This window comes from uncultured Shewanella sp. (assembly GCF_947491715.1).
GTDB lineage: Bacteria > Pseudomonadota > Gammaproteobacteria > Enterobacterales > Shewanellaceae > Shewanella.
The window spans coordinates 57,672-115,342 of the sequence record NZ_CANLKR010000006.1 but is presented as its reverse complement, the minus strand read 5'-3'; the positions used below and the strand labels follow the sequence as shown (position 1 = coordinate 115,342).

At 40.3% G+C, this 57,671-nt stretch carries 50 protein-coding genes (2 of these 50 cut by a window edge); 11 read left to right on the top strand and 39 right to left on the bottom strand.

Features of this window, described 5'->3' with window-relative positions; all coding sequences use genetic code 11:
• From glmS to ubiG, 24 genes are all read right to left on the bottom strand, one after another.
• Positions 1-1,125: the 5' portion of a glutamine--fructose-6-phosphate transaminase (isomerizing) gene (gene glmS, locus Q0779_RS07315; protein ID WP_298771093.1), read on the bottom strand. Its footprint begins 705 nt before the window's first position; the window shows 1,125 of its 1,830 coding nt (coding positions 1-1,125); the start codon lies at positions 1,123-1,125; its stop codon lies beyond the left edge, outside the window.
• An 86-nt stretch (positions 1,126-1,211) separates the two neighbouring features.
• Positions 1,212-1,985, bottom strand: a complete 774-nt coding sequence (locus Q0779_RS07310) for a DeoR/GlpR family DNA-binding transcription regulator (protein ID WP_298771091.1) — start codon at positions 1,983-1,985, stop codon at positions 1,212-1,214.
• Between the two features lie 206 nt (positions 1,986-2,191).
• Positions 2,192-3,550, bottom strand: coding sequence for a bifunctional UDP-N-acetylglucosamine diphosphorylase/glucosamine-1-phosphate N-acetyltransferase GlmU (gene glmU / locus Q0779_RS07305; protein WP_298771087.1), 1,359 nt, complete (start codon positions 3,548-3,550; stop codon positions 2,192-2,194).
• A gap of 240 nt (positions 3,551-3,790) precedes the next feature.
• The gene (locus Q0779_RS07300) at positions 3,791-4,426 is read right to left on the bottom strand and encodes a hypothetical protein (RefSeq protein ID WP_298771085.1); all 636 of its coding nucleotides are present in this window, start codon (positions 4,424-4,426) and stop codon (positions 3,791-3,793) included.
• A gap of 94 nt (positions 4,427-4,520) precedes the next feature.
• Complete coding sequence (locus Q0779_RS07295; protein WP_298771084.1) at positions 4,521-5,207, bottom strand: hypothetical protein; 687 nt, start codon at positions 5,205-5,207, stop codon at positions 4,521-4,523.
• A 68-nt stretch (positions 5,208-5,275) separates the two neighbouring features.
• Entirely contained in the window at positions 5,276-7,669 is a 2,394-nt protein-coding gene (locus tag Q0779_RS07290; RefSeq protein ID WP_298771082.1) for an ABC transporter permease, read from the bottom strand.
• Positions 7,663-8,394, bottom strand: coding sequence for an ABC transporter ATP-binding protein (locus Q0779_RS07285; RefSeq protein WP_298771080.1), 732 nt, complete (start codon positions 8,392-8,394; stop codon positions 7,663-7,665). The genes Q0779_RS07290 and Q0779_RS07285 overlap by 7 nt, the downstream gene beginning before the upstream one ends.
• Positions 8,395-8,462: 68 nt before the next feature.
• Positions 8,463-9,689: an efflux RND transporter periplasmic adaptor subunit gene (locus Q0779_RS07280; RefSeq protein ID WP_298771078.1), complete on the bottom strand. Its 1,227-nt coding sequence runs from the start codon at positions 9,687-9,689 to the stop codon at positions 8,463-8,465.
• Between the two features lie 150 nt (positions 9,690-9,839).
• Positions 9,840-11,984 (bottom strand): winged helix-turn-helix domain-containing protein, encoded by a 2,145-nt coding sequence (locus Q0779_RS07275; RefSeq protein ID WP_298771076.1) that lies wholly within the window; start codon positions 11,982-11,984, stop codon positions 9,840-9,842.
• 218 nt (positions 11,985-12,202) lie between these two features.
• Positions 12,203-12,622, bottom strand: coding sequence for a F0F1 ATP synthase subunit epsilon (locus Q0779_RS07270; protein ID WP_298771074.1), 420 nt, complete (start codon positions 12,620-12,622; stop codon positions 12,203-12,205).
• Positions 12,623-12,661: 39 nt separating this feature from the next.
• A complete protein-coding gene (gene atpD, locus Q0779_RS07265; protein ID WP_298771072.1) occupies positions 12,662-14,050 on the bottom strand; it encodes a F0F1 ATP synthase subunit beta in 1,389 nt (462 codons plus the stop codon).
• 35 nt (positions 14,051-14,085) lie between these two features.
• Entirely contained in the window at positions 14,086-14,946 is an 861-nt protein-coding gene (gene atpG / locus Q0779_RS07260) for a F0F1 ATP synthase subunit gamma (protein WP_298771069.1), read from the bottom strand.
• A gap of 49 nt (positions 14,947-14,995) precedes the next feature.
• Positions 14,996-16,537: a F0F1 ATP synthase subunit alpha gene (gene atpA / locus Q0779_RS07255; RefSeq protein ID WP_298771067.1), complete on the bottom strand. Its 1,542-nt coding sequence runs from the start codon at positions 16,535-16,537 to the stop codon at positions 14,996-14,998.
• Between the two features lie 14 nt (positions 16,538-16,551).
• Entirely contained in the window at positions 16,552-17,085 is a 534-nt protein-coding gene (gene atpH / locus Q0779_RS07250) for a F0F1 ATP synthase subunit delta (protein WP_298771065.1), read from the bottom strand.
• 15 nt (positions 17,086-17,100) lie between these two features.
• A complete protein-coding gene (gene atpF / locus Q0779_RS07245) occupies positions 17,101-17,571 on the bottom strand; it encodes a F0F1 ATP synthase subunit B (protein ID WP_298771063.1) in 471 nt (156 codons plus the stop codon).
• 37 nt (positions 17,572-17,608) lie between these two features.
• Entirely contained in the window at positions 17,609-17,860 is a 252-nt protein-coding gene (atpE, locus tag Q0779_RS07240; protein WP_028773422.1) for a F0F1 ATP synthase subunit C, read from the bottom strand.
• A gap of 68 nt (positions 17,861-17,928) precedes the next feature.
• Positions 17,929-18,726 carry a F0F1 ATP synthase subunit A gene (gene atpB, locus Q0779_RS07235; RefSeq protein ID WP_298771052.1) on the bottom strand — a complete coding sequence of 266 codons (798 nt, stop codon included), beginning with the start codon at positions 18,724-18,726 and terminating at the stop codon, positions 17,929-17,931.
• A gap of 12 nt (positions 18,727-18,738) precedes the next feature.
• Positions 18,739-19,122 (bottom strand): ATP synthase subunit I, encoded by a 384-nt coding sequence (locus Q0779_RS07230; protein WP_298771050.1) that lies wholly within the window; start codon positions 19,120-19,122, stop codon positions 18,739-18,741.
• 224 nt (positions 19,123-19,346) lie between these two features.
• Entirely contained in the window at positions 19,347-20,252 is a 906-nt protein-coding gene (locus tag Q0779_RS07225) for a ParB/RepB/Spo0J family partition protein (protein ID WP_298771049.1), read from the bottom strand.
• 9 nt (positions 20,253-20,261) lie between these two features.
• Entirely contained in the window at positions 20,262-21,050 is a 789-nt protein-coding gene (locus tag Q0779_RS07220; RefSeq protein WP_298771047.1) for a ParA family protein, read from the bottom strand.
• Positions 21,051-21,161: 111 nt separating this feature from the next.
• Positions 21,162-21,797, bottom strand: a complete 636-nt coding sequence (gene rsmG / locus Q0779_RS07215) for a 16S rRNA (guanine(527)-N(7))-methyltransferase RsmG (RefSeq protein ID WP_298771045.1) — start codon at positions 21,795-21,797, stop codon at positions 21,162-21,164.
• A gap of 124 nt (positions 21,798-21,921) precedes the next feature.
• On the bottom strand, positions 21,922-23,811 hold the full coding sequence (gene mnmG / locus Q0779_RS07210; RefSeq protein ID WP_298771041.1) for a tRNA uridine-5-carboxymethylaminomethyl(34) synthesis enzyme MnmG: 1,890 nt from the start codon (positions 23,809-23,811) through the stop codon (positions 21,922-21,924).
• A gap of 445 nt (positions 23,812-24,256) precedes the next feature.
• Entirely contained in the window at positions 24,257-24,697 is a 441-nt protein-coding gene (mioC, locus tag Q0779_RS07205) for an FMN-binding protein MioC (protein WP_298771039.1), read from the bottom strand.
• A gap of 60 nt (positions 24,698-24,757) precedes the next feature.
• Positions 24,758-25,546, bottom strand: coding sequence for a bifunctional 2-polyprenyl-6-hydroxyphenol methylase/3-demethylubiquinol 3-O-methyltransferase UbiG (gene ubiG / locus Q0779_RS07200; RefSeq protein WP_298771037.1), 789 nt, complete (start codon positions 25,544-25,546; stop codon positions 24,758-24,760).
• 202 nt (positions 25,547-25,748) lie between these two features.
• Here ubiG and Q0779_RS07195 point away from each other — a divergent pair, with 202 nt between their 5' ends.
• From Q0779_RS07195 to Q0779_RS07175, 5 genes are all read left to right on the top strand, one after another.
• Positions 25,749-26,108, top strand: a complete 360-nt coding sequence (locus tag Q0779_RS07195; RefSeq protein ID WP_298771036.1) for a hypothetical protein — start codon at positions 25,749-25,751, stop codon at positions 26,106-26,108.
• 389 nt (positions 26,109-26,497) lie between these two features.
• Positions 26,498-26,857, top strand: coding sequence for a hypothetical protein (locus tag Q0779_RS07190; protein ID WP_298771034.1), 360 nt, complete (start codon positions 26,498-26,500; stop codon positions 26,855-26,857).
• A 244-nt stretch (positions 26,858-27,101) separates the two neighbouring features.
• Positions 27,102-27,470 carry a hypothetical protein gene (locus Q0779_RS07185; protein WP_298771032.1) on the top strand — a complete coding sequence of 123 codons (369 nt, stop codon included), beginning with the start codon at positions 27,102-27,104 and terminating at the stop codon, positions 27,468-27,470.
• A 93-nt stretch (positions 27,471-27,563) separates the two neighbouring features.
• Positions 27,564-27,911 carry a hypothetical protein gene (locus Q0779_RS07180; RefSeq protein WP_298771030.1) on the top strand — a complete coding sequence of 116 codons (348 nt, stop codon included), beginning with the start codon at positions 27,564-27,566 and terminating at the stop codon, positions 27,909-27,911.
• Between the two features lie 246 nt (positions 27,912-28,157).
• Complete coding sequence (locus Q0779_RS07175) at positions 28,158-29,987, top strand: monovalent cation:proton antiporter-2 (CPA2) family protein (protein WP_298771028.1); 1,830 nt, start codon at positions 28,158-28,160, stop codon at positions 29,985-29,987.
• A gap of 63 nt (positions 29,988-30,050) precedes the next feature.
• On the opposite strand, the gene Q0779_RS07170 is transcribed toward Q0779_RS07175, so the two are convergent.
• The 3 genes from Q0779_RS07170 to Q0779_RS07160 all read right to left on the bottom strand — a co-directional run bounded on the left by Q0779_RS07170 (position 30,051) and on the right by Q0779_RS07160 (position 32,286).
• Positions 30,051-31,094 carry a hypothetical protein gene (locus Q0779_RS07170; protein WP_298771026.1) on the bottom strand — a complete coding sequence of 348 codons (1,044 nt, stop codon included), beginning with the start codon at positions 31,092-31,094 and terminating at the stop codon, positions 30,051-30,053.
• 33 nt (positions 31,095-31,127) lie between these two features.
• Positions 31,128-31,613, bottom strand: coding sequence for a hypothetical protein (locus tag Q0779_RS07165; protein ID WP_298771024.1), 486 nt, complete (start codon positions 31,611-31,613; stop codon positions 31,128-31,130).
• Positions 31,614-31,839: 226 nt separating this feature from the next.
• On the bottom strand, positions 31,840-32,286 hold the full coding sequence (locus Q0779_RS07160; protein ID WP_298771022.1) for a lipocalin-like domain-containing protein: 447 nt from the start codon (positions 32,284-32,286) through the stop codon (positions 31,840-31,842).
• Positions 32,287-32,352: 66 nt separating this feature from the next.
• On the opposite strand from Q0779_RS07160, the gene Q0779_RS07155 reads away from it, so the two are divergent.
• The gene (locus Q0779_RS07155) at positions 32,353-34,815 is read left to right on the top strand and encodes a helicase-related protein (RefSeq protein ID WP_298771020.1); all 2,463 of its coding nucleotides are present in this window, start codon (positions 32,353-32,355) and stop codon (positions 34,813-34,815) included.
• Positions 34,816-34,928: 113 nt separating this feature from the next.
• Here the strand turns inward: Q0779_RS07155 and Q0779_RS07150 are convergent, their stop codons facing one another.
• Positions 34,929-36,170 carry a dicarboxylate/amino acid:cation symporter gene (locus Q0779_RS07150; protein WP_298771018.1) on the bottom strand — a complete coding sequence of 414 codons (1,242 nt, stop codon included), beginning with the start codon at positions 36,168-36,170 and terminating at the stop codon, positions 34,929-34,931.
• Positions 36,171-36,388: 218 nt separating this feature from the next.
• On the opposite strand from Q0779_RS07150, the gene Q0779_RS07145 reads away from it, so the two are divergent.
• Positions 36,389-36,859: a hypothetical protein gene (locus Q0779_RS07145; protein ID WP_298771016.1), complete on the top strand. Its 471-nt coding sequence runs from the start codon at positions 36,389-36,391 to the stop codon at positions 36,857-36,859.
• Between the two features lie 56 nt (positions 36,860-36,915).
• On the opposite strand, the gene mnmE is transcribed toward Q0779_RS07145, so the two are convergent.
• The 5 genes from mnmE to rpmH all read right to left on the bottom strand — a co-directional run bounded on the left by mnmE (position 36,916) and on the right by rpmH (position 40,724).
• The gene (gene mnmE, locus Q0779_RS07140; RefSeq protein WP_298771014.1) at positions 36,916-38,277 is read right to left on the bottom strand and encodes a tRNA uridine-5-carboxymethylaminomethyl(34) synthesis GTPase MnmE; all 1,362 of its coding nucleotides are present in this window, start codon (positions 38,275-38,277) and stop codon (positions 36,916-36,918) included.
• A gap of 84 nt (positions 38,278-38,361) precedes the next feature.
• The gene (gene yidC / locus Q0779_RS07135) at positions 38,362-39,987 is read right to left on the bottom strand and encodes a membrane protein insertase YidC (protein ID WP_298771012.1); all 1,626 of its coding nucleotides are present in this window, start codon (positions 39,985-39,987) and stop codon (positions 38,362-38,364) included.
• Positions 39,988-39,990: 3 nt separating this feature from the next.
• A complete protein-coding gene (yidD, locus tag Q0779_RS07130; RefSeq protein WP_298771010.1) occupies positions 39,991-40,245 on the bottom strand; it encodes a membrane protein insertion efficiency factor YidD in 255 nt (84 codons plus the stop codon).
• Positions 40,212-40,568, bottom strand: coding sequence for a ribonuclease P protein component (gene rnpA / locus Q0779_RS07125; RefSeq protein ID WP_298771008.1), 357 nt, complete (start codon positions 40,566-40,568; stop codon positions 40,212-40,214). Before rnpA ends, yidD begins: the two co-directional genes overlap by 34 nt.
• An 18-nt stretch (positions 40,569-40,586) precedes the next feature.
• Complete coding sequence (gene rpmH, locus Q0779_RS07120) at positions 40,587-40,724, bottom strand: 50S ribosomal protein L34 (RefSeq protein WP_298771006.1); 138 nt, start codon at positions 40,722-40,724, stop codon at positions 40,587-40,589.
• A 588-nt stretch (positions 40,725-41,312) separates the two neighbouring features.
• Between rpmH and dnaA the strand changes: the two genes are divergently transcribed.
• From dnaA to gyrB, 4 genes are all read left to right on the top strand, one after another.
• The gene (dnaA, locus tag Q0779_RS07115; RefSeq protein WP_298771003.1) at positions 41,313-42,701 is read left to right on the top strand and encodes a chromosomal replication initiator protein DnaA; all 1,389 of its coding nucleotides are present in this window, start codon (positions 41,313-41,315) and stop codon (positions 42,699-42,701) included.
• Between the two features lie 18 nt (positions 42,702-42,719).
• On the top strand, positions 42,720-43,820 hold the full coding sequence (gene dnaN, locus Q0779_RS07110; protein ID WP_298771000.1) for a DNA polymerase III subunit beta: 1,101 nt from the start codon (positions 42,720-42,722) through the stop codon (positions 43,818-43,820).
• A 130-nt stretch (positions 43,821-43,950) separates the two neighbouring features.
• Entirely contained in the window at positions 43,951-45,033 is a 1,083-nt protein-coding gene (recF, locus tag Q0779_RS07105) for a DNA replication/repair protein RecF (RefSeq protein WP_298770998.1), read from the top strand.
• A 16-nt stretch (positions 45,034-45,049) separates the two neighbouring features.
• Positions 45,050-47,467, top strand: coding sequence for a DNA topoisomerase (ATP-hydrolyzing) subunit B (gene gyrB / locus Q0779_RS07100; protein ID WP_298770996.1), 2,418 nt, complete (start codon positions 45,050-45,052; stop codon positions 47,465-47,467).
• A gap of 55 nt (positions 47,468-47,522) precedes the next feature.
• Here the strand turns inward: gyrB and Q0779_RS07095 are convergent, their stop codons facing one another.
• The 6 genes from Q0779_RS07095 to Q0779_RS07070 form a co-directional block, all read right to left on the bottom strand.
• On the bottom strand, positions 47,523-48,230 hold the full coding sequence (locus tag Q0779_RS07095) for a PAS domain-containing protein (RefSeq protein ID WP_298770994.1): 708 nt from the start codon (positions 48,228-48,230) through the stop codon (positions 47,523-47,525).
• Between the two features lie 15 nt (positions 48,231-48,245).
• Positions 48,246-48,953, bottom strand: a complete 708-nt coding sequence (locus tag Q0779_RS07090) for a M15 family metallopeptidase (protein WP_298770992.1) — start codon at positions 48,951-48,953, stop codon at positions 48,246-48,248.
• 345 nt (positions 48,954-49,298) lie between these two features.
• Positions 49,299-52,400 carry an efflux RND transporter permease subunit gene (locus tag Q0779_RS07085; protein ID WP_298771160.1) on the bottom strand — a complete coding sequence of 1,034 codons (3,102 nt, stop codon included), beginning with the start codon at positions 52,398-52,400 and terminating at the stop codon, positions 49,299-49,301.
• A gap of 8 nt (positions 52,401-52,408) precedes the next feature.
• Positions 52,409-53,503 carry an efflux RND transporter periplasmic adaptor subunit gene (locus tag Q0779_RS07080; RefSeq protein WP_298770990.1) on the bottom strand — a complete coding sequence of 365 codons (1,095 nt, stop codon included), beginning with the start codon at positions 53,501-53,503 and terminating at the stop codon, positions 52,409-52,411.
• Positions 53,504-53,585: 82 nt separating this feature from the next.
• The gene (locus Q0779_RS07075) at positions 53,586-54,548 is read right to left on the bottom strand and encodes a pseudouridine-5'-phosphate glycosidase (RefSeq protein ID WP_298770988.1); all 963 of its coding nucleotides are present in this window, start codon (positions 54,546-54,548) and stop codon (positions 53,586-53,588) included.
• A gap of 257 nt (positions 54,549-54,805) precedes the next feature.
• Positions 54,806-57,671, bottom strand: the 3' portion of a protein-coding gene (locus tag Q0779_RS07070) for an amino acid adenylation domain-containing protein (protein WP_298770985.1). The gene runs 1,052 nt beyond the window's last position; 2,866 of the gene's 3,918 nt are visible here — the last part of the coding sequence; its start codon lies beyond the right edge, outside the window; it ends in the stop codon at positions 54,806-54,808.

Genomic DNA, 57,671 nt, shown 5'->3' with positions numbered 1-57,671 from the left:
ACAAATGGTCAAACTGGCTTTATAACCCATCTCTTTTGCGAGACGCAGCGCCGCTAAGGTATCGGCGGTTTCACCGGATTGAGAGATGGTGATCAACAAGCTATTAGGGAACAAGTGCGACTTGCGATATCTAAACTCGGAGGCAATTTCGACATTACAAGAAACCCCAGCCCAATCTTCTAACCAGTAACGCGCCGCCATGCCTGCATGATAGCTGGTGCCACACGCAATAATTTGTACGTGCTTAATGTCTTTTAGAAAATCAGCCGCATTTTCACCAAAGGCACTATCCAATACTTGACCTGCGGCAATACGGCCTTCTAAAGTATGTGCAATCGCTCGTGGCTGCTCATAAATTTCTTTAAGCATATAATGGCGATATTCACCTTTATCACCCGCATCATGGGTCACTTCAGACTCTTTGATTTCACGCTCAACAGGTTTACCGTTAACATCGAAAATCATCACTTCGCGGCGAGTCACTTCTGCCACATCACCTTCTTCTAAAAAAGCGAATGAACGCGTTACCGGTAATAGTGCAAGTTGATCGGAGGCGACAAAGTTCTCACCGAGACCGAAACCTATCACCAATGGACTGCCCGAACGAGCAACGACCATACGACTGGCATCGCGTCTATCGATGACCACAGTGCCATAGGCACCCTCTAATTGCTTAACACTGGCTTGAACGGCTTGTAGCAAGGTCTCATGGGTTTTCAGTTCATGATTCACTAAATGACAAATCACTTCAGTGTCAGTATCTGAAGTAAATTCATAACCTTCACTTTTAAGCATATCGCGCAGCTTATTGTGGTTTTCGATAATGCCATTATGTACGACGGCAATATTGCCTTCGCTTTTATGAGGATGCGCATTACGCTCACTCGGCTCTCCATGGGTTGCCCAGCGAGTATGGGCAATACCTGTCCCACCCGCTAGAGGCTCATTATCTAATGCCGCGGTGAGCTCTTGCACTTTCCCCACGCGACGAGTGCGCTTCAACTCTCCTTCATATAGCACTGCCACACCCGCAGAATCATAACCACGATATTCTAGGCGTTTTAATCCTTCTACTAAAATTTCAGCCACATCCCTTTGCGCTACCGCGCCAACAATTCCACACATAATTTTTTCCTAGCTTTTTTAAGCTTTATTAAATTGAACAAGGGTCAAGGCAAACCAGCCTTAATCCCAAGGAGTATTTTATTAATTTATTCTGAAAGATAAGGTGCTAAAAGCACTTTAACTCCCTGCTGAGTTATCGTCTCGACAACCTCAGGGGCAATGCGATCATCAGTCACTAGAACATCGATACTGTCCCAAGATAATTCTGTATTTGGGATCCTACGGCCCAATTTTTCAGACTCCAACATCACAATCACTTCACGAGAAACTTCCGCCATGACTTGGCTCAACCCCGTTAATTCATTAAAGGTGGTCGTTCCTCGCTCAAGGCTAATGCCATCGGCACCAATAAAAAGTTGGTCAAAGTTATAAGAGCGCAATACCTGCTCGGCCACTTGCCCTTGAAAAGACTCTGAATGAGGATCCCAAGTGCCACCGGTCATTAATAACGTGGGCTCATTTTCTAATTCTCGAATCGCATTCGCGAGCTGCAACGAATTTGTCATCACCAGCAAACCACGCTTATCATTCAATAACGAAATCAACCCTGCAGTGGTACTGCCACTGTCAATCAAAATGCGGTTATGATCTTGAATGAGCTTGGCACTGGTTTTCGCTATCGATAATTTATTGGCAGACAGTTTTGCCGTAAAAGGCGAAGATACTTCATTGGGTACCGCCACCGCGCCGCCATAACGCCTCAGTAATAGACCGCTTTTTTCTAACGTGGCTAAATCTTTGCGAATAGTCACCTCAGAGGTATCAAAACAAGCGGATAATGCCTCAACACTCACCTCACCTTGCTCATTCAGTAAGCTAATAATGCTGTGTCGTCGCTGTTGAGTATTACGCTTATTCATCGTACAAATCCATTAACCTTTATCACTAAAAGTTTCAATTAAGTTTCGATTCGAAAGATATTTTATCATCAAACGAAACTTAAATGCCAGCATAACGGTTCATTTTTTACTCAAAGTAAATATCACCCCATGAAAAAACATAAAAAAAGCAGCTGAATTCAGCTGCTTTTAAACATATTAATACTGTCCCGTCCTGAGATAAGTTGTCACTTTTTAACAGGACGTTCCCAATCACTTAAATGACGTTGTTTAACGCGAGTGATCACCAACTCATTTTCACTCACATCTTTAGTGATCGTTGAACCCGCCCCTAAAGTGGCATTTTTGCCAATCGTCACAGGCGCCACTAATTGGGTATCACTGCCAACAAACACCCCATCTTCAATGACCGTTAAGTGCTTATTCGCGCCATCATAGTTACAGGTAATCGTGCCTGCACCTATGTTGACGCCAGCGCCGATCTTGGCATCACCAATATACGCTAAATGTCCCGCTTTTGACCCTTCACCTAATACGGCTTTTTTCATTTCCACAAAATTACCGATATGAGCATCGGTTTTAAGTTCCGCGCCAGGGCGCAAACGCGCGAAAGGCCCCGCACTGGCTTTTATGCCAACTTTCGCTTTTTCAACGATAGAATAAGGCTTAATCACTGCGTTATCGCTAATATCACAATCGATTAGAATAGCGCCCGCACCAATAGTGACATTATTACCAATAGTCACTTGTCCCTCAAAAACCACATTGACATCGATCATCACATCCATGCCAACGGAGACATCGCCACGAATATCAATACGGCTAGGATCTCTTAAGTTAGCGCCAGCAAGCATCAGCTTTTCAGCTTCTCTCATTTGATAAGCTCGCTCGAGTTGTGCTAATTGCACACGATTATTCGCCCCTTCAACCTCGACAGCAGATTGTGGTTGCGCGGTAGCAATATCCACACCATCACGACTCGCCATGGCAATAATATCCGTTAAATAATACTCACCTTGGGCATTATCACTGGATAACTGACCCAACCAAGATTTTAACTGCTTACCCGGTACCGCCATAATGCCAGTATTCACTTCTTGAATAAGTAACTGCTCGGCATTGGCATCTTTTTGCTCAATAATGCCGACGACTTTACCGCCTTCACGCACGATACGGCCATAACCTGTAGGATCCGTTAAATTCACCGTTAGAATAGCGAGCCCATTGTCTGCTTTTGCCGCTAAGAGTGCATTCAAGGTAGAAGTTTGGATTAAAGGCACATCACCATACAAAATAAGCACGGTATCATCATCACCGATATTATCATTGGCTTGTGCGACCGCATGACCTGTACCTAATTGCTCTGCTTGTAATACCCAATTCAGGGGCTGCTCACCTAGCGCCACTTTTAATTTATCTGCCCCATAGCCATACACTAATTGAATAGCCTCACTGCCTAGAGACTTTGCCGTATCAATAACATGCTGAACCATACTCTTATGGGCAATAGGATGTAATACCTTAGGTAAATCAGAGCGCATACGAGTGCCCTTGCCTGCGGCAAGAATGACAACATTTAATGACATGAAAGGGATCCTTTTATTTTAAGCGAATAAGCATTCAAATTTGTAATCAGTGCTTATGGTAACCTAACCATGGAAAGATTGAAAAATTATCCTATTTTAACCTCTCACGTTTTCAACCACACTCTTGTTAACCGCTCTTTTTATAACAACAACTGATGACGTTTAAATGAATACTCTCACCATCCCAAAAAGATAAAACGCCTATTGGCGTTTTATCTGATAGCTAATGGGAAAACAGGCTCAATACAAATTGACAATTTCACCGACTTGAGCACCCTTAGCAATGTCTAACTTCACCTTCTGCTTGAGAATAATTTTACCTGCCACGCTTGAGTCGGCCGAGATACGTAATAGAGGGATAACAGTATTATTGCTCTGATCCTGTTTCTCATTCCCCATAATGATATCGCCTCCCACTAAAGCACCTTGCTGTAGAATAATATCACCATTAATAAGCACCAACTTACCTTCAACCCGCGCTTGCTCTAAGGTGATTTTACCATTAACAACGTCTATATTACCGCCCACTCTTGATTGTGATTTCAACTTCACATCACCATTAGTGATATCAATATTTTCAGCTACTTTTGCAGCTCTGCCTAAGCGCACTTGGCCATTTTTCACTTCAATTTTGTTCGCAGCGGCACTGGCCCCAAGCGTAACCCCACCGTTAAAACTGGCAATATTCTTGGCTTTAGCGCGATTGGATAGCGTCACTCGCCCATTAAACGTCTTAAGGTTATCAACCTTTTCTCCAGAGCTTACATTAATATCGCCATTAAATTCGGTTTGATCCGCCGCCATAACAGTAAAGGGTAATAAACAGATGCTCATAAGAGTCACCATTTTTTTTGAAAAATTTAAAACGCGTTGCATTATATATTCCTTTATTTATATATGTCGTTATATATGACTAGTATTGTATGACTAGTATTGTATGACTAAGTTACAAGGCTGATAAAAACCTCATTCAAATCCCACCAGCCCACATAAATGAGACTCGATTCTGCTCATTTGAGTCATGTTTACTCAAGTTCATCGCCACTTCGCCCAGCATCCGTTGATAATCAATATTCTTTTCAATAGTGTGGATAAACGCTGCTAGCTCTTTCTGTCGATAATGTATATCGCCTACTGGCATCATAGAACGAGCAGCCTGCAAAGTAGAGAAAAGCAATACCGCACCGATATTCACCTCGTCATAAACTTCTTGATTAACTTCCACCAAAAGATGGTCAATGAGTAAATCAATACTGGCTTTATAGGTATCGACACCCGCCTTAAGCATGAGTTCACTATTATCTGATTGACCCAATTTTTCTTTTAATAAATTGGCGCGAAACAGAAAAATAATACAGGCTTCCACCTCACTATCTGCCAAGCGGTATAACTTTGCATCGAGTGATTGATACCAATTCGGCCCAACATGCGCTAACCCTATCAATAAAGAGTCAGTCTGACTTGCGACCAATACACCAGAATCATACTCAGCTAAGGTTGGCACTTGCCTTTTGGGGTTAGCCTGATGTAAAAGTGCATCTAGTGTCATTTGTTCCCAGCTTAAGATCTTATCAGCATGCTCAACCTTTTGATTGAGCAACAACCATTTAATACACCTTGAATAAGGGGAGTCGTAATTCCAATATAATGTCAGCATCTCATAACCCTATAAATATTTTATTCGTTACACTTCTTATTCATTTCACTCTTTATTCGTTATACTTCTTATTCATTTCTGAGCGCCTTAATCGGATCGGTGCGCAGTACTTTGGCGATGGGTAAAAAGCAGGCGAGTGCAACAAAAAGACTTAATAGCACTAATCCCAATAACATCTCAGTCCAGTAAATAGAAAAGTGCCAATCTGGAATAGTACGGCTATAGCCCAAGGCAAAATAAGCAAGCGAGAAGGCAAATAACAAGCTAATAGCCAAAGGTTGGGCTAGTAGCCATAATTGACTGCGAAGCAATCGCTTATTATTCGCGCCCATGGCTAAGCGCACACCTAAATCATAACGGCGCATATTGACCATATAACTGACCATGCCAGCAATACCCGCGATCACCATGAGTAAGGAGATAAACGACAGTCCACCCGCTAATATGGCACCGAAGCGTTGATCGCGACTGATCTCGCTAAAGTCCTCTTCGATACTGGATAAACGCACGATATCGAGTCTAGGGTCTATTTGTGTCAGCTGGCTGTACACATCACTCAAAGTGAAACCTGCATGCTCATCGCTCACTTGTATAAGCAATACATCGGTTCGACGTCCCTTGAACACTCTTGGAATAAAGACTTCAGCTCCCTCATATCTCGACCGTCCAGGATAATCCGTATTACTCACGATCCCCACAATAGTCATAAAATTCTCTGTCGAATATAACTTTATTTTTTGCCCTATTGGGTTATCACTGAATTGATCCGCCAATCGTTGACTAATGATCACAGGGGGGAACTCGGAGAGCATATCGTCTTGCGTAAAAGCACGCCCCTGAATCCGCATATCAAATAACGCTAATTGTTTATCATCAATAGAATTTGGTCGTACGTTACCAATTTTTATTTCCTGTTCATTAATTATCGGGCTCTTATTCATAATAAAAGGCACACGAGTATCATGGGAACGGCTCACGACTTTAACATTTGCTTGAGCCATAAAGTGTTGACTAATGGCCCGCTGCAGGTTTTTACGTTCCTCTTTATCATCGATGAAGGCATAGTTCACTTTCAATGACCATAAATTCTGCATATTGATGTGTGTCGGCCTGAGTGTTTCGGTTAAAGTCCCCATTAGCACTTGACTCGTCGCCACTAGGGTTAATACCGAGAATAATAATTGCAAGCCTATGAGACTGTGACTTACGCCCCGACTCAGTTGCTTACCCGTGCCTTTGCCACTGCTTTGCAAACTGGATAATAGACTGGCTTCATTCACCAGACTCAACTCAATCCAACTAAACAGTAAGGCTATGCCTGTACACATCAAGACCGCGAATAACACGATATTAAAACTAATTCTTAAACTGCCGAGTCTAGGTAATACATTACTGCCCACACTTTGTATCAATTCAAAACTCAAGCCGGTAAAGAGTAAAGCGAATAACATCGGCACACTGAGCAGAATAACATTATGCTTCACGCTTTCTTTAAATAACTGCTTTCGCTTAGCGCCAAAGGCATAACTGACGGCCAATGATTTCACTCGACTCATACCGCGAGCCACTTGCACATTACCCAAATTAATCAAGGCCATTAAGGTCAATAAAGACGCGCCCGCGATTAACATCCACACCAAGCGCACACTGTCACCCTGCAGCACTTGGATAAAAGGTTGTATTTTAGCGCCTAAGCCGTAATGCTTAGCTATCTCCGGCATATTAATTGCCGCCGCGGCCTGCATTTTATCAATTAAGACCTTTTCCACCGCCTCAAACTCTTGCCCATCAACAATTCGCATCACGCCTTGTACATTAGAAGTAATACCGCCAAACTCAATAGGGTTGAATTGTTCATCCATATCTAATGGTAACCAAATGCCTTTTGATACTTCATCGTCATCCGGTAAGGTCCAGTGATCAGACGTCACACCAATCACAGTAAAGCGGCGATCATTGAGCTGAATTGATTTGCCGATAATATTCTCATCACCGCCAAAGTGCTGCTGCCAAGCCCCGAAACTTAAAATGGCAGAAGGCTGCTTATTGCCCAGCTGTTCACGTTCATCAAAGAAGCGCCCTAAGATAGGCTCAACCTTGAGTACTTCAAACAAATTACTACTGGCAAAGAATACTGGCACATCGGGGCGTGAAGGGAGTTCGAGTAATTTATAATCCGACCATGAAAAATACATGGCAATATCAGCAATACCTTGGCTGCTTTCTTTAACATCTAATAAATTCTTGCTGTTGGTGCCAGGTTCAAGCTTACCGTTATATAGCATTGAACCTTCAAATACATAAAGGTTGTCACTGTCTCCATAGGGTAGCGGCTTAAGCAATACGGTATCGACAATACTAAATACCACAAACACCATAGCCAAGGTCAAGGTGAGGCTTAAGATCACGGTCGCGTAATACTGTTTGGCCCTAAAAAGGTTACGAAATAATGCCTTTAACATGCAAGGCTCTCCTCTTCAATTTCAATTCCCTTTTCAGCCCCTTTTTTCACATCTGATTGCACTCTGCCATCGAGCAATTCTATTTGCCTGTGGGCCATTTGTGCATAGCGAGGATCGTGAGTCACTAGAATGATAGTAGTGCCTTGTTTGTTAAGCTCATCCAGTAACGCCATCACCGCATCACCGTTTTTAGAATCAAGGTTGCCCGTCGGCTCATCGACTAACATGATGCCAGAATCTGCCGCCAGCGCTCTGGCAATCGACACCCTTTGCTGCTGCCCGCCGGATAATTGATTCGGAAAGAGCCCCGCTTTATCAGCCAAACCCACTAATTCCAAACATTCTTGCGCTCTCGCTTGCCTCTGGACCTTGTTATCGCCTCGGTATTTCAGTGGCAGGGCGACATTATCAAGAACGCTCTCATCGTCGAGTAAATTAAACGCCTGAAACACGAAGCCGATACGGCGGCTGCGGATCTCGGCGCGCTGATCGCCATTCATCCCCGATACCAATAATCCATCGATATGATATTCCCCTGAGTCGGGCGTATCTAATAACCCTAGAATATTCAATAAGGTGGATTTACCGCAGCCCGATGGCCCTGAAATGGCGACATACTCCCCTTCACTGATACTGAAATCGATCCCTTTTAAAACTTGCGCCGCGGTCGCTTGTGAATCAAAGCTTTTTTGGATAGCTTGAACCCGTAATACTTCCTTTTTCATTTTTATATTCCTATTCTTATTCTGTTTTTAAGGCTTAGGCTGATCTAAATTGGAGTTTAACGTTAGCGTTAATAAGTTAACTGGATTTGTGTGGCATTCGATGACGCTATTCCCGTAACAACCACTTTATCGCCGGGCTCTAGCCCCGAAATCACTTCGATACGTTTACCGGATATTTGCCCAAATTTAACTTGGGTTAATATCCCCGTATCTTCAGTTACCAACTTAAACACTGACTTAACGGTGTTTTCGCTCACCCCTTGTGGCGTATCAATAAAACTCACCTGACTGCGAGACTGACCCAAGATGACGGCATCCACCATTTGCAATGGACGAATATCAGCGCTCAAATTTTCGGGTAATTGGATGTCGACCCTCACCGCCCCCTTTTCAACCACGGGCGCAATACGAATGACTTTACCTTCGACAAGCCCATGGCGGGTATCGATTTCAGCCATGGCATTTAATTGCACTAAATTGACCAACATTTGCGGCACACTAATTTCGGCAATGAGTGGCGATAAACTCCCCACATGAGCAAGCTTGTCACCTAAATTAACACTTTGCCCCAAGCTCACGGGTAAATTTTGCAATACGCCCTTAATCCCTGCTTTAACAACAAGCTGTTCCAGCTGATATTTGGCATTATTGAAGTCAGCCTGCGCCTGTAAAATAACTTCATCCTGAATGGATAAATATTCCGTATGTGCTTGCTTCAATTTGTCGAATTTTTGTAATTCAAAGGCGAGCTTTTGCTGTAGCTGTTTGGCTTGTAAGCGGCCTTTTTTGGCCTCTACTGCGGAGATGATACCAATCTTAGCTAAAGGTGCTTCAGCTTCTGCTTGCAAGCTCGCCATATCCGCTTCAGCTTGATATTGAGAGAGTTCTGACTGCTGCGCTAATATTTCACGTTGCTGCTCTAAAATCAGTTTACGCTTCTGGGTTTTACTGTTTTTAAGCTCACCTAAGGCTTGTTGCAATGCTACTTCTAATTGTGGATTTTTGAGGGTAATAATTAAAGTGTCGGCCTTAACGGTGGCACCAGGTTTTAAATGAATGGTATCGACAACGGCTGTCGTCGTTGCAGTAATGGAGCGTTGATATAATGATTGCAACGTACCGTATCCCGTCACTTCTTGAGCAAAATCCCCGCTCTGTACTTGACTAATATTAATACTATTGGCAGCGACATAGTCTTTATTACCTGAAAAGCCGAGTTGCCAACCACCGACAATGAGCATTGCCGAACTTAATATTAGGCCACTAAAAACGGTTTTTTGTGTTATCCATCTCATCGAATATTCCTACTCTTATTCATTATCACAAAGCGCACAGAGAATGTGCTTAGCTCTACTCTCAGAGCCACTGTACTATGAATAAATCCCCTTTTTTAGGCTATAACTAAACTATAACTAAGGACATTCTTTGCTATGGACAATGAACAACTAAAAAATAAACTCTTTAATTTCATTACGTTGAATGGATTTGGAACGATAGATAAATTTATTATCCACAGAAGATAAGGTGATACGCGGGAATAAATGATAAAAGCGCGCTTGGCGGGTTTTGTGTTGCTTACTCAGTAGATCAAAGATATGAATGTAACTAAAGCGATAATCGAAATCACTCCAAACCACTTTTGAGCCTTTCACATACCAACGTGTAATGACATCAAAATTAATTTGTTGATTAAGTGGCATCATTCCAGTCTTATCTTGTGACATCACAAATAACCAACCAGATTCATTGGCTAATACGTACCCTTTGTTCGTTAATCGAATGGAACGATAATCTGACATAAATGGCTTAGTTTGCATGGTATTTAAATCTAATTGTTGTATTTGCCAGCGCCCTCCGATCCGCTCACCATAAAATACATAGCGCCCTTTTTCAAACACAGAAAAGATTGCATCACTCACCACCTGATGTTGTGCCGTTAAATAATGGATACTCGCTTGCTGCTCGCTTTTTTTCAGGGCTTTCGGGCTAATGGTCTGTTTATCTTTCATTGTTAACATAGCCAATCTATTGCCTATTTTAACCAATAAAGCAGAGGATACCGGGGAGTAGTGCTGGATCTCAATTCTTTCAGGACCATTGAAAAAAATGACTTTGTCACCGGTTTCATCATCGTATAATGCCAGCTCATTGCTGCCCGCTATCTTACTGGTGATCCATTTATGCTGCTCATCGGCATAAAACACCGAACTCACTTCGCTGCCCATGTCCAAAAAATGGGGGTGATAACATGGCTTATCACACTTGGCATTGAAATCTTCTTCAACATAAAAACGATTTTGCTGAGATAAATCTTGCTGCAGCAAAGTTAATTTATTAGGGCCTGCACTGAGCCATGAAAACTGACTGGTATCATCAGTATAAATGACCTTTTCAATTTGAGTAATCAAATCTAGCAAGACCAATTGATTAGGATAAAGAAGCAATAGTTCAGTATCGTTTTTCCAATCTAATGCAGGTGTGGAGTGCAGCAAGACCCTTTGAAAAATCTGTTTTTTCGACGCAAGATCGATAACACTAAGCTCAACTTGCTTATTATTCAATTCCTTTATTGCCGCAATTTTTTGTTTATCAGGAGAGAGTTTGGCCATAGCAAAATCTTCCCCAGTATTATTGGTCGATAACAACAAATTCAATGCTGAATTGTCAATATTTAAGCGATAATACATGGGGGTATCACTCGCTTTTTGTGCCAATAATACAATCACTTCATTTTCATTTAATCCAATATGCACATCACCAATAAAATGAAAACCTGTGAGTAAAGCGGTGGCAGTTAGCCCTTCCTCATTAAGTGATATTTTTTGTAGTGCACTGTTACCTGCAATGAGATCTGTATAAATAATCTGAGTATTATCGCGGACAAACGTTAAGAAGGTGGCATTTTTAGCATCATAAGTCAGCTGGCGAACATGCCCACTTTGCTTATTAAGTAAATAAACTTGATTATCTTGTTCACTGGCGAGCTTTCCAGTAAAGGCGATATAATGATCATCACTGCTCACTTCAAAGGTCAGTTTTTCTGCGGGAAACGATGATACCGAGCTCAACACCACCACCTTTGCAGTGTCTAAACTATTATCGATGAGCTGTTTTGCGCCAATAATCGATAAACTGATCATCAGTAACACTAAACTTAACGCAATATAATACCCAAGCTGCCATGGCCTTTTTTGAGTACTCGTAGGCGCTTGTAAGAGCCTATCGGCATTGTTTGATGGTGTTTGAGTATGTGACTTATCATGCAGAAGCGTAATAACACATATTAGCTTGTAGCCACGCTTAGGGACTGATTTTATGTATTTTGGCGCATTAAGATCGGTATCATTAAACAATGTACGCAGTTTTTTAATGGCGCTGCGAACCGCAGTATCTGAAACGACTCTGTCTGACCACACATTCTCATGTAGCGCTTTAAGGGTCACATATCCTTGGCGACATTGATAGAGGTATAATAAAAGCTCAAGCACTTTGGGCTCAACAGATAATTCAGACTCATCAAGATAGAGCACTTGCTGATGTATATCTAACGTAAAGTCACCTAACTGTACCCAATTACATTCCACTTGCACAACTGCTCCCTCAAAGACGACTGACAGCGATAAATATTACAAGATAAGCATTACTCAAGCCAATAACAAAAATAGAGGTTATGAACAACACACCTTTTTTATGCGAATAAGACAACAATAAGAAATAAATTGAAAAAACAAAAAAGGCACCATTAGGCGCCTTTTTTTAAGCAGGTAAATCACACTGCTATATCAAACATCGTCAGTGAAGAATAACCTTATTTACCTAGGTTTTTCTTGATGGTCTCAACGACGCGCAATTGAGCGACTGCTTGCGCAAGCTCTTTTGCTGCCGCAGCGTAATCGAAGTCAGCACCCGCTTTGGCCATAGAGGCCTCTGCATGACGCTTGGCTTCTTCAGCTGCTTTTTCGTCGATCTCATCAGCACGCATGACCACATCAGCCATGATAGCAACAGAAGTCGGTTGAACTTCAAGCAAACCGCCTGAAAGATAAAACACATCTTCTTTACTATCGAGCCTAGCGATACGTACCATGCCAGGTCTAATGCTTGTCAGCAAAGGTGCATGACCTAACTTAATACCTAGTTCACCTTCGGCGCCAGTTACTTGTAAACTCAGTACCTGATCCCCAAAGATGCTGCTTTCTGCACTTACAACATCAAGTCGTATTGTCATGCCATCACCCTGTTTGCTGTTAAACTGGCCCAAGGCGAGTTACTTTTTATTAGCTTTTTCGACAGCTTCGTCGATAGAGCCAACCATGTAGAACGCTTGCTCTGGAATGTGATCAAATTCACCTTCCAATAGACCTTTAAAGCCACGAATAGTGTCTTTAAGTGAAACGTACTTACCTGGAGAACCAGTAAATATTTCAGCAACAAAGAATGGCTGAGACAAGAAACGCTCAATCTTACGGGCACGTGCTACGGTTGTCTTATCTTCATCAGATAATTCATCCATACCCAGAATGGCGATGATGTCTTTTAGTTCTTTATAACGTTGTAGTACGGTTTGAACACCGTTTGCAATGTCATAATGCTCTTGACCAACAACCAAAGGATCTAATTGACGTGACGTCGAATCCAATGGGTCAACCGCAGGGTAAATACCCAAAGAGGCAATTTGACGTGACAATACTACAGTCGCATCTAAGTGAGCAAATGTCGTTGCAGGTGATGGATCGGTTAAATCATCCGCAGGAACGTAAACGGCTTGAACAGAGGTAATTGACCCTGTTTTAGTCGATGTAATACGCTCTTGAAGAACACCCATCTCCTCTGCCAATGTTGGCTGATAACCTACCGCTGAAGGCATACGCCCTAGCAGTGCTGATACTTCTGTACCGGCAAGGGTATAACGGTAAATATTATCAACAAATAATAATACGTCACGACCTTCGTCACGGAACTTCTCAGCCATGGTTAAACCAGACAGTGCCACACGTAGACGGTTTCCTGGCGGCTCGTTCATTTGGCCATAAACCATGGCGACTTTGTCGAGTACACCAGAATCTTCCATCTCGTAGTAGAAATCGTTACCCTCACGAGTACGCTCACCTACACCAGCGAAGACTGATAAACCTGAGTGTGCTTTAGCGATGTTGTTAATCAGTTCCATCATGTTAACTGTTTTACCAACACCCGCACCACCAAACAGACCGACTTTACCACCTTTAGCAAACGGACAAACAAGGTCAATAACCTTGATACCGGTTTCTAAAAGTTCAGTGGTGCTTGACTGATCTTCGTATGAAGGCGCCTCACGGTGAATGATATAACGATCTTTTTCACCAATTGGACCCGCTTCATCGATAGGCTCACCCAATACGTTCATGATACGGCCAAGGGTTGCATCCCCAACCGGAACTGAAATTGGTGAACCTGAGTTTTCTACCTCGATACCACGACTCAAACCATCGGATGTACCCATGGCAATGGCACGGACTACGCCGCCACCAAGTTGCTGCTGAACTTCCAGCACCAAGCCTTTACATGGGCTTTCGCCAATAATTCTTAGAGCGTCGTATACCTGAGGTACGGCATCTTGTGGAAACTCAACGTCCACAACCGCGCCAATCACTTGGACAACAGTACCTGTGCTCATGATTAATCCTCTAAAACTTGTATTCGTTACCTAGCCTAAACCGCAGCTGCACCTGACACAATTTCCGACAATTCTTGCGTAATCGCAGCTTGTCGAGCCTTGTTATAAACCAGTTGCAAATCACTGATCATATCACCAGCATTATCGGTTGCTGCCTTCATCGCTACCATACGGGCAGCTTGTTCAGACGCAACATTTTCGACAACACCTTGATAGACTTGAGACTCCACATATCGAACCAATAATGTGTCCAAAAGTGCTTTTGGATCTGGCTCGTAGATGTAATCCCAATGATGAGCATGCTCATCTTCTTCAGACTTAGGCAAAGGTAGTAGCTGCTCGATCACAGGCGTTTGAGACATGGTATTCACAAATTTGTTAAATACAATGTACAAACGATCCAGTTTGCCTTCGTTGTAAGCTTCTAACATGACACGCACGGTACCAATCAAGTCATCCAGTTTAGGTGAATCACCTAACGCCGATGCTTGGGCCAATACGTTGCCACCAAAGCTTTTGAAAAACTGTACACTACGAGCACCGATAGGGCAGAAATCAAATTCTGCATCTTGCTCTTGCCAGCTTTTCATGTCTGCCATTACCTTTTTAAAAAGGTTAACGTTCAGACCACCACAAAGACCACGGTCGGTTGACACAACAATGTAACCAACCCGCTTAGCTTCTCTCACCTCTAAATAGGGGTGTTTATACTCGAGAGAGCCTTGCGCGACGTGACCAATCACCTTACGCATGGTTTCCGCATATGGACGACTCGCAGCCATGCGATCTTGCGCTTTGCGCATTTTGCTGGCTGCCACCATTTCCATGGCGGAAGTGATCTTCTGAGTGTTTTGAACACTCGCGATCTTACTTTTAATCTCTTTAGCGCCGGCCATCTTTACTCTCCAATCTGGACCAGAGGTGTCTTAGACACCTCATTTGTCATTACCAGGTTTGGGTTGCTACGAACTTGTCGAGGCCAGCCTTCAGTTCACCTTCGATGTCGGCATTATAGTTGCCAGTTTCGTTGATGTTCTTCATTAGGTCAGCATACTCGCTGTTCATGAACGAGAGCAAAGATGCCTCAAAATCAATGACTTTATTCAGCTCAACGCTTTGTAGGTAACCTTTCTCAGCTGCGAAAATAGACACAGCCTGACAAGCGATACTCATAGGCGCATATTGCTTTTGCTTCATTAATTCGGTAACACGCTCACCATGCTCTAATTGAGCACGTGTTGCATCATCAAGATCAGATGCAAATTGTGAGAAGGCCGCAAGCTCTCGATACTGTGCAAGTGCGGTACGAATACCACCAGACAGTTTCTTAATGATCTTACTCTGCGCCGCACCACCAACACGTGAAACAGAAATACCTGGGTTAACCGCCGGACGTAGTCCTGAGTTAAACAAATCTGTTTCAAGGAAGATTTGACCATCTGTAATTGAAATTACGTTAGTCGGTACGAATGCTGAAACGTCACCTGCTTGGGTTTCAATAATCGGCAGCGCGGTTAGTGAACCGGTTTGACCTTTTACTTCACCGTTAGTGAATTTCTCTACATACGCTTCGTTTACGCGTGATGCACGCTCAAGTAAACGAGAATGTAGATAGAAAACATCACCAGGATAAGCTTCACGTCCTGGTGGACGCTTCAATAGCAATGAAATTTGACGATAAGCAACAGCTTGCTTAGACAAATCATCATATACGATTAACGCATCTTCACCGCGGTCGCGGAAGTATTCACCCATTGAACAACCAGAATATGGCGCCAAGAACTGCAATGCAGCCGCTTCTGATGCAGTCGCAACAACAACAATCGTGTTGGCTAATGCACCATGCTCTTCCAGCTTGCGTACCACGTTAGCAATCGTTGAGGCTTTTTGCCCAACAGCAACGTACACACATTTAATGCCAGAATCTTTCTGATTGATAATGGCATCAATCGCCAACGCAGTTTTACCTGTTTGACGGTCACCAATGACCAATTCACGTTGTCCACGACCAATTGGGATCATGGCATCAACGGTTTTATAACCTGTTTGAACAGGTTGTGATACTGACTTACGCTCAATAACACCTGGTGCTATCACTTCAACTGGAGAGAAACCGTCATGATCAACAGGTCCTTTTCCATCGATAGGCTCACCTAAGGTATTAACGACACGGCCCAGTAGACCACGACCCACTGGTACTTCAAGAATACGACCAGTAGTTTTAACTTTGTCACCCTCTGCCAATGTGGCATAAGGGCCCATTACGACGGCACCGACACTGTCGCGTTCAAGATTCAACGCGATAGCAAAACGGTTACCTGGCAGTTCAATCATCTCACCCTGCATCACATCGGCTAGGCCGTTGATGCGGATGATGCCGTCACTTACTGCAACGATAGTACCTTCGTTGCGAGCTTCACTAACGACTTCAAACTGCTCGATCCGCTGTTTAATCAGATCGCTGATTTCCGTGGAATTCAGTTGCATGCTCAAACTCCCAATTACGACTGCAGCTTATCAGACAGACGCGATACTTTACCGCGAACCGAGCCATCAATGACAAGGTCTCCTGCATGAATGATCACACCCGCGATAAGCGTGGTGTCTATGCTGCAATTCAGCTTAACTTTGCGTGCGAGACGTTTCTCTAAAGAAACACTGATCTCCTGTCGTTGCGTCGAACTCAGCTCTGTGGCAGAAACAACATTTGCTTCTATTTCCTTCGCCCATTCGTTACGCAATTCAACATATTGTTGATAGACAGCAGGCAGTGTTTCTAAACGACCGTTTTCAGCCATTACCCTGACTAGGTTTTGACCTTGCTCATTGAGTTGCTCACCACAAACTCCAATAAAGAGTTCTGCAAGCTTATGACTGGACAAAGCGCCAGTCAGCAATGGATGCATTGATTCGTTTTCACTCACCAAAGCCATAAAATTCAGCATTTCTGCCCAACTTTCCACTGCATCTTTCTCAACCGCAAAATCAAAAGCAGCCTTTGCGTAAGGACGAGCAATGGTGGTTAATTCAGCCATAACTCAACTCCCTTATCAAATTTCGGCGACAAGTTTATTAACTATGTCGCTATGGGCGGCTTCATCAATCGAACGTTCAAGGATCTTCTCGGTACCAGTGATAACCAAAGAAGCAACCTGCTTACGCAGATCCTCTTTCACGCGATTACGTTCAGCTTCAATTTCTGCTTTACCCTGAGCGATAATATTAGCGCGCTCAGCGTCTGCTTCGGCTTTAGCTTCGTCAACAATTTGAGCTTTGCGTTTGTTCGCTTGCTCAATTATTTCATTAGCTTTAGCTTTAGCTTCTTTTAGTTGGTCGGTGGCTTTCGCCTGCGCCAACTCTAGGTCTTTTGCTGCGCGGTCTGCGTCAGCTAAACCGCCGGCAATCCTTTTTTGGCGCTCTTCGATGGCATTCATCAAAGGGGGCCAAACAAACTTCATGCAGAACCACACGAAGATAATAAAGGCGACCGTCTGACCGATTAGGGTAGCGTTGAAATTCACAACAGCCTCCTATTTAGATTAAAGACAGAAGCGTTTATTACAGCATTGCACCCAATGGGTTAGTAAATAACATGTATAGTGCAATACCCACACCGATCATAGTTACAGCATCCAATAGACCTGCAACAATGAACATTTTAACTTGTAGCATAGGCGCCATTTCTGGTTGACGCGCAGCGCCTTCTAAGAACTTGCCACCTAAAAGGCCGAAACCGATAGCAGTACCTAAAGCACCCATACCAATCAACAGAGCAACAGCAATAGCTGTCATGCCTAATACAGTTTCCATCTCTATCTCCAGTATTCTAAATCGTTATTTAGTTAATTGATTTAGTTTAAAAAAATCTTCAACTACCCTTAGTGATCTTCATGCGCCATGCTTAAATAAACAATGGTCAACATCATGAAGATAAACGCTTGCAATGTAATCACCAAAATATGGAAGATTAACCACGCTAGTTGTAGACCTACACCTAGTGAAGCTATCGCCCAATTGGCGCTATACATGAGCGCAATAAGGATGAAAATCAACTCACCTGCGTACAAGTTACCAAACAAACGCAATGCCAGTGAAATTGGCTTCGCAATCAGAGTAACCGACTCAAGTAACAAGTTGACGGGTATCATTGCCCAGTGGTTAAAGGGCTGTAACGTCAGCTCTTTTACAAAACCTGTCACACCTTTGACTTTAATGCTGTAATACACAACCAGCACAAACACACCTAAGCCTAAGCTGAAAGTAATGTTTACGTCAGTGCTAGGTACAATCTTCATGTATGGAATGCCCGCTGCTGCGGCCAAGGATGGTATCCAATCCACGGGTACCATATCCATGAGATTCATTAAGAAAATCCACACGAAAATTGTTAACGCTAGCGGTGCGATGACAGGATTGCGACCATGGAAAGTTTCTTTCACGCTGCTGTCAACGAATTCAACAATCATCTCAATAAAACATTGAAGTTTACCGGGAACGCCTGTTGTCGCTTTTTTTCCAACGCTACGAAATATCCATAAAAACAAAACGCCAAGACCAACCGAAAAGAGCAACGAATCAATATGCCATGTCCAGAATCCTTCACCAACCGATAGGTTAGTCAAATGATGCTGGATATAGCCCTGCGGTGTTACATCACCGGTTGCAGATGCAGACATGATTCATCCCACTTAACTTTGCTTGAAATATAAAGGAGCTGCCCAATGTACAATTAACGCCAGTGTGTAACAAACAAAAAGGGGCATAAAAACCACCTCCATATAAATAAACACCAACGAAAACATGACAATTGTTAACAGCATCTTTACCGCTTCCCCCCAGTAAAAAGTCTTAATGACCTTTGCTGACGCACTCGCTCCCGTATGGGAAAAAGCGAGGGTTGCGAATACAAAATTAGGAAGCACAGCAATGGCAGCACCTGCTAACGCAGAATAACCAAACTGGGCTCCCCACATCGCGAAAAAGAAAATAGAAGCAGTTACAGCTACCGCCGCCTGCATCATCACCAATTTATAGGCTGATCGCCGGCCACGACGCGCTAAAATCTTACTCAATTTACCTCCTCCGCATTAGTACTTTTTGTTATCGAAAACCGAATGATATACATTCGTGTAAACCTGACGTACAAAAAGCTTGCGAAAGTATACCGTTTCGGCACTTCAAAGCAAGTTTAACTGAATAAAATTGGAGACTTTTAACGTGATCCATGTCAAAAGTCCGAAATGATAAGATTAACAATTGTTACAAAGTTACATAATATTGCTTTAACTTGGCCTTTTTAGCCAATTTTCTCGATAATTCCATCGAGTTCTGCTAAATCTTGGTAATTTATTACCAATTTTCCTTTACCTTTTTTATTATGCGAGATTGATACTTTCGCACCTAAGCGCTCGATTAATTGATTTTCTAAGCGGTAAACATCGTGATCTTTACTCGGTTTTTCCACTTTTTCACTTGGAGTCAGGGTTTTGTTCACTAATCGTTCCGTTTCTCGCACGGTTAATTCTTTAGAAACGACTAATCTGGCTAAAATTGTTTGCTCATCCCCCTCTATCGCTAATAAGGCACGAGCATGACCCATATCAATATCACCATACTCCAACATTTTTTTAACCGCATCATTCAAACTATTTAATCTCAGTAAATTGGAGACTGTTGCACGAGATTTACCGACCGCATCAGCAATTTGTTGATGAGTTAACTCAAACTCATGTAACAATCGATGCAATGCCATCGCTTCTTCCATGGCATTCAAATCTTCTCGTTGAATATTTTCAATAAGCGCAATAGACATGGCCGCTTCATCGGCGACTTGCTTAACAAGACAAGGGATACTGGATAACTCAGCTAATTGAGCCGCTCGCCAGCGCCGCTCACCTGCAATGATTTCATAACCTGTTGCAGAGACCTTTCTCACTACGATAGGCTGAATAATACCTTGATTAGCAATCGATTTAGCTAACTCTTCCAAGGCTTCAGGCGACATATCTTTTCTTGGTTGGTATTGACCGGGTGATAATAAATCCACATCTAAGTCAATCAAAGTCCCTTGTGATGTATTAATCACTTTATCATCATGTTCTCGATCGACAGCTAATTCGGTATTGTCTTGTTGTTTAGCACCTTTACTGGTACTTAATAATGCATCAAGTCCCTTACCTAAACCTCTTTTTTTTTGTGTCATAGTATTCCCTTAAGCTTGCTTATTGCTCGCTTGATCATCGGCACGACGAATAATTTCTCCCGCCAAAGCAAGATAAGCCTTTGCTCCAGCGCTGGATTTTTCATAATACATGGCAGGAGTGCCAAAACTCGGAGCTTCGGCCAAACGGACATTGCGAGGAATAACTGTGTGGTAAACTTTTTCACCAAAATGTTGTTTTAACTGATCGGATACATCAGTAGACAAACGATTACGCGGGTCGTACATAGTGCGTAATATCCCTTCAATATGCAGACCTGGATTGACCATACTACTGAGCTGATCAATAGTTTCTTTTAACGATGTTATCCCTTCAAGCGCATAATATTCACATTGCATAGGGACAATGACAGAATCAGCAGCAGACATGGCATTAACGGTCAACATATTGAGTGACGGTGGGCAATCAATAAAAATAAAGTCGTATTCATCTTTAATCGGCGCCAACGCATTACGAAGCCGGATCTCTCTTGCAAAAAAATTCATCAGCTTGACTTCTGCGGCGGTCACATCGCCATTTCCAGCGATTAAATCATATTGACCAGTAGTTTCTCGACATACCACTTCACTAAAGGGTTTTTCATCCACCAGTAAATCATAAGCAGTATGTTCAACTTCGTATTTATCAATACCACTGCCCATGGTCGCATTACCTTGCGGATCGAGATCAATCAATAAGACTCGCCGTTTCGTCGCCGCTAATGACGCCGATAAATTAACGCATGTTGTAGTTTTTCCAACACCGCCTTTCTGGTTGGCTACGGCAATCACTTTTCCCAAAATTTCATCCTATCTTTTTGCATCGTCCAACAACAGACTATTAACTTGTCGTATTTTTGCACAATTATACTGACAAATTGCTTGATGCGGCCGAAGATTGCAACTACTCAATTACACCACAGGTGCTTTTTGCTTAACGACACGGAGTAAATGCCTTTGTTCATCTAAGTTAGGAATAGATAATTCAATCACATCGGTGATTTCAAAGCCATTAGGTAAATTTTCCATTTCTTCCGTCGATAACTGGCCTTTTAGCGCATAAAAACAGCCCGTATCTGAAGGTAGATGCTCACACCAATGCAACATATCTTGAATCGATGCAAAAGCACGACTTAATACCCCATCAAATTTTTCTTCTACCTGATACGCTTCAACTCGACTTTCAACAGAACTGATATTATGAATGCCTAAATCAAACTGAACCTGTTTTTGAAAACGAATACGTTTCCCTAAACTATCCAGTAACACAAATTCCTTATCAGGATTGAGAATAGCCAACGGGATCCCGGGTAAACCAGGTCCTGTGCCCACATCAATGAAACGTTGCCCTTGCAAATGAGTCGATACCGCCAAACTATCCATAATATGTTTAATTAGCATTTGCTCAGGATCACGAATAGCCGTTAAATTATAGGCTTTATTCCATTTATGTAGCATAGCAACAAAATCAATTAGTTGTTGTTTTTGCTTTGATGTTGCAACTAGGCCCATGGCCGCCAAATAATCATCTAATTGTGTTGATAACACAGAAACACCCTCAAAGAACACACTGATTAATCCATTTTAAGACGCTCAGTTTACTACCATTGCTCTATAAATATAAGGAGGAGCACGCAGCTCCTCCAATATATTTACTTAATATGTCTTTTTATTACGCACTTTTTCTTAAAAGGCCCCGTTTTTTCAAATGCACTAATAAAATTGAGATTGCAGCAGGTGTCATACCTGAAATGCGAGAAGCTTGACCTATGGTTTCAGGCTTATGCTGATTCATCTTAGCAATAACTTCATTTGATAAACCAGGCACTTCTTGGTAATCCAAGTCTAATGGTAATCCCGTTTTTTCATGGCGAATGGCTTTATCGATTTCATCCTGCTGACGCTGAATATAACCCGAGTATTTAACTTGTATTTGAACTTGTTCAGCAGCTTGTTTATTTGCAAGGCCAGGCCCAAAACCTTCAAGTCCCATTAATTTAGGATAGTCCATTTCAGGACGTCTTAATAATTCTTCAAAAGAGGCTTCTCTAGCAATAGGTGTATTGAGTTTTGGATTCAATACATCAACCAACGGTGAATTAGGATGAACCCATTGACTGCGAAGACGTTGTAATTCAGATTCTATTGCTTCTTGTTTTTCGTTAAACTTTGCCCAACGATGATCATCAACTAAACCTAGCTCACGGCCTTTTTCGGTTAAGCGCAGATCCGCATTGTCTTCACGTAACAACAAACGATATTCCGCTCGACTCGTAAACATTCGATAAGGTTCTTTAGTGCCTAATGTAGATAAGTCATCAACAAGTACGCCTAAATAGGCTTCATCGCGCCTAGGAGACCATGATGTCTTACCTTGAACCTGCAGTGATGCATTCATCCCAGCCAGCAAACCTTGAGCTCCAGCTTCTTCGTAACCCGTTGTTCCATTAATCTGACCAGCGAAAAACAACCCACTGATGGATTTAGTTTCTAAAGAATTTTTAAGATCCCGCGGATCAAAATAATCATATTCGATCGCATAGCCAGGCCGAATGATCTGAGCTTGCTCCATCCCTTTGATCGATCGTACTAAATTTAATTGAACATCAAAAGGTAAACTGGTTGAGATCCCATTGGGATAGATCTCATTAGTATTTAACCCTTCTGGCTCAATGAAGATCTGGTGAGAGTTTTTATCGGCAAAGCGATGCACTTTATCTTCAATCGACGGGCAATATCGTGGGCCAATACCTTCAATAACACCTGAATACATAGGGCTCCGATCTAAGCCTCCACGAATGATCTCATGGGTTTGCTCATTGGTATGAGTAATATGGCAAGATACTTGTTCTGGGTGTTGTTCTACATGACCTAAAAAAGACATAACAGGTAGCGGATCGTCACCTTTTTGTTCAGACATGAGATCAAAATTAATGCTGTTGGCATCAATTCTAGGTGGTGTGCCCGTTTTTAAACGACCTACTCGAATAGGCAATTCACGTAGTCGATGAGCAAGGGTGATAGCAGGAGGATCTCCTGCTCGACCACCACTGTAATTTTCAAGTCCAATATGAATTTTACCACCAAGGAAAGTCCCTGCGGTTAATATGACGGCAGGTGCTTCAAACGCCAATCCCATTTGAGTGATAACACCAATCACTTTTTCATTTTCGACAACTAAATCATCGACGGCTTGTTGAAAAATACGTAAATTAGGTTGATTTTGTAAAATATTTTGTATTTTTTGTCGGTAAAGATTTCTATCGGCTTGTGCCCGTGTCGCTCGTACGGCCGGTCCTTTACTTGAATTTAATGTTCTAAATTGAATGCCAGCAAAGTCAGTAGCTGTTGCCATTGCACCACCTAAAGCATCAATTTCTTTCACTAGATGCCCTTTACCAATTCCACCAATAGCGGGATTACAGGACATTTGTCCTAATGTATCAATATTGTGGGTAAGAAGTAGGGTTTTTGATCCCATTCTAGCAGAAGCTAAAGCGGCTTCTGTGCCAGCATGACCACCACCTATAACGATCACATCAAAGCGTTCATGAAAAAGCATTAAATAACCTTCAATTGGTAAAAGACTGAATTTATTTCGAGCGGAGTATTTTAGCATTGGATCGACAGAAGGTGAACGATCTATTTCATTTGTTTTGATCTAGTGCGATCGCTTAATAGATCTTAAGATCTTTATATAGATCTCTTATTATGGTTATTATTAGGATCGTAAAAATCTGTGGATAATCCATTTTTCTTTTTTTATTCAATGGTTAAAGAAAAAGCGATCCTGTGATCAGATCGGGATCAAACTGAATATAACTTGGGGATAGATCGCATATTTATCCACAGGCATGATCTTGTAGGTGATCACGCCTTGAATAATACAGAGTTGTAATGGGATAAAATAATACCTTATCCACATAAATATACAAAAACAAAACATCTTGTGGATAAGGTGGATCTAACTTGTGCACTGATCTGATAGCGATCGGGATTATTCGATCTTAAAGTTGATCGCACCATCGGTTTAACCAAGATATCGCCGCTTCCTCTGGAATGGGATCCCGTTGAATGTCAATTTCGATCTTATCCACACAGGCTTTTGCTGAGCGCTCTGCTAGCAAGGAATTGAGTTTCGCCGGCCCATGACAAAAGGTGTCATAACTTGAATCACCAATAGCACAAATAATGAACTTTTGGTTGCTAAGATCGGGTTTGTTATGCTCGATCTCGTCAAAGAAAGGCTGGATATTATCTGGGAGATCGCCCGCCCCATGAGTGGAGGATACGATAAACCAGATCGAGTTAGGCATGAGCTCTGATCTATTTGGGGTTAAATTTATTTGGATCTCATGGCCTAATGAAGTGAGCTTTGATGCTATTTCATCGGCAACGTACTCGGAGCTTCCTAAGGTTGAGCCGACGAGAATATCTATTTTTGACACTGTGTTTCCTGTCTTAATATGACTAGTAGAGAAGATGATATGTGAAATATTTCTAGTAGGCTATGACTGTTTTTTAGCATTCTTCTTTGTAGCATAGAGAAGATAATTCACTTTGGTATTTTGATGGGTATACCATTGTTGTGTAAAAGGGTTCAAACTCATCCCTTGTGTATAGAGAGGGGTAAGCTGATGGGTTTTTAATCGTTCTATTATTTCTTCAGGCTTAACAAAATGCTTCCAGTTATGTGTACCTATAGGCAGATAACGCATAATGTATTCAGCACCTAGAATGGCTATAAAATAGGATTTCAATGTTCGATTTAATGTGGCCATAATCAGTAATCCTTCAGAATTTAATAATTGGCAACAAGTATCAATAAGCTTATTTTTATTCGTCACATGCTCAATAACTTCTGTATTTAGAATGACATCATACTTTTTCTGTACCAGGCTATTTTTTTCTTGGTTAAGCAGTTCTTCAGCTAAGCAATGTAGATAGTTTATTGATATTTTATTTGTTTCAGAATGTTGTTTAGCAATAGCAATATTCATTGCACTTGCATCGATCCCTGTGACTGTCGCACCTGAAGAGGCTAATGGTTCTGCAAGTAACCCTGCACCACAACCAATATCAAGTATGTTGATCCCTTTAAGGGAATGATCTTGGTTTGGATCGCGATCAAAGTGTGAGGATATTGCCGATCGTATGTTGGTTAATCTCGTTTGATTAAAGCTATGTACATGTTTGAATTTTCCATTTGGATCGCGCCATTCATTTGCTAATTCGTTAAACTTTTGAATTTCAGTTTGGGAGGTGATGGATGGTGATAACCTGTTTTTGTCTAACATTTTTATCTCACTGATAAAGAAAGATAAGGATAGTATACCCGTAATACTTGAAGATGTTATTTTAATGGTTATGGAAATATAGACTATGTGAGCTGTTATATCAGATCTTCATATATAGTGATATTTTGATTAGGGTTCTGTCTAACTTATTATTGAAATAGTGCTTTTAAGGTTTCTATGAGCGGCGTAAAATGGAGATGCTGTGTTGTCAGTATTGAGGTTGGCTATGTATCGATATCAAAAAGAGTTTGGGTTTGATTTTGATTTGGGCTTTGATTTGGCTATTTTTCCTTTTTTATTTGATAAAAGTAGACAAAGAGATAGATGCCCAAGTTTTATCTTTGGTCATTTAGAACCCTCAGGTCAATGGTGCTATCAAGTACTATGGGTTGACTATGGTAGGGTTGAATTACGTTTTAAAAAAAATGCGCGTTATACTGTTTTAAAAGCAAGAGTTACTGATTTGGTTGGTGCTGATTTTGAACTTGATGAAGCGAGCCCTTTATTGTTTGAAAGTGAGTCAAGCAATGAAGTGTGTAGATATTTAATGGAATTTCAATAGTTTCATGACTCAACAGGTTCACATTATATCAATAATTTGTTTAACCTTTAAATCTAGTCTGTAAAATATCAATTGTCTAAAATGAAGAATGAGTTTTGTTTTTATATCTTCCGTCTCACTTATGGTGTAATTTGCAATTAACAAGTTGAATAAAAAGATAAAGTTGTATTTTCAGTAAATTCATATATTTCAAATTAAAATAATAAATACATTTAATATTTTTAAAAGTTCTAAAAATAGGGCGAATTTTAATCAAATGCATAGTACTATGGATTTGTAACAAATTATTTTATCGTCGCGTTTTAATTAAAACGCCTTTATTTTATTCATATTATTGCATCGTCATAAGAGAATAAGGAGATTTAGCTGGCGGTTTGAGTGGGGTCGTTATGCATATATACCAACAAGAATTTGGCCAAGATTTTGATTTAGGTTTTGACATTGCTATGTTTCCTTTTTTAGAAGATTTAAGCTTTCATCTTGATGAGTGTCCTAGTTTTGTTTTTCATGCTCTAGAGCCGAACGAGAAAGAATACCTTTTATTGTGGGTTGAACATAAAGATACTTCGATGAGAAATTGTAATTTTCCCCGTTACTCTGTTTTAACTGCAACTAATTTTGGTTCTCAAGAAGTCCCTGAAATTGCACACGATGAAAATAGTAAGATTTTATTTTCTAGTGAAGATATCAGTGCGCTGTATCGATTTTTAGCTCCTTTCCAAATGTTAGACAATTTAAAAGCAGGTTAATTAAACACGGTTAAAAAGAGGCGTTGTTCATTTATGACAGCCTTTCTTTTAAGAGAGTTAGGCTATTGTAGATAAACGTGCGTATAACCTGAGGTTATTTGAGGGAAACTAATTGTTCTAATAGAATAGGCGTAATCCATGATAATGGGGAGTAGAATCATGGTTAGGTTTTTATCCTATTTTGGTTCCTATAAAGAATGTTACGGATAAATTGGCTTTCACAACATTCAGCGCTGAGGTTTATATGTATCAATTTCAGGATGAATTCGGAAGAGGTTTTGATTTAGGATTTGAACTGTCAGATTTTCCTTTTTTGCATGACAAAAGTTGGAATGTTGATGATAGTCCCAGTTTTTTATTTTACTGTGATAGCCGAATTAAATCAGGAGAATACTTAGTATTGTGGGTGAACCCTCTTGAAAAAGAGCAGCGTGTAAACGATTTTCCTCGATATGTTGTACGAACAGCTAAAAATATAGGTACAGATAATTTACCTGAAATTGTTCATGATGAAACAACTGAAATTGTATTTGAAAGTGAATCAGTTGAGGGACTCTATCGCTTTTTAGTGCCTTTTCAAGTCTTAGAAAACATGAAGCCTAATAGTGGATAACATTACATTCTAATCTATCTAATTGATTTTTATGTAAATATGGATTTTTTATATTGATAATACTTTATTAATATGTTGGTTGGAGGGATGACTATGCTTGAATATAAAGATCGCTATGGACAGAAGAGTATTAACTCAACTTTATTATCTCTTCCTTATTCCTCAAATGAGGATGTTTTTTCTCAATATACTTTCTGCACTGAAAATGCTTATTTAACATTACAAGTAGATTTCCATGCTTCTTCGAGTATCGATGAGTGGAGTACTCCTTATTATACTGTGCTAAGTGTTAATCATCTTGGGGAGTATTCTTCGATTGACGATGGATATGTTGAAGAGTATCCCGATGTGTTTCATGATGAAGACAGCGAAATTATTTTTGAAAGTGATAACCTTGAGGATTTATATCATTTTTTACAGTCTCAATCGATTGTAGATTAAGATACTGAATAGTATTACTCTATTTTTAGTTGTACATTTTATCCTTTAGCTTATTGAGGGTTGTGGCTGAGATTTTTTCTTTGATTAATGGTTTTTCTTAATCTGTGTCAGAATATGTACCTACTGTTTTGTTGATTCTCCCTTCTATTTTAAATTTCTAATTAAATTAACTATTAATATCTAAATTCAGTGTAAACTGAAAGTGGTATGCTGTTTCGTATTGAATAATCATTTCTTGGGGATCAAATGTTAGAACTATCAGTTGTCTATTTAGCTGCTGCGATTGTAGCGGTACCAATCGCTAAACGTTTAGGGTTAGGTTCTGTGCTGGGTTATTTGTTAGCGGGGATTTTGATTGGTCCTTTTTTTTTGAGTTTAGTTGGCGATCAAACTGAAGTCATGCATTTTGCTGAGTTTGGCGTTGTGATGATGCTTTTTCTCGTTGGATTAGAATTGCAGCCCAGTCGACTATGGAAATTACGGCGTTCAATTATTGGGCTTGGTGGGTTACAGCTTGGCTTAAGCACACTGGTTATTTTCATTGTTTGTTTTTATTTTTTATTGTTATCTTGGCAAGCCTCATTGGCTATCGGGTTAATGTTAGCTTTGTCGTCTACAGCCATTGTCTTACAAACTCTTACTGAAAAAGGTTGGATTAAACAAGAAGCTGGGCAAAATAGTTTTTCAGTTTTATTATTCCAAGATATTGCAGTGATCCCTATCCTTGCCTTGTTACCTTTGCTAGCACTTGGTGATTCTGGGACAATTAAACATACTGAAAGTTTAATTGATGGCTTTCCGATAATTTTTCAAGTTCTGATGTCTCTGATGGTGATTGCGTTAATTGTTTTCTTTGGAAAATTTATTGCGGGACCTGTATTTCGTTATATTGCGGAAACACGTTTAAGAGAAATATTTACTGTTTTCGCCTTGTTTTTGGTTATCGCAATTGCGCTTTTGATGCAAAAAATTGGCTTATCCCCCGCTCTTGGAACTTTTCTCGCTGGCGTAGTATTGGCTGAAAGTGAATTTAGGCACGAACTTGAAGCGGATATTGAGCCTTTCAAAGGCTTGTTGTTGGGATTATTTTTTATCACGGTAGGCGCATCCATTGATTTTTCACTGTTGTTTGAGTATTTTTTACTCGTTTTGACATGTGTTATTGCATTAATTGTTGTTAAAGCTGGTGTACTTTTTGTTTTAGGTAGTGTTTTTAAATTGGAGAATAAGCAAAAGCTGCTTTTTACTCTGGCTTTAGCACAAGGAGGTGAGTTTGCTTTTGTTTTATTATCACTAACTGGCAGTTTATCTATCTTATCTCCCGAACAAGTGCATTTAACAACATTGGTTGTTGCAATATCGATGTTATTGGCGCCTATTTTATTACTTGGGTATGAATTTTTTGAAAAGCGTGATCAATCATTAAAAGATGAATTTGATGGGCCTGATCAAATTGAAGCCAGTAAAAATGTAATTGTTGCAGGTTATGGACGTTTTGGTCAAGTGGTGAGTCGATTATTAAAAACTCAGGGTTATCAAGTTTCTATATTAGATCATAGTCCAACTCAAATTGAAATGGTTCGCCGATTTGGATCTAAAGTGTTTTATGGTGATGCGGCGCGCTTCGATTTGTTAGCGGCATCGGGTGCGGCTGATGCACAGTTATTAGTGATTGCCATTGACGATCCCGCTAAAACGCTTAATATCATTGAATTGTGCCAAAAATACTTTCCTCACTTGAAGTTAGCCGCTAGGGCTACAGATAGACGCCATGCCTATGAGTTAATTCGTTTAGGCGTTACGGATTTTAGGCGAGAAACCTTTGATTCTGCAATTCATTTAGGTGTGGATGCTTTACAGATGTTAGGAAATAGTGAGACTGCATCAAAACGTGCGGGGGAATTATTCAAACAATATGATGAAGATTCTCTAGAAAGCCTGTCTCATTTATGGGGAGACGATCAAAGTTATGGCGTGGCTTTTAAGCAGAGGCTGGAAGATTTGACTCAGGTATTAGAAGAAGATCGTAAACAACAGGATAAATTAAATGCTTGCAATGGTGATGATTGCGCCTAAATAGAAAGGATAAAAGAAACAGTACTGGTTACTGATAAGCTTACTGTTTCTTTTATTGATTGTTTAAAAGATATCGTCACAAGCAAATGGCCCACTAAACTCAAGCAATGCTTGGGGTAAATGAATATTTTCTTTTAATTGTCCTAGATGATACAAGTCAAAATTGACATTGGCTTGCATCGTTTTCATATATCTTTGTTCCCCACCAAATATAATAACAGATGGAAAGTTCAGTGGGTAAAAGCTGTGGATATCAGCATTGGCTTCCATAATCAATTTGTAACCAATTTTATTTAATTCAACTTTCAAATGACCTGAGCAAGCATCTATCTCTCGTTTTACTGATAAGTTATTAAAAGCGGGATGAAAGATGAGGTCATATTTTTCGGATATATAACGCCCAGCCCACATTTCTATGGTTGAATCACCAAAAACAGCCCCTGTAAACATGTAATAAAGTTCATCAGATAAGCCCATAGTATACATCATGCCACTACTGGACTCTTTATCGTACCATCCTTTATCAACTTGAGCATAACCTGAACCTGATAAGAATTGATTGCCATCATCAAAGCTGTATTCAATGGGGGTACCGACTGTGTATAAGAACCATTTTCCACCGACTCCAGGTAGTTCGGGGATGATGCCAAAAGGCGTTTGCCCAGGATTTAGACCATGCCAATAATGATGGTGCTCTCCATTCCAATTTAGGCTGAATTGGAAATTTTCATGATTAATATCAATGTTATTCTTATCGGCTATGATGACACCTGGTACCTCATAATAAAACTCATCAGAACCATCAGGGTGAGCTAAAATAACCTCATCTAGGAATAAATCATATTTTGTTGTTGAACCTTCAATGGGGGTGAATGCAAGGTGGATATAGGCTTTAGGTTCGGGGTTTTCAAAATCTGGAGCAATATAAGTTTGAAAACTAATTTTAAAATAGCCAACATCGGGAACGGCAACATTATAAAACCACTGTTCAGCCCATGTGTTTTGAGAGCTGGGTGAATGGGCTTTTAAATCATCGAGTGTGGTTGCTTTGATTGTCGTAGAAAATAAAATAATCAGTAGTGGGAGCAATAACGATAGATGTCGCATACTTTTTCCTTGTATAAGTGTAGATTGGTTGTGTTATTTCTGAAGTTCAAGATGTTTTTTTAACCCTAATAATTCATTGGACATGCCATCGAGCATTTGTTTTTTATATAACAGATAACTTAGCCCTGAAATCCAGCCTTTAAATTGAAAGCTTCCTGATACTTGTGTTGTACCATTATTTTGCTGTATTAAATAACGGCAGCGTTCTCCTCCGGCGAGAAAGCTATACCACATTTCATCTCGCCAACAGAAAACCTGATTATGCGCTAGGCTGATAATGGTGTGATTGGATTCCATTTCTTTGCCATCTAATATGAGCTTTGCCCAAACATTACCGCCTATACTGGGATCGCCTGAAGCTTCAAATAACCAAGGGTTCCATAAGTGATATTTATCGAAGTCAAGTAACGTATCGTAAATCGCAGATGTCTGAGATTGAATAATAACGGTCTCTGTTTTGATGATTGGAACATCACTCGCTTGAGCGGTTAAGGGGGAAATTATGATCAATATTAACAATATGGATTTTCTGATGAATGATGCTTTATTTGAAAATATTAGGCTTTTAAAAAGTTTGGAAAAAATGTTGTAGTGCAGCATAATACAGTCCTTCTATCAGTTTAAAATGTAATGAGACTTTTTTTACTGATTGCACAAGCTGCCTGAATTTTTTTGGGGATGATACTCCCTGTTTGGGCTATTTTATGTTTCGCTAATAAAATAGTGTCTATATGATAAATTTCTTTTATTTTCGTTTGATGCTTATAGGTCGCCAAATAACATAAGGGTCAACGATTTCATTATTAATAAATACACTTTTTGCTGATAATATTAATTGTTCCTTGCTCCATTTTACTTTTCGGCGTTGATCTGTGTTTGTCCAATTGGGAAGTGAGCTATAGATAACATGTTGAATGACTTCATTGCCTTCTATATGATAAGTACCAGCATATGCAAAATGGCTGCTATAACTGCTTTTGATTTCTTCTAATGTGCCACTTAATAAGTTATTTTCTTTATGTAATGGACGATTATTAGCCATTAAATGAATAAAGTAAAACCCATCTGCGGTGTAATTCAATATGCCTGTTGCATCAGAACCTAACGGATAAGTTATTTTCCCTGAAGCATGCCTATTTTCAAGTGAAATGAGTTCATAAGTATTGATTAAGGTCGTTTTTTCTATTTTCATCATTCCTCTGTGGCGCTATGATCCAAGCTTAATGCCAATATTAGTTCATTTTTAAGGGGATGTTTTTTGCATTTACCGATCGATAGCCTCCGTCATGAATTTATGCATTTACTGAGAAGTCATCATTTGGTGGTTGAGTCTGAAACAGGGTCTGGTAAATCGACTCGATTACCTCTTTGGGCATCTCAATTGATGATAGCGGGTAAAAACGCGCGGGTACTCGTTATTGAACCGCGAAGAGTGGCCTGTTTGGCTTTATCTGAGTTTGTCAGTTCGACTGCTGGGCAAAAAGACTTGGAGTCTAATGTTTCTATTGACGTGGGCTATGCCATTCGATTTGATTCAACAATGACACCAGAGACACAAGTGGTTTTTGTCACACCGGGGATCGCATTGAAATGGTTGAATGATAATGGACTCACTGATTTTGATGTTATTATCTTTGATGAATTTCATGAACGGCGTTGGGATACGGATCTTTTACTGGCCATATTAAAACAGAAAGAAAGTCATAAACTTGTTTTAACATCTGCAACTATTATGACTAAAGATCTGGCGACTTATTTGGAAGGAAAGTCTTCTTTTCCCGTAAAACAATTAAAGACAAGTGGGCGTCAATTTAATGTTGAGCTTTTTCATCAATCCTTGAAAACGGATGCATTACCTGAATTGACAGATATTGAAAAAAAAGTGGAACAAGCAATAACCCAAGTTATCAATATCAAAAACTTACAAGGTGATATTCTTATTTTTTTGCCAGGTAAACGAGAGATTACTCGCTGTGAACAGCAGTGTCGAACATTGCTGTTATCTAAAGGTCTCTCCTGGGTTATTTTACACGGCAGTATTAATCATGATGGGCAAAAAAAAGCGCTTACACAGGATGTTAACCGCCGAGTTATTTTTGCGACTAATATTGCAGAAACCTCCTTAACTATTCCTGGCGTTACAGCTGTCATCGACTCTGGACTTGAGCGAAGAACATTGCAAAGAAATGGGCGTACCGTTCTGTCATTATCTCGAATATCTCATGTAAGTAGTGAGCAACGTAAGGGGCGAGCGGGGCGTACACAAGAGGGGATATGTATTCGCTTATGGGGGGCACATGCTTTATTAGATGTCCACTCCCAACCTGAGTTATTACGTAATGATCTTGTTGAGCCTATGCTTGCGGCGGCTGCTGTAGGATATAGGCTGTCGAGATTAGATTTTATCGACATGTTACCGGAAAAAACATTATTGTTGGCCAATGAAAAGTTGGTGAAAATGGGGGCGATTAAACCTGATGGCATGATCACCTTACATGGACGAAAGCTTTTTCCATTGCCTATCGATACCCTATTTTCACATTTGATCAGTGCAATGGATAATGCGATCCATCAAGGGTTAATGATCGATCTTGTTGCTGCATTAAGTGTTGGTCAAAAGTTGGTGACTTTACCTTCATCAATACAAGATAGACAAGCGTTAGCGCAGTGGGAAACGTTAAATTGTGATGCAATGTTATTGATAAAAGTAATGAGGGAACCAATTCCTGATTGTGTGTCTGTTGATCTGATGTTGTTAAGTGAAGCAAAACAGCTAGCTAGTCAGATCTATGTGCTTTTAAATTTATCTCATCAAAAAGTTGCCATTGATGAGAGTGCTAGGGAAAACTGGTTGCTCAATGTGATTAAGGCTATGCCTGAACTGGCCTTTGTTCGAAGAGAGAAACGTTATCAAACTTTGGGAAATGGTTACAGTGAAATACAAATTGGCAGATCGAGTCGTTTTATTGCTGAGTTAATTTCAGATGAAGGGAAGGAGAGTCCACTTGCCGCGGTTGTTTTTGATCAATTTTCAGTTGTGGGTAAAGGTGTGAAACAAACGATTAATTTTGCTAATTGTATGGCTCCTATTTCACTTGATATTTTAGTTAAGGCTGAGGTTGGTACCGAATGTGTCACTGATGCCTTAAGCGTAGATCAACCGGATCAAATATTATTGGTTAGGCAATATGCTGGTAGAAAGATTGGATCCCGAATAGAGGAAGCGAAAGGTGAGCAATTGCTTGAGTCTATCATTGGATCGATTTTATCTGGGGCATTTTTTCCTGATTTAGCGATAAAGATCGAACGGGATATTTCATCGTGGAATATTTGGCTGCAGTTAAAAAAAATTCAGCATAAATCACCTGTGGATAACTTTTCTACAGTGCAAGAGCCATTATGTGTAAAAAGCTATTTAAAGCATAAGCTCATTGAGTTGGGTGTTGAGAGTGTTGACGACCTTGAACTTATTAATGAAAGTGATTTATTTTTTCATGGTATTCCAGACTGGGAACGTGTGGAGTTTGATAGTTTGTATCCACAAACATTAATGTTACCTGAATTAACGCTAGCAGTGGAATATCGACCAGACAATAAATGGGTGACACTGACTTATGTCAGTGGCTCACGTAAACAAGGGCCTAAACGTTGGGAATTACCCCGTTGGTCCGGTTGGCGAATTAAATATCAGAAAGCAAGTCGCGTTATTGAGATAAAGTAAGTTTAAGGTATCGTGTTTACTCTCTTTGGTGATGAACTGGTGTGGTAAAAAATGAGAGGATGAAAACAGGTGATGCTCTTAATATAAGGGGGATCACCTGTTTGGTAATGTGATTAACTTTTTATTTGTTGCCATTTATCAACAATCACAGAAGCGACTAGGTCGCCTTCGACATTAACTGCTGTTCTAAAGGTATCGAGTGGTCTTTCAATAATGAGTAAAATAGCAATGGCTTCTAGAGGAATGCCCGCTGCAAGTAGGACTAATTGCATACCAGACATTGAGCCAGAAGGCATACCCGGCGCACCAATAGAGGATACCATTGCCATTAAAAAGATAACAACGAGTCCAGATGTGCCTAAATCTATTCCGTAGAGCTGAGCCAGAAAAATAGCCGCAACCCCTTCAAATAAAGCAGTACCGTCCATATTCATAATGGAGCCTAGAGGCAATACCATACTACTGGTGGATTGAGAAACGCCCAACTCTTCTTCGGCTACTCGCATGGATAAAGGGAGTGTTGCAGCACTTGATGATGTTGCAAATGCCATAGCCATGGGAGTCGAAATGGCTTTGAACATCGGTAGTAACTTACGACCAGTAAAGATTTTAGCCAATAAAGGTAAGGTAATGCCGCCATGAATTAGCGTGAGTATAAAGACCAATAAGGCAAAGCTGGCAAGTTCTCCAAATAGCTGAGTATTGCCTTGGCTTGTGTATTCAAAAATTATGCTAAAGACGGCAATGGGGGCTAATTTTATGATGGCTGAAATTAACTTTGTTAGACCTGTATTAATGGCTTCTATTACCTGAAAAACAACATGTTTTGCAGGAAGGCTCACGAGTAATGCGATACCAAACATGATGGCGAATAATACTATTGCAAGTAGATTACCGTTGGCGAGAGCATTAACTGGATTCGTCAGAGCCATTGTGAGTAGTTTGGTACTGATGCTTCCGCCTGTTGCCGCATCTTGGGAGATGAGTTCAACATTGCTGGTATCGGGCGTGAACATTAATGCAGGCCAACTTGGCATCAATAGAGCTGCACTTAATCCTAAGCTAATGGCCAGTATTGTGGTGAGTGCGTATATTGCTACCGTTTTACTGCCAAGAGACTTTAAACTGACAATGGAGCCTATATGAGTAATACCTTGCAAAAGAGAGAACAAAACAACTATTCCCACTAGCATTTTTAATAAACCAATATAAATAAGCTTACCTAGGCCAATAAACTCGAGCACTCCAGAATGAGTGTTTAGCCAAGCTATTGGCACCGCATAACCAAGTAATGCGGCGAATAAAGCGGCAATGACCAGTTGGCCAGGGAGTGTAAAAGTGAGCTTTTTCAGCATAGAAACTCCTAGTATGCTTAATTTTTTTTATGGCGTACGGACGTTTTTTAGTCGCCAATGCAATGTTCATAACGTTAAGTTGAACCGTATTATGCGGTTTGCTTGCAGGATATTATAGTGATTTTTTATTTTTCGTTAATGTCACTTTTATCGATGATATTTCTGCTATTTTTAATGTGCATTTGATGAGACACCATTTATTTAAAAGGAAAGGGATAATGAAAAAAATCATAATGTTATTAGTTGGATTTATGTGCATAGGAATGGCTAATGGAAATGATGAAGTGAAGTTTGACGCTGCAGGTCAATGGGTGTACGACACTGGAATGATACCAAGTTTGTGGCAAGATAAGGCAATATGGATTGATGTTCTTGTTAAGGATTTAGCGTTTGATAAGAAGGTGGGGGTTCGCTGGACGGATGACAATTGGAATACTTATCAAGATGGAACCTTAATTTTTGAGCAATCTTACAATAATGACTATGAGCGCTGGGGGATTGATTTTGCGCCTTTAGGGCGCTTAAGAAGTTATTACATCGGCAGTTGGTATAATTATATTACTCAACAATACCGTTCAGGTGGCACTCATACAACAATTGAATTTGCTGTTTTTTATGAGGTCAATGGCCAGACGTATTGGGATAATAATCAAGGTGAAAATTATACGCTAGAGCTGAATTTATTTTGATTGTATGAGGGAATAAGAGGATAGAATATATCCTCTTATTGTGTTTGAAATAGCGATTACTTTCCGATACAGAATGAGCTAAAGATTTTACCTAACAGATCATCAGAGGTAAATTGCCCCGTAATTTCTGACAAAGCCATTTGCGTCATTCTTAATTCTTCTGCTAATAGCTCTCCTGCTTGGTAGACTTCTAATTGTTCTTTACCCAATAATAAATGACTACTGGCAAGCTCAAGTGCCTGTAAATGGCGCCTGCGAGCAATAAAGCCGCCTTCTAAGTTACTTTGATAACCCATTAATTCTTTTAGGTGCTGTTTTAGTTCATGAATCCCTAGTCCGGTTTTTGCCGAAATAGCAAAGACTGGTGATTGGCCATTATCGGTTGTTTGAAGATTCTCTTGTGTGATATCGACCTTGTTACGAATGACACTTATTCCTAAATTCTTCGGTAAACGTTCAATAAAATCTGGCCAAATATCATGGGGGTCGACGGCATCTGTGGTCGTGGCATCAACCATGAATAAGACTCTATCGGCTGTTGCGATTTCATCCCAAGCGCGCTCTATGCCCATTTTTTCCACTATGTCGTCTGTGTTACGTAGCCCCGCAGTATCAATGATATGTAGCGGCATCCCATCGAGATGAATATGTTCTCTCAGTACATCTCGCGTCGTACCGGCAATTTCGGTGACAATGGCAGACTCTTTGCCTGCTAGTGCATTAAGGAGGCTCGATTTTCCGGCATTGGGACGGCCTGCTATGACCACTTTCATGCCTTCACGAATGATGACACCTTGTTGGGCACTATTTTGCACAGTGTTGAGTTTATCGATAATCTTGTATAAGGCATTGGCAATTTTACCATCGCTGAGAAAGTCGACCTCTTCATCGGGGAAATCAATGGCTGCCTCGACGTATAAGCGAAGGTTAGTGGTTTGTTCGACCAGTTCATGAACTTGATTAGAAAATTCCCCTTGAAGTGAATGTAGCGCGCTTTTAGCGGCTTGCTCGCTAGTGGCATCAATAAGATCGGCAATGGCTTCGGCTTGGGTTAAATCAAGTTTGTCATTGAGAAAGGCTTGCTCACTAAATTCGCCAGGTTTGGCGATGCGTACGCCTTCGGTTTCCATGATCCGTTTAATCAGCATATCGAGAACAATTTGCCCACCATGACCTTGTAATTCAAGGACATCTTCGCCAGTAAAAGAATTCGGGCCTTTAAAATATAATGCAATGCCTTGATCGATGACTTCATCTTTAGCATTTTTAAAGTCACAATAATCAGCGTAACGGGGTTTAGGCAAATGTCCGAGTACGGCCATGGCGACTTGCGTGGCGAGATCGCCAGAGACTCGAACGATACCCACACCGCCACGTCCAGGAGCCGTGGCTTGTGCCACAATCGTATCCGTTGTCATTACTTCACCTTTGGTTCATTTTTATCGAAAAAGCGGTTTAATACTGAGTATTAAACCGCTTTTTATTTTGACGCATATGGTCGTTTATTTCAGGCCTTTTTTCTCAAGTCCGGCATAAATAATTTTTTGTTGAGTAATGGCGACGATGTTACCGACTAACCAATATAGTACCAGACCCGCTGGGAACCATAAGAAGAATACGGTAAACATGACTGGCATCCAACGCATTATTTTTGCTTGCATTGGATCCATTGTTGGTGCCATTGGTTGCATCTTTTGCATAATGAACATAGATACACCCATTAGAATCGGCAGTACATAATAGGGGTCTTGTACTGACAAGTCAGTGATCCAAAACATAAAGGGTGCATGACGTAATTCTACACTTTCCATCAATACCCAATAAAGAGCAATAAAAATAGGCATTTGTAGCAAGATAGGTAAGCAACCTCCCATGGGGTTGACCTTCTCTTTCTTGTACAATTCCATCATGGCTTGCCCCATCTTTTGCCTATCATCCCCGAAACGCTCTTTGAGCTCGGTGATTTTGGGCTGCAGATTACGCATTTTAGCCATAGAGGTATATTGTGCTTTGGTGAGTGGGTAAAGCAGTCCACGTACCGTTAGCGTAATTAAAATAATCGCTAGGCCCCAGTTACCCACTAATGATTGGAAGAACATCAATAGTTTGTTAATTGGAACAGCTAACCACCATAAGAAGCCATAATCGACCACAAGATTAAGCGTATCTGAAATTGCAGATAAAGCTTTTTGATCTTTAGGACCCACATAGAATTGTGAATGAATAGTTTGCTCTGTGCCTGGGGCGATAGTATGCACATTGCCACGGAAACCTATGTTGGCTAGACCACCTGCACTGATGCTAGAAAATAATGTATTCTTGTCATCTTTTGGTGGTATCCAAGCCGATACAAAGTAATGTTGTAGCATAGCAACCCAACCGCCTAAGGTAGACTGATCTAGGTTTTTATCTGCCATATTATCAAAGCTGTACTTTTCATAACGTACATTGGCTGTTGAGAAAGCGCCACCAAGGTAAGTTGGCATCATCATGCTGCTGCCACTTTTCTTAATGCTGTGCTTGATTTGACCGTACATTTGCACTTGTAGTGGTGTTGATGTTGTGTTGTTTATTTTATAGTCCACATCAATATCGAATTTTCCACGATGGAAAATGAATTCTTTCGTGTAGATAGCGCCATCGGCTGCGGTATAGGTTAATGGCACTGTTAAGGTGTCTTGCCCTGAAGCTAAGTTAAATTTTTGTGCTTTAGTGCTAAAATGTGCTCTGCCTTTGGTGCTATCTATGCCGTTTCGACCAATTAAGCCACTTTGTGCGATATAAGTGATGTCTTTGTTTTGATTGAGTAGTACAAAAGGATCATTTTTGCCTTCTTCTAACTTGTGTGAAAGCAGAGCCGAGTAAACGATATCACCACCAATTGGATTGATTTTTATTTCTAATTGGTCTGTGATAACGGTTATTAGTTCTTTGGAGGCGGTTACTGCTGCGGGTAATGCTGCATCGGCAGTAGGCACGTCGGTACTATGAGAGTCTGTAACCGTTGAAGTCGCTACTGATTGTTCAGTTGCTACCGTTTTTGGAGCTTTGTCAGTTTGCCATTGTTGCCACAACAAAAAGCTGACAAATAGCAGACCTATTAGCAATATATTGCGTTGAGATTCCATAGCCTATTTTTTGCACCTATGTTTTTTTAAGGGAACGGGGTCATCGCCACCCGGATGTAATGGATGGCATCTTAATATACGTTGCGCAGCAAGCCAACAGCCTTTTATCAATCCATGCAATTGAATTGCTTCTATGGCGTAAGTTGAGCAGGTTGGCGTAAATCTGCATTGAGGACCCAGCATGGGACTGATAAAAATTTGATAACCACGAATTAACTTAGTGGCTAGCCATTGTAACGGCGACTGAGTTTGCGCCATAACTTTTCTACCAGTTTCTTGAGCTCTGCATTATCCATTTCCAGTACGCCATTTCTGACTAGCACCACAATATCAAGGGGTGGTAAATCATGCTGATGCAAACGAAAATTATCTCTAATGACACGTTTAATTCTGTTGCGTTGATTCGCTCTTTTTACATAACGTTTAGCCACTGTTAAGCCTATACGAGGATGAGCTATTGCGTTTGGCTTTGCAAGTAATGTTATTTCAGCAGAAGAGGCTTTGATGGGGTTAGAAAATACAGATTTGAATTGCGCGGGAGTTAACAAGCGTAACTCCCGTGTAAAGGTGTAACTAGTCACCTGAATTCCTACTTAAAATTAAGCAGAAAGGCGAGCACGACCCTTGGCACGGCGGCGAGCCAATACCTTACGGCCGTTTGCTGACGCCATGCGAGCGCGGAAGCCGTGAGAACGCTTGCGCTTCAGGTTGCTTGGTTGAAAAGTACGTTTACTCATTGAGGCAATCCGTCTTTGTGTTAGTGAATAATACTTACCCGCTAAAATTTTTTTAGAAGTAAGGCTAAAAAAGAGGCCGAATTGTAATCACTTTAGAGTGGCGCGTCAATAAGCAATCGTCTCAAGTGATTAAATTGTACCTATGTAAAAATAGGGATAAATGATAAAACAAAACAAAACGCTTAATTTTCAACAGCTTAAGCTATTTGGGTGCTGATGGTATAACTTACTGATATATAATGAATTTATAAAATTAATAATGAAAAGGTTTTCATTCATTAGTAGGAGATGAAAGAGCATTGTAAGCACTATACTATGTGGATAACTCTGTGAGTTACCACTATATCTAGTGATCTATTCTCGATATGAACATTGCACTCTTGTTGGTTTTTTTACGGGTTAAAATCGCCTTATCGCTCGTATCTGTCTATAGTTTTTGTTATTACGATCATTTTAGATCCATTATCGATCGGCGTCCGTCGACGAAAAATGATCTATCTGGGGATAAATATATTATAAGGATAGCGATCCTTTGGTTCTCATTATAGAATACCCCCTCTTTTGTAGGATCTTTTTGGGGATAAGTACGTGGCGGTTTCACTTTGGCAGCAATGTATAAGCAGATTACAAGACGAACTTTCTGCTCAGCAATTTAGTATGTGGATTAGACCATTGCAAGCCGAAATGGAGGCAAACGTGCTGGTTATTTATGCCCCTAATCGTTTTGTCTTGGATTGGGTTAGGGATAAATATATTAATATTATTTCTCAATTTTTTGTTGAGCAAATGGGTAATGATGCCCCTCAATTACGTTTTGATATTGGCAGTCGCCCATCGGCTAAGCCTCAAGCTCCTGCTAAGACAGTGTCTAAAGCGCCTAATGTGGCGGCTTCTCGTTCAAATAGCAAACCTGCATTTAATACGCCACATTCTGACCCTACGACGAATGCGAATCATCGAAGTAATATTAATCCCACGTATCAATTCAGTAACTTCGTTGAGGGTAAGTCTAATCAATTGGGTAAAGCGGCAGCATTACAAGTCGCAGAAAATCCAGGAGGTGCTTATAATCCATTGTTTTTATATGGTGGAACGGGCTTAGGTAAAACCCATTTATTGCATGCTGTCGGCAATGGCATTATTAAGAATAAGCCTGATGCAAAAGTGGTGTATATGCACTCAGAGCGGTTTGTCCAAGATATGGTCAAAGCACTGCAAAATAATGCCATTGAAGAGTTCAAACGTTATTACCGTAGTGTTGATGCTTTATTTATCGATGATATTCAATTTTTTGCTAATAAGGATCGTTCACAAGAAGAGTTTTTCCACACTTTTAATGCCCTCTTAGAGGGGAATCATCAAGTTATCCTCACATCCGATCGTTACCCAAAAGAAATTGACGGTGTTGAAGATAGACTGAAATCTCGTTTTGGTTGGGGATTGACCGTAGCTATTGAGCCGCCAGAATTAGAAACTCGTGTCGCCATTTTAATGCGTAAGGCGCAAGAGAGCGGCTTTAATTTACCTGATGAAGTGGCCTTTTTTATTGCGAAACGTTTACGCTCAAATGTGCGAGAATTGGAAGGGGCACTTAATCGTGTAATCGCCAATGCGAACTTTACGGGTCGACCTATTACCATTGATTTCGTTCGTGAAGCCTTGCGTGATTTGCTGGCATTACAAGAAAAATTGGTCACTATCGATAATATTCAAAAAACCGTTGCCGAGTATTATAAAATTAAAATGGCTGACATGTTGTCTAAACGTCGTTCACGTAGTGTGGCTAGACCAAGACAAATGGCGATGGCTTTATCAAAAGAGTTAACTAATCATAGTTTACCTGAGATTGGTGATGCTTTTGGTGGACGTGACCATACTACTGTTTTACATGCGTGCCGTAAAATTGCGCAGCTTAGAGAAGAGAGCCACGACATTAAAGAAGATTATGCTAATTTAATTCGTACCTTATCTTCTTAATACAGGGAATTGAAGAGAATGAAATTTTCAATTGATAGGGATGCCCTATTAAAACCATTACAGCTAGTGAGTGGGGCAGTAGAAAGAAGACACAACCTGCCTATTTTAGCTAACTTGCTTGTTGTTGTCAGTGGCGACGTATTAAAGTTGACGGGCACAGACTTAGAAGTTGAACTTGTGGGTCAAGTGATCCTTGAAGGGGATATTGAACAAGGTCAAACGACCGTTCCGGCAAAGAAATTCTTAGATATTGTTAAATCACTACCCGAGCAAGTGTTAGTGAATATTGAGCAGCAAGAGAATCGATTATTGCTTCGTTCTGGTCGTAGCCGCTTTACATTGGCGACCTTACCCGCCAGTGAATATCCTAATGTTGAAGCCTTTGAATCTGAGATTGAATTTACCCTTAAGCAAGGCACAATGAAATCCCTGATTGATGCTACCCAGTTTTCAATGGCGAATCAGGATGTGCGATATTACTTAAATGGTTTATTGCTTGAAACAGAAGATAATATGCTGCGTGCCATTGCAACCGATGGGCATAGATTGGCTATGAGCCATCGACAAGTCGAAGTTCAATTACCTGAAAAACAAGTAATCGTTCCACGAAAAGGGGTCATTGAACTGCTGCGTATTTTCGATGGTGATGACGCCGATGTCAGTATTGCTATCGGCGATAATGCCATTCGTGCAACGACATCTCGTGCTGTGTTTACCAGTAAATTAGTTGATGGACGTTTTCCTGATTATCGTCGAGTACTGCCTAAAGGTGGTGATAAAATCGTGATCGCGAGTCGTCAGCAATTAAAGCAGGCCTTGTTACGCGCATCTATTTTATCCAATGAGAAGTTTCGTGGCGTGCGTGTGTTACTGGAAAATAATCTCATCAAAATTACGGCTAATAATCCTGAACAAGAAGAAGCGGAAGAAATCTTAGATGTTGAATATGAACATCCTGCGTTAGAAATTGGCTTTAATGTGAGTTATTTGCTTGATGTCGTCAATAACCTTCAATCGAATGATGTTCGCATTACCTTGATTGATGGTAATTCCAGTGCGTTAATTGACGATCCTGTACAACAAGACTCTATGTATGTTGTTATGCCGATGAGGCTTTAGGTTTTTCATTGCCTATTTCTATATTTATTCGTCAATTGAGAGGGAATAAACGCTCAATTGACGAACTCTCAACTCGTTAAATGGGTAAAATACCATGATTATCCATTTTCCGTTGTGGCGTGAGTGAACCATGAGTTTGACACGTTTACACATTGATACTTTCCGTAATATCGCCTCTGCTCAGTTGTCTTTGGGAGAAGGGGTCAATCTTATTTATGGCCAAAATGGCAGCGGGAAAACCAGTCTTTTAGAAGCGATTTACTTTTTAGGGATGGGCCGCTCATTTCGTAGTCATTTGTCTCAAAGAGTCATTCAGCATAATGAAGATCAATTAACACTCTTTGCTGAGCTCAATGGCCCACAACAGAAAGATAAAATTGGTTTACGTCGACTTAGAAATGGCGCTATTCAGGTTAAAATGAATGGTGACAAGGTCAAACGTTTATCGGTTTTGGCGGATACTCTTCCTATACAAGTGATTACGCCTGAGAGTTTTTCTTTATTATTTGAAGGGCCCAAATCTCGTCGGCAGTTTATTGATTGGGGCGCTTTTCATACCGATCCTCATTTCTATCAAGCTTGGGTTAATGTGAGGCGGATTTTAAAGCAGCGAAATCAACTTCTTAAAAGTGAAGCGTCTTATTCCGGTATTCAAATTTGGGATAAGGAATTGGTGAAATATGCCCAATTAGTGACGCAAATAAGAACCCAATATATAGACTCGTTAAATGAGCAACTTAAAGGTATAATCGAAGAGTTCTTACCGCGAATAGAAGTCAAAGTGTCATTTACACGGGGCTGGGATAGTAAAACCGAGTATGCGCAGTTACTTGAGTCTCAGTACCTGAGGGACTTATCGATAGGTTATACCATCAGTGGTCCTCATAAAGCGGATTTAAGATTACGGGTGGGAACGGTACCCGTTCAAGATGCCCTATCCCGAGGCCAATTAAAATTATTGGTGTGCGCATTACGTATTGCGCAGGGAAAGCTGCTCAAGCAGCAAATAAACAAAAGTAGTATATATCTGGTGGATGATTTACCGTCAGAGTTAGATGCACAGCATAGGAAGCTATTGCTACAGCAGCTTAATGATACTGGCGCACAAGTGTTTGTGACGGCCATTGAACCTGCTGCAATAGTCGATTCGTTAGGTATGCCAGTGAGTAAAATGTTTCATGTGGAACAGGGCTGCGTAACGCAAATTGAATAACCGATGAGAGAATAATATGTCAGAGAATAGTTACGATTCTTCGAGTATCAAGGTATTAAAAGGCCTTGATGCAGTCCGTAAGAGACCTGGGATGTATATTGGTGACACAGATGATGGCACAGGTTTACATCATATGGTATTCGAAGTTGTCGATAACTCTATCGATGAAGCATTAGCCGGTCATTGTCAGGATGTGATTATTACTATTCATGCCGACGGCTCAGTCTCGGTACGTGATGATGGCCGTGGTATTCCTGTTTCTGTTCATGAGGAAGAAGGGGTTTCTGCTGCCGAAGTCATCATGACGGTGCTACATGCCGGTGGTAAATTTGATGATAATTCTTATAAAGTCTCTGGTGGCTTGCACGGTGTGGGTGTGTCTGTTGTGAATGCATTATCGGAAAAATTGCAACTGACTATTCGTCGTGAAGGTAAGGTCCATGAGCAATTTTATACCATGGGTGTGCCTGATGCACCGATTAAAATTATTGGTGATGCCACTTCTACCGGCACACAGTTGCGTTTTTGGCCAAGTAAAGAAACCTTTAGTGATACCTTGTTTCATTATGATATTTTAGCAAAGCGTGTGCGTGAGCTGTCATTTTTGAATTCAGGTGTGGGTATTCGCTTGGTTGATGAGCGGGATGACAGAGATGAATTTTTCCGTTATGAAGGCGGCATTAGTGCATTTGTTGATTATTTAAATGTTAATAAAACAGCGGTGAACAAAGAAGTCTTTCATTTTATTCAAGAACGTGAAGATGGCATTACCGTTGAAGTGGCAATGCAATGGAATGAAGGTTTCCAAGAAAATATTTTCTGTTTTACTAATAACATTCCTCAGCGCGATGGCGGTACTCACTTAGCGGGTTTTAGAAGCGCATTAACACGTAACTTAAACAGTTACATGGAACGCGAAGGCTATAACAAAAAAGGCAAGACCAGTGCTACCGGAGATGATGCGCGTGAAGGATTAACCTCGGTCATTTCAGTTAAGGTGCCGGATCCTAAATTTAGCTCACAAACCAAAGATAAATTAGTCTCGAGCGAAGTGAAAAGTGCTGTTGAGCAAACCATGGGTGAACAATTAGGTGACTACCTCATGGAGCATCCTAATGAAGCTAAGTTGATTGTCGGTAAAATCATCGATGCAGCCCGTGCACGTGAAGCGGCCCGTAAAGCCCGTGATATGACACGTCGTAAAGGCGCATTAGATTTAGGTGGTTTACCTGGAAAACTAGCAGATTGCCAAGAGAAAGATCCCGGTCTTTCTGAAATTTATATTGTGGAAGGGGACTCTGCTGGCGGTAGTGCTAAGCAGGGACGAAACCGTAAAAATCAGGCCATTTTGCCGCTAAAAGGTAAAATCCTAAACGTTGAAAAAGCCCGTTTTGATAAGATGTTATCCTCTCAAGAAGTGGTGACACTCATTACTGCCTTGGGTTGTGGTATTGGCCGTGATGAGTACGATCCGGATAAAACGCGTTACCATAATATTGTGATCATGACCGATGCCGACGTCGATGGTTCTCACATTCGTACGCTTTTATTGACCTTTTTCTTCCGTCAAATGCCTGAACTCATCGAGCGAGGTTATGTGTATATCGCTCAGCCGCCTTTGTATAAAGTTAAAAAAGGTAAACAGGAGCAATATCTTAAAGACGATCCGGCATTAACTGAGTACTTAACGACTCAAGCTTTGGATAACGCCTTTATTTATCCTTCACAAGGTGCACCAGGCTTTTCGGGTGAGCCATTAGAGCGTTTGGTTAATCAATATCGTGAAGTGGAAGGCATTATTGCACGTTTAGAGAAGCGCTATCCGACCAATATTTTGGATCAGATGTTATATCACCCTGAAGTCACGGATGCCATGCTTAGCGATGAAGCACAAATGAAAGCTTGGTTAGAGGTATTGGTTGCTGATTTAATTGAACAAGAGACTGGTGGCATTCTCTATACTGGTGAGGTGAGTTTTGATCCTGAGCGACAGGTTTATTTACCTGATATTGTGATCCGTAAGCACGGTATTGATACCCATTACGCCTTTAGTTTTGATTTTTTCCATTCCAATGACTATCAACGTATTGCTAAGTTGGGTGAAGCCATTAATGGCTTAGTGGAAGAAGGCGGCTATGTGAAACGTGGTGAGCGAATGAAAGATGTTGAGAGTTTTGCTGCAGCATTGGATTGGCTCATCAATGAATCTAAACGTGGTTTGTATATCCAACGTTATAAAGGATTGGGTGAGATGAATCCTGAGCAACTTTGGGAAACGACCATGGATCCTGAGTCTCGTCGCATGTTACAAGTGACCATTGAAGATGCTATTGCTGCTGATCAACTCTTTACGACTTTGATGGGCGATCATGTTGAACCACGTCGTGACTTTATTGAAAGTAATGCGCTCAATGTGGCAAACCTTGATGTATAAGTGATTTAAGCAACAAGGCTTCATTAAAAAATCGCTGTCAATTGACGGCGATTTTTTACTCTGTCATGATAATAGAACTGTTATTTAATAAAGAGGCCGGAATGGATGAGAGCCAACCACTTTCACGAATAAAGCTAGTAATGTTATAAGTATCAATCATCAATACATCACACGCTCTTTCTATTCGTCCTTGAACGGCACTTTTAGATATCGTTAACCTGAGTGAGATTTCATTGTATGAATAACCTAAGGTAAACAGGTATAAGGCTTCCCATTGCTCATGTGTTAATAGCTCTGTTGGCTGATTGATGATCCACGAGGTAGTGTTTTGATGTGTCTTTTTCCTTTGTTTAAATTGATTTAACTTACCTAAGATAATATCTGAAAAGAGTAAGATACTATGGTGCTGAGGGATCCCATGAAAAAGGGTACCTAAGATATTGCCATTGTCATGGTATAAAGGTGTTTTATTAAAAATGTAGGGCTGGATCAGTTGCTCTTTACCAAAGCGGTGGATTTCAATCGATTTGACGGTACTGCCTTGTTGTTCTGTTTTTCTATCGTGCTGTCTAAAAACATCTGCAAACTCAGCGGTTTTGGCGGGAAGTTCACAATCTTTTTTACCTTCTATTTGAAAATCTTCGGGCAAATTGAGTAAAGCTAAATAAGCCTTATTGACCATAATAAAGACAGAGTGATTATCTTTAATCCCCATTGGATCGGTATGATTTAATATCATGCTTTTCATTAACGCTGGGATCATGCTTTTCTTCTTAAGCTATTTTTTATTATTGACGGGTGAAATTTCAATGTGACTATCGGCAATATCTTCATAGATGTATTCACCTTGGTTTTTATATTGAGCCCAAATACAGTCACCGATACCGTAATGCCACCACTCACCTGAATAATTTACAAAGCCATGTGCTTTCATAATATTAAACAAATAGCGTCGATTATCTTTGATGACTTTGGTTCTTGTTGCATCTATGGAGGGATAGAGGTTTGAATGCGCTTTTGGTAATTGACTTGATTCGAAATAGCGTGTTGCTGCAACTTGGGTTAAATCATCAAAATCGCAGCCATAGTCTAATACTTCACCCGAAAATGTATCAAAGAGGGCTAAATCAATGGCACCACCTGATTTATGGGGTGGTACGGCATAATGACTTTTATCGGTTGGGTGAGCACAAAATTGTCGTGTTTTGGCCTCTAGCTGAACAGGAGTGAATTCGGGATTTTCCAATGCAATACTCGCTTTGATTTTTTCAAAAATAGCCATTGATGTTGCTGAATTTCTTAAGGCATCAAAAATCACTAATCCCCTATTATTGGGTAGTTTGTCGAGAATTTGCATGAGTCTAATGGCTAGACTTTCCCTGATCCAAAAGTGGCAAAAGGCACCTTCTAGTCCTGCTTTTAGGTAGCGTTTGTCAAACGTTAACCTTGATGATTCTGTTAATTGAACAAGCGCATTTTGACTCAAAAGATTGGCGCACTCTTTGGGGGTTGCAGGAAGATAGTCATGATTTATCGGCGCTGTATATAGCATAGTTAGAGGGATTTATTAAGATACAAACTGTATCTTAAGTTATAAATTTATTTAAATTAAGATTTTAAAAGTAAAATGATCGCTTTTCTATCATTGAGATATGGATATTAACGCTGAATTGTTTAGGGGTTAACCTGATGATACTTCTTTTAACTTTATTAACTTTCTTATCTTATTTGAGTTTTCTCATTCTAGTGTTCATGTGAATATTTTAGTTTTTCATGTTGTTTATCCAAGTGACTTGAAGATGTTTGTATTCAAGTCACTTGGAGAGAGGTTTTACTGTGGAATGTTGGCGAGAACGGGCTTAATTAGCCCATTGGTAGGCTTTATGTCTTGGAGTTCAATAGTCGTATTTTGGTCTTTGGCTAACCAAAGGTAGAAAACGGGTAACACAAATAATGTGAATATTGTACCAATGAGCATACCTGCAACCAGAATAATACCGATACTATTTCTTGCTTCAGCTCCTGCACCTGTGACTAGCACGAGCGGAAAATGTCCTAATACCGTTGCAGCGGTTGTCATTAATATTGGCCTTAGTCGAGTGGCAGCTGAACCGATAATAGCTGATATTTTATCTTTACCTTGATCTTGCAAGTGATTAGCGAATTCCACGATTAAAATACCATTTTTAGCGATTAAGCCAATCAGTGTGACGAGTCCTATTTGGGAGTAAATGTTAATCGTAGTGAATTCTAAATAGGGGATCAGTAGGGCGCCAGATAAGGCTAAAGGAACGCAGCCTAATAACACTACTAATGGGTCTCTAAAACTATTAAATTGAATCGCAAGAACCAAATAAACAATGCATAAAGAGACTAGCATTACACCTATAAAGCTGTTTCCTTCTTGGCGTAGCTGTCTAGATTCCCCCGCATAATCAATATTATAATTATGTGGTAGAATTTCTTTTGCAGCCTGTTCTAGTGCCACTAATGCTGTTTCTTTTGTTGTGTTTGGTGCTATTCCGCCATAAATCCTAAATGAATTTTGCTGCCCAAACGTACTGAGTTGTCTGGGAACCGTGATCCATTTTAGTGTTGCAAATGCTGACACAGGAATAAGTTCATTGGACGGTGACTTTATATTGAGTGAAAGAATTGATTCAGGCTTAGTGCTGATTTCACTATTGGCAATAGGGATCACTTGATATGCCTTGCCTTCAGCATCAAAGCGGTTAACGTAGTTATTGGATAGGTAGATACTGAGTTGATTACTGACTTCTGATATGTTCATTCCAAGATCGGCGATGATTTGACGGTCAAGTGCTAGCTCTATTTGCGGCAAGTCTATCTTTAAATCAGTGTCGGCATAAAGAAATTCTCCACTTTGAAAAGCTGCACCGACGAGTTTATCTGCATATTGTTTCATTTCTTCATAAGGAGCTGATGACTTTACAATAAATTCGATATCAAATTGTCCTGCAGTGGGCAGTGATGCTGGTAGAATGGGTAATGGGTTCAGGCCTGCACTGTTTGATAATCGGCCATAAACTTGGGGGATCATTTCCATTGTGGTGAAATCTCGATGACTCTTATCCGTAAACTCTAATCCTCCAAATCCACCAGAAGTGAAAATGTTCTGCCACATTTGATTTGTGCCTTCAATTGTTAATAAATCATCAACAATCGGTGTCATATTTCTTTCATTATATTCTAGCGATGATTCTGGAGGAGACTGAATGACTACAAAAATTTGACTTTGGTCTTCAACTGGAGCCAGCTCTTTTGATGAATCTAAGTAAAAGGGGATCATGACTAAAGCAATGACGAAGGCTATTAAAATGATCTGTCCTTGCCAATGAATGCTTTTATTTAATAAACGAGTATAAAATTGTTGAATAAGATCAAAAATATGGTTTACTTTTTTTGTTAATGCCCCCTCTTCTCCTCCTTTTGGGGAAAAATGGGCGCTCATTATAGGAGATAATGTGATGGCCACAATACCTGAAATGGTGACGGCAATCGCTAATGTAAAAGCAAATTCACGGAATAAAATACCAGTGAGCCCGGATAAAAAACCTATAGGGGCATATACCATGGCTAAAGTGAGCGTCATGGAAATGATTGGAAGAAATAATTGTCTTGAGCTCATTAATGCGGCTTGAGTTCGTGAGACTCCGTTTCGCATATGACGCGCGACATTTTCAACAACGACAATGGCATCATCAACCACTAATCCCACAGATAAAACGATGGCCAACACTGTTAACAAGTTCAGTGAGAAGCCGATAAGATACATTGCGGCTATTGCACCTAAAATTGAAATTGGAATAGTAATGAGAGGTACGAGAGCTGTTCTGAATGAACCCATTAACAGTAGAACCACTATACCTACTAGCACAACCGTTTCAATTAATGTGGTGATGATTTCTTTTAAAGCATCACGCATATAGAGAGTGCCATCATAAGCAAAATTAATTTTTAGCCCTTGTGGCAGTCTTGGATTAATTTCATCAATAACTTGGTATAACCTGTCACCCACATCAATTTCATTTGCACCAGGCAATGGCCAAACGGCAATGTAAGCGGTATTGTTTTGATTGAGCCTTGCGGTTACTGTCGCTGCTTCAGATGCGAGCTCTATTTTCGCTACATCTTTAAGGTAAATATTCTTATCATTGATATGTTTGACAATGAGGTTTTCAAAATCAACAATACTGGATACTTGAGTATTTGAAACAATATCAATGCGTTGCTTATTCGTCTCTGTATAACCTAAGGTTGCGATTGCATTATTGTTGGCTAGCGCCGTATACACTTCATCTGCACTGACATTGACCATACTCATGCGATCAGCATTGAGCCATACTTTCATTGCTGGAATGCGGCCGCCTTCAATTTCTGCTTTTTGAACACCGTCGATACTATTAATGACTGGAGTGACTTCTCTATTTAAATAATCCGTTAATTTGGATAATGATACATTGTCATTTTCAATATTGAGGTAAAAAAGTGCAAAAGGTCTATCTGTACGTTTAACGGATACGACTGGATCTTGTGCTTCAGCGGGTAACTCAAACTGCACTTGACTCAATCGTGCTGTTAACTCTGCGAGTGCTGCAGTACTATTATTATTGAGCTTTAGCCATGCCGTAACGGTGCTTTGCCCTGCTTTTGTCATTGACTCTACATATTCGACACCTGGAACTGTTGCTGCAACACGTTCAATAGGCTCACTGATGAAACCTTTCACTACTTTTGCTGATGCACCTGTGTAGGTCGTATTGATGATAAGGGAAGCACTTTCAATTTTAGGAAACTGCTGTACTGAAATACTTTTTATTGCCCATAGTCCCGCAAAGCAGATCAACAATGACAGTACGATTGATAGAATGGGTTTATGGATAAAAATGTCCATTAATTTATTGTTTTGCATAATGTGTTTCATATTTTAACCTCCGAAATTAATGTTTCAGAAGGTGAGATGAAGGTTTTGAGTCCAGGGCGTAACTTAAATGCGCCTTTATTGGCAATATAATCACCGAGTTTAAGACCTTGCTCTACAATCACTTGGTCCCCAATTCTTTCACCCAAGGTCACAGTTTGTTTATGGGCGCGATGGATTCCATCTTCTTCCTTTAAAATATACACATAATCACCGATTTGACTCTTGATGATAGCGAGATTGGGGATGATGATTTTTTGACTTTTTTCCGTTATGGGTATGGTCACTTTGACAAGTTGATTATGCTTTAAAAATAATTCTTCATTGGCGATTTTTGCACGGTATTTCAGGTGGCGAGAACCGTGTGTCAGCATGGCTTCAGCTGAGACTATTTCAGCGAATGCGGTTGCTTGATTGTGACCATTCAATGAGACAGAGACTAAAGCGCCAGCTTTAAGTTCCGCATAAACCTGTGGCACACTGAAGTCTATCCATGAGTATTGGTTTATCCCGATTAAATGCGTAATTTGACTGTTACTTTCAATATATTGCCCAACTTGTAAATTATGTATTCCGGCTTTTGCTCGAAAAGGGGCACGAATAATTTTTTTGCTAATGGTTGATTCTAAGACGGCTAAGTTAGATTCTGTTATGCGTAGTTCAGCGATTGCTTTATCGACGATATCCTCACTAATCTTTTGACTTTTTTGTAAAATTTTATATCTATGCAACATCTTTTTAGCCAGTGATAGTTTTGCTTTAGCTGCAATTAATTGAGCTTTTTCTTGGCTATGGTCTAGTTCAAGCAATATTTGACCTTTTTTGACATATTCTCCTGAAGCAAAATTAAGTTGGGTTATCTTCCCTGCTAATTCATTACTTACTTTGATGATTTGCATGGATTGACTGATGCCACTGACAGAGGTTGTTTGTTGATGAGGGACTTGCAATACATGCATGGCTTCAACGGTTGCAGCTTGCTCTCCTGCATTTTGTTGTGCGTGTGCAGCTTGCAGGTCATTTTTATAAGAAGCAATCGAGAAGCTTGCGACTAAAATAGTGGTGATGGTAACCAACCAGCGATAATTTTTCATGAATCAATTCCTTTTAAAACTTAGTAACTTTGAATTAAATGTGGGGCATGATTAGCTACTTAGCCCCGATTTTTCACAATTGTTAGCAGGCTGTTTTTAATTCTTGGTTTGTGTTCTTGTATGTCGCGTGCGCGGCTGCGAGTTTTCCTGCCACTTCAGCGGTATTGATTAATACTGCCATATTGGCTTCGGCTGAACGTCCAGCAGTCACTTTATCAATTGCTCGCATAATGTATTTAGTGATCCCATTACCGGTTATTCCTTCTTGCTTCGCTTTGATTATGGCTTTATTTATTTCAGCATCGACATCTTGACTATTAATGGCATCTGCCTCTTTAGTCGGAGTACTGATTAGTATTGAGCTGTTTCGACCTAATCCCCAGTACAGTTCAATGGCTTTGGCTATATCAGACTCATCATCAAGACGGTGTGGGCTCTTGAAGCCACTTGAGCGACAGTAAAAAGCAGGAAAGTCATCAAATTGATATGAAATAACGGGAACACAATGTGTTTCTAGAAATTCCATTGTTAAGCCAATATCCAGAATGTTTTTCGCACCAGCGCATACAACTGCTACCTTTGAATGTGTGAATTGAATAAGGTCCGATGAAATATCCATAGTGTCCTCTGCCCCTCTATGTACGCCACCAATTCCAGCGGATGAGAAAAAGGGAATATTGGCCAATTCTGCTGCAACGATGGAGGAGGCCACGGTTGTTGCGCCCATTTTTCCTTGAGCGAGAATAATAGGCAGGTCACGACTGCTGACTTTGGGAATGTTTGGTGTTGTTGCAAAACGTTCTATGTATTCATCATCCATACCGATAAGAAATTGACCTTTATCAATACCGATAGTCGCTGGTACTGCGCCACCTTTTCTTACTGCAGCTTCAACTTTTTTAGCTGTAATGACATTTTGAGGATAAGGTAAACCATGGGTGATGACATTAGATTCTAAAGCCACGACAGGTTTACCTTGATTGAGTGCTGCTTTGACTTCTTCGCTAAATATTAACGGAATTGATGCATTTTGAGTGTTTTTCATTTTGATATCCTTAATCTTTAAATTAGTAATTTGGTTTTTTACACAGAAATTGGCATTTATTTTCTATTTCTGGAATGAAAACGTTTTCATTCCACTGGTGAGACTCAACGGGTTCTAATGAAATGGAAATTATGTTTTCTTTACATACGAATGCATCTTGTATTGCACTCGTTACTGTTTGTATCAATTTCATTTTTTTCTGTTCGCTCATTGCTATTGGAAAGTACTTAACACTGATATGTGGCATTGATATTTCCTTATACGGCTTCTTTCAATAAAGGGAATGATTCGGTTGCATACAATTGTTTTGCTTTTAAAGACTGAATTTCAGCAACGAGTTCGTTGACACCAGATGGTTGTAATAACTGATAATGATCTGATTGTAGATTGATGATACTGGGCGGTTGAGTCGTAAATTGGTGACGATTTTCTAGGAAAGAATAATCATCTCCTTGAGCTTTAAAAATACTGATATTTGCGTTTATTTTTCTGTCATTCAGTTCTCTAAAGTTATATTCAAACTCATAGGTTTGCCTAACAATCTCAGTTATTCGAGTAACAAGATTTATATCCAAATGTCGATAACGGGAGCAGATAAAGTGAGCAAAACTCTGTTCATCTTTACTGACCTTTAAGCATTCTTTTAATGCGGGACTATTAATGTTATGAGCAAAGACTGAAAACAAAATGGTGACGAAAGCTTTATTGTCAAACGTGGGGCGGTTGTGACTCATTGATTCTGTTTGTGTTTGTAATGTTGGTGATCCTGGTGCGATTAGAAATAAGTTTTCGACAATCTCACCTGCTTTTTCTAGTTGATAAGCAACCTCAAAAGCAACTCTTGCACCAAATGAATAACCCCATAATGTATATGGACCTTTTGGCTGTATTGACTTCAGCATTTTTATATCAGTTGCAGCCATGACTTTTATTGTGGGATAAGGGGTTTCTCCTGAATTGATCCCTTGAGCCTGTACGCCATAAAAAGGACGGTTTTGAGCTGACTTTTCAGCCAATAGTCGTAAATTCATTGGGTAGCCACCTAAACCCGGCCAGCAATAAATAGGGGTTTTATTGCCTGATTTTGATAGTGGAATGAATCGTGAAATGGGATCGAGATGGGTAATGGACAGCTTGCGGGCGAGTTTTTCGATAGTCGGTGCTTCAAAAAGAATTTGCAGCGGTAAAGTTGCATTAAATTTCTTATTGATTTTATTAATCATAGAAACAGCCATGAGTGAATTGCCGCCTGATTCAAAGAAATCATCTTGAACAGAAACGGCATCCCATTTCATGGCTTGCTTCCAGATTTCAGCGATTTGCTCTTCATCCTGAGTTCTTGGTGCGATGAAAGGCTTATTTGCTGATTGAGTATTAACCTCTTTAGAATCAGCTAATGTTTTGTGGTCTATTTTTCCATTAGAGGTTAACGGTAAATGGTCCATAATAATTATTTTATTTGGTACCATATAGTTAGGTAATAAATTCAATAAATCCTCTTTAAGCATTTCAACAGGACCTTTCATGTGAGTGGTATCTTCTTTCATTCCTTTACTGATACGTTGCTCGTCACTGATGCTTCCTCCAATGCAGAAATAGAATGCTGGCATGGCTTCATTCATGCCGGATAGAATGTTTTTCATTTGTATCGAGGATGGAAGATCGTTACCACTTTTTGAGCTATAACCTGACGACATGAGTCCCAAGTTCATATCATTCATTTGTAGTTGCTGTAGTTTTCTGCCCAAAGTAATATAATTGAGCCATTGGCGTGTTTCTTTACTCACTAATGAAATGCCAAAGCTGGAGCGACTATACACTTGCTGATTTATGGCAATGACATGCTTTTTCTGAATGATTTCATCTGAAATCTTGATTAATTCTTTATTTTTGACTTGATATAGGCCTGCTGGTAGATCTGCTATTTTTCCTTGATGAGATTGAATATAGACATCAATGGCGCTTGTTTGAGTCTCCTGCGCTGCTGGTTTTAGGTTAAATGTGCCTAAGTAGTAATCTTCTGCTGCACAATCTAAACTCTGTTTGATGGAAGGTGTAAATATTGCTTGGCCAATACTGAGCCCATAATGGGGTAAGACATTATCAAATAATCCAAGAATATGGCCTGTTTCCATTTCTAATACTTCTTGTATATTATTTTGATATACGGGTTCTATGGCCTGTTTTTTCCCCATGAAATGTATTTTTATATCTGCAGTATTATGTTCAGGTAGTGCATGGATAAGTACTAATTGATGATGTATGGGGTGGTAGTAATAAATGCCAGATGCTATGCCTGCAATACGGTGCATTTCAAAGTACATTTGCGTGGCATAAAGTGCACCTGGTGAGGCATAGCCGTATTTAGGCAGTAAACGCTCAGGGCTAATAAATTGGCCAAAATATCTTAGTATTTCACTTAATCTATTGAATGTTAAACTGTTCAGTGTGGATATGTTTGTGTGATTTTTCTTAGGATTAAGTAGTTGAATGAGATCTTCTTTAGCAATATCATTTCCCTCAAAGAAACGATATGTTTTTCGAGCAAATACCTTTTCTTCTTGCTCTTCTGTTGCTTTTTTTCCAACCAGATGAATAACAGGTTTATTTTTTAGTTGTTCTTCCTCTCTGCAGCCTTTATTGGCGAGTTGGGCTTTGACTTGCAGTTTACTTGACTTGGATTGATGATGAGCATTTTGCTTACCTTGATCCATCAATGCGGCTTCTTTTTTATTCAATTCAATGCAAGCGATAAGGTTTTGAAACCCTGTTCTTGAATCGTGTTTGATCAGCATGGCTGCATTTTTTATCCAGTTATGATCTTCAATGGCTAAGCGAATTTCATCAAGCTCAATTCTAAAACCTCTGAGTTTTATCTGATTATCTGCTCTGCCTGAAAATTGAACGCTTCCATCTGGATTCCAAAAGGCTAAATCACCTGTTTTGTAAAGTTTTTTGTCGCTTGAAGATACAGAAAATGGGTTGTCAATGAAGCGTTCTGCTGTCATTTCTGGTAGATGTAAATAACCTCGAGCTAATTGGACGCCTGCTACGTATAATTCACCAATCTCACCGGGACTCACCATTGCGGCTTTGCTGTCTAAAATATAATATTGCGTATTT

Coding starts and splice junctions, on each gene's coding strand:
- mnmE (WP_298771014.1), bottom strand. CDS start 38,277: ATGACAACGGATACGATTGTGGCACAAGCCACGGCTCCTGGACGTGGC.
- Q0779_RS07085 (WP_298771160.1), bottom strand. CDS start 52,400: ATGCAAAACAATAAATTAATGGACATTTTTATCCATAAACCCATTCTA.
- atpE (WP_028773422.1), bottom strand. CDS start 17,860: ATGGAAACTGTATTAGGCATGACAGCTATTGCTGTTGCTCTGTTGATT.
- Q0779_RS07225 (WP_298771049.1), bottom strand. CDS start 20,252: ATGACACAAAAAAAAAGAGGTTTAGGTAAGGGACTTGATGCATTATTA.
- Q0779_RS07080 (WP_298770990.1), bottom strand. CDS start 53,503: ATGAAAAATTATCGCTGGTTGGTTACCATCACCACTATTTTAGTCGCA.
- Q0779_RS07150 (WP_298771018.1), bottom strand. CDS start 36,170: ATGCTGAAAAAGCTCACTTTTACACTCCCTGGCCAACTGGTCATTGCC.
- gyrB (WP_298770996.1), top strand. CDS start 45,050: ATGTCAGAGAATAGTTACGATTCTTCGAGTATCAAGGTATTAAAAGGC.
- Q0779_RS07160 (WP_298771022.1), bottom strand. CDS start 32,286: ATGAAAATAGAAAAAACGACCTTAATCAATACTTATGAACTCATTTCA.
- Q0779_RS07285 (WP_298771080.1), bottom strand. CDS start 8,394: ATGAAAAAGGAAGTATTACGGGTTCAAGCTATCCAAAAAAGCTTTGAT.
- mnmG (WP_298771041.1), bottom strand. CDS start 23,811: ATGCTTTTTCATGAACGCTTTGATGTGATCGTTATAGGTGGTGGTCAT.
- ubiG (WP_298771037.1), bottom strand. CDS start 25,546: ATGTTAGACAAAAACAGGTTATCACCATCCATCACCTCCCAAACTGAA.
- Q0779_RS07295 (WP_298771084.1), bottom strand. CDS start 5,207: ATGCTGACATTATATTGGAATTACGACTCCCCTTATTCAAGGTGTATT.
- Q0779_RS07290 (WP_298771082.1), bottom strand. CDS start 7,669: ATGTTAAAGGCATTATTTCGTAACCTTTTTAGGGCCAAACAGTATTAC.
- rpmH (WP_298771006.1), bottom strand. CDS start 40,724: ATGAGTAAACGTACTTTTCAACCAAGCAACCTGAAGCGCAAGCGTTCT.
- Q0779_RS07185 (WP_298771032.1), top strand. CDS start 27,102: ATGTATCAATTTCAGGATGAATTCGGAAGAGGTTTTGATTTAGGATTT.
- Q0779_RS07310 (WP_298771091.1), bottom strand. CDS start 1,985: ATGAATAAGCGTAATACTCAACAGCGACGACACAGCATTATTAGCTTA.
- Q0779_RS07270 (WP_298771074.1), bottom strand. CDS start 12,622: ATGACAATACGACTTGATGTTGTAAGTGCAGAAAGCAGCATCTTTGGG.
- Q0779_RS07170 (WP_298771026.1), bottom strand. CDS start 31,094: ATGCGACATCTATCGTTATTGCTCCCACTACTGATTATTTTATTTTCT.
- yidD (WP_298771010.1), bottom strand. CDS start 40,245: ATGGCGCAAACTCAGTCGCCGTTACAATGGCTAGCCACTAAGTTAATT.
- Q0779_RS07180 (WP_298771030.1), top strand. CDS start 27,564: ATGCTTGAATATAAAGATCGCTATGGACAGAAGAGTATTAACTCAACT.
- atpG (WP_298771069.1), bottom strand. CDS start 14,946: ATGGCCGGCGCTAAAGAGATTAAAAGTAAGATCGCGAGTGTTCAAAAC.
- Q0779_RS07175 (WP_298771028.1), top strand. CDS start 28,158: ATGTTAGAACTATCAGTTGTCTATTTAGCTGCTGCGATTGTAGCGGTA.
- dnaN (WP_298771000.1), top strand. CDS start 42,720: ATGAAATTTTCAATTGATAGGGATGCCCTATTAAAACCATTACAGCTA.
- Q0779_RS07095 (WP_298770994.1), bottom strand. CDS start 48,230: ATGATCCCAGCGTTAATGAAAAGCATGATATTAAATCATACCGATCCA.
- atpA (WP_298771067.1), bottom strand. CDS start 16,537: ATGCAACTGAATTCCACGGAAATCAGCGATCTGATTAAACAGCGGATC.
- atpD (WP_298771072.1), bottom strand. CDS start 14,050: ATGAGCACAGGTACTGTTGTCCAAGTGATTGGCGCGGTTGTGGACGTT.
- Q0779_RS07075 (WP_298770988.1), bottom strand. CDS start 54,548: ATGAAAAACACTCAAAATGCATCAATTCCGTTAATATTTAGCGAAGAA.
- Q0779_RS07190 (WP_298771034.1), top strand. CDS start 26,498: ATGCATATATACCAACAAGAATTTGGCCAAGATTTTGATTTAGGTTTT.
- yidC (WP_298771012.1), bottom strand. CDS start 39,987: ATGGAATCTCAACGCAATATATTGCTAATAGGTCTGCTATTTGTCAGC.
- Q0779_RS07280 (WP_298771078.1), bottom strand. CDS start 9,689: ATGAGATGGATAACACAAAAAACCGTTTTTAGTGGCCTAATATTAAGT.
- recF (WP_298770998.1), top strand. CDS start 43,951: ATGAGTTTGACACGTTTACACATTGATACTTTCCGTAATATCGCCTCT.
- atpH (WP_298771065.1), bottom strand. CDS start 17,085: ATGGCTGAATTAACCACCATTGCTCGTCCTTACGCAAAGGCTGCTTTT.
- glmU (WP_298771087.1), bottom strand. CDS start 3,550: ATGTCATTAAATGTTGTCATTCTTGCCGCAGGCAAGGGCACTCGTATG.
- atpB (WP_298771052.1), bottom strand. CDS start 18,726: ATGTCTGCATCTGCAACCGGTGATGTAACACCGCAGGGCTATATCCAG.
- Q0779_RS07300 (WP_298771085.1), bottom strand. CDS start 4,426: ATGCAACGCGTTTTAAATTTTTCAAAAAAAATGGTGACTCTTATGAGC.
- Q0779_RS07145 (WP_298771016.1), top strand. CDS start 36,389: ATGAAAAAAATCATAATGTTATTAGTTGGATTTATGTGCATAGGAATG.